Source organism: Enorma timonensis, assembly GCF_000321165.1.
In the GTDB taxonomy this organism is placed as follows: Bacteria; Actinomycetota; Coriobacteriia; order Coriobacteriales; family Coriobacteriaceae; genus Enorma.
The window spans coordinates 1-54,975 of record NZ_CAPF01000063.1; the positions used below are offsets into that span (position 1 = coordinate 1).

General features: G+C 63.4%; 63 protein-coding genes and 1 CRISPR repeat array (1 of these 64 only partly in view). Of the genes, 9 read left to right on the forward strand and 54 right to left on the reverse strand.

What is annotated here, in order from left to right; translation table 11 throughout:
• Positions 1 to 210: 210 nt before the first annotated feature.
• From rplQ to BN423_RS07475, 25 genes are all read right to left on the reverse strand, one after another.
• Positions 211 to 741, reverse strand: a complete 531-nt coding sequence (gene rplQ / locus BN423_RS07355) for a 50S ribosomal protein L17 (RefSeq protein ID WP_019239617.1) — start codon at positions 739 to 741, stop codon at positions 211 to 213.
• 30 nt (positions 742 to 771) lie between these two features.
• Positions 772 to 1,716: a DNA-directed RNA polymerase subunit alpha gene (locus BN423_RS07360; protein WP_026089042.1), complete on the reverse strand. Its 945-nt coding sequence runs from the start codon at positions 1,714 to 1,716 to the stop codon at positions 772 to 774.
• A 36-nt stretch (positions 1,717 to 1,752) separates the two neighbouring features.
• Positions 1,753 to 2,349 carry a 30S ribosomal protein S4 gene (rpsD, locus tag BN423_RS07365; protein ID WP_019239619.1) on the reverse strand — a complete coding sequence of 199 codons (597 nt, stop codon included), beginning with the start codon at positions 2,347 to 2,349 and terminating at the stop codon, positions 1,753 to 1,755.
• A gap of 22 nt (positions 2,350 to 2,371) precedes the next feature.
• Entirely contained in the window at positions 2,372 to 2,779 is a 408-nt protein-coding gene (rpsK, locus tag BN423_RS07370; RefSeq protein ID WP_019239620.1) for a 30S ribosomal protein S11, read from the reverse strand.
• Between the two features lie 14 nt (positions 2,780 to 2,793).
• A complete protein-coding gene (rpsM, locus tag BN423_RS07375; protein ID WP_019239621.1) occupies positions 2,794 to 3,168 on the reverse strand; it encodes a 30S ribosomal protein S13 in 375 nt (124 codons plus the stop codon).
• 15 nt (positions 3,169 to 3,183) lie between these two features.
• On the reverse strand, positions 3,184 to 3,297 hold the full coding sequence (gene rpmJ / locus BN423_RS07380) for a 50S ribosomal protein L36 (protein ID WP_006363204.1): 114 nt from the start codon (positions 3,295 to 3,297) through the stop codon (positions 3,184 to 3,186).
• Positions 3,298 to 3,436: 139 nt separating this feature from the next.
• The gene (gene infA, locus BN423_RS07385) at positions 3,437 to 3,655 is read right to left on the reverse strand and encodes a translation initiation factor IF-1 (protein ID WP_019127912.1); all 219 of its coding nucleotides are present in this window, start codon (positions 3,653 to 3,655) and stop codon (positions 3,437 to 3,439) included.
• A 454-nt stretch (positions 3,656 to 4,109) separates the two neighbouring features.
• Complete coding sequence (gene map / locus BN423_RS07390) at positions 4,110 to 4,898, reverse strand: type I methionyl aminopeptidase (RefSeq protein ID WP_019239622.1); 789 nt, start codon at positions 4,896 to 4,898, stop codon at positions 4,110 to 4,112.
• Positions 4,895 to 5,521 carry an adenylate kinase gene (locus tag BN423_RS07395; protein WP_019239623.1) on the reverse strand — a complete coding sequence of 209 codons (627 nt, stop codon included), beginning with the start codon at positions 5,519 to 5,521 and terminating at the stop codon, positions 4,895 to 4,897. Before BN423_RS07395 ends, map begins: the two co-directional genes overlap by 4 nt.
• A 66-nt stretch (positions 5,522 to 5,587) precedes the next feature.
• Complete coding sequence (secY, locus tag BN423_RS07400) at positions 5,588 to 6,856, reverse strand: preprotein translocase subunit SecY (RefSeq protein ID WP_026089043.1); 1,269 nt, start codon at positions 6,854 to 6,856, stop codon at positions 5,588 to 5,590.
• Complete coding sequence (rplO, locus tag BN423_RS07405) at positions 6,850 to 7,299, reverse strand: 50S ribosomal protein L15 (protein ID WP_019239625.1); 450 nt, start codon at positions 7,297 to 7,299, stop codon at positions 6,850 to 6,852. Before rplO ends, secY begins: the two co-directional genes overlap by 7 nt.
• A gap of 2 nt (positions 7,300 to 7,301) precedes the next feature.
• The gene (rpmD, locus tag BN423_RS07410) at positions 7,302 to 7,484 is read right to left on the reverse strand and encodes a 50S ribosomal protein L30 (RefSeq protein WP_019239626.1); all 183 of its coding nucleotides are present in this window, start codon (positions 7,482 to 7,484) and stop codon (positions 7,302 to 7,304) included.
• Between the two features lie 2 nt (positions 7,485 to 7,486).
• A complete protein-coding gene (gene rpsE / locus BN423_RS07415; RefSeq protein WP_019239627.1) occupies positions 7,487 to 8,017 on the reverse strand; it encodes a 30S ribosomal protein S5 in 531 nt (176 codons plus the stop codon).
• 11 nt (positions 8,018 to 8,028) lie between these two features.
• The gene (rplR, locus tag BN423_RS07420; protein ID WP_019239628.1) at positions 8,029 to 8,391 is read right to left on the reverse strand and encodes a 50S ribosomal protein L18; all 363 of its coding nucleotides are present in this window, start codon (positions 8,389 to 8,391) and stop codon (positions 8,029 to 8,031) included.
• Between the two features lie 66 nt (positions 8,392 to 8,457).
• On the reverse strand, positions 8,458 to 8,994 hold the full coding sequence (gene rplF, locus BN423_RS07425; RefSeq protein WP_019239629.1) for a 50S ribosomal protein L6: 537 nt from the start codon (positions 8,992 to 8,994) through the stop codon (positions 8,458 to 8,460).
• Between the two features lie 32 nt (positions 8,995 to 9,026).
• Positions 9,027 to 9,425, reverse strand: coding sequence for a 30S ribosomal protein S8 (gene rpsH / locus BN423_RS07430; RefSeq protein WP_019239630.1), 399 nt, complete (start codon positions 9,423 to 9,425; stop codon positions 9,027 to 9,029).
• Between the two features lie 119 nt (positions 9,426 to 9,544).
• Positions 9,545 to 9,730, reverse strand: a complete 186-nt coding sequence (locus BN423_RS07435) for a type Z 30S ribosomal protein S14 (protein ID WP_026089044.1) — start codon at positions 9,728 to 9,730, stop codon at positions 9,545 to 9,547.
• A 78-nt stretch (positions 9,731 to 9,808) separates the two neighbouring features.
• On the reverse strand, positions 9,809 to 10,366 hold the full coding sequence (rplE, locus tag BN423_RS07440) for a 50S ribosomal protein L5 (RefSeq protein ID WP_019239632.1): 558 nt from the start codon (positions 10,364 to 10,366) through the stop codon (positions 9,809 to 9,811).
• A gap of 302 nt (positions 10,367 to 10,668) precedes the next feature.
• Positions 10,669 to 11,667: a dipeptidase gene (locus BN423_RS07445; RefSeq protein WP_019239633.1), complete on the reverse strand. Its 999-nt coding sequence runs from the start codon at positions 11,665 to 11,667 to the stop codon at positions 10,669 to 10,671.
• Between the two features lie 95 nt (positions 11,668 to 11,762).
• Positions 11,763 to 12,431, reverse strand: coding sequence for a helix-turn-helix transcriptional regulator (locus BN423_RS07450; RefSeq protein ID WP_019239634.1), 669 nt, complete (start codon positions 12,429 to 12,431; stop codon positions 11,763 to 11,765).
• 105 nt (positions 12,432 to 12,536) lie between these two features.
• Complete coding sequence (locus tag BN423_RS07455) at positions 12,537 to 13,319, reverse strand: 4Fe-4S binding protein (protein ID WP_019239635.1); 783 nt, start codon at positions 13,317 to 13,319, stop codon at positions 12,537 to 12,539.
• An 87-nt stretch (positions 13,320 to 13,406) separates the two neighbouring features.
• Positions 13,407 to 13,784 carry a Rid family detoxifying hydrolase gene (locus tag BN423_RS07460; RefSeq protein ID WP_019239636.1) on the reverse strand — a complete coding sequence of 126 codons (378 nt, stop codon included), beginning with the start codon at positions 13,782 to 13,784 and terminating at the stop codon, positions 13,407 to 13,409.
• An 82-nt stretch (positions 13,785 to 13,866) separates the two neighbouring features.
• Positions 13,867 to 15,078: a MalY/PatB family protein gene (locus BN423_RS07465; RefSeq protein WP_019239637.1), complete on the reverse strand. Its 1,212-nt coding sequence runs from the start codon at positions 15,076 to 15,078 to the stop codon at positions 13,867 to 13,869.
• A gap of 88 nt (positions 15,079 to 15,166) precedes the next feature.
• Complete coding sequence (locus BN423_RS07470; protein WP_262358998.1) at positions 15,167 to 16,390, reverse strand: MFS transporter; 1,224 nt, start codon at positions 16,388 to 16,390, stop codon at positions 15,167 to 15,169.
• 134 nt (positions 16,391 to 16,524) lie between these two features.
• Entirely contained in the window at positions 16,525 to 17,736 is a 1,212-nt protein-coding gene (locus BN423_RS07475; protein WP_026089045.1) for a MalY/PatB family protein, read from the reverse strand.
• Positions 17,737 to 17,980: 244 nt separating this feature from the next.
• Here BN423_RS07475 and BN423_RS07480 point away from each other — a divergent pair, with 244 nt between their 5' ends.
• The 3 genes from BN423_RS07480 to BN423_RS07490 all read left to right on the forward strand — a co-directional run bounded on the left by BN423_RS07480 (position 17,981) and on the right by BN423_RS07490 (position 21,813).
• Positions 17,981 to 18,487: an L-2-amino-thiazoline-4-carboxylic acid hydrolase gene (locus BN423_RS07480; protein WP_019239640.1), complete on the forward strand. Its 507-nt coding sequence runs from the start codon at positions 17,981 to 17,983 to the stop codon at positions 18,485 to 18,487.
• A gap of 118 nt (positions 18,488 to 18,605) precedes the next feature.
• Entirely contained in the window at positions 18,606 to 21,098 is a 2,493-nt protein-coding gene (locus BN423_RS07485; protein ID WP_019239641.1) for a U32 family peptidase, read from the forward strand.
• A gap of 1 nt (position 21,099) precedes the next feature.
• The gene (locus BN423_RS07490) at positions 21,100 to 21,813 is read left to right on the forward strand and encodes an RluA family pseudouridine synthase (protein WP_232385535.1); all 714 of its coding nucleotides are present in this window, start codon (positions 21,100 to 21,102) and stop codon (positions 21,811 to 21,813) included.
• 105 nt (positions 21,814 to 21,918) lie between these two features.
• On the opposite strand, the gene BN423_RS07495 is transcribed toward BN423_RS07490, so the two are convergent.
• The 6 genes from BN423_RS07495 to BN423_RS07520 all read right to left on the reverse strand — a co-directional run bounded on the left by BN423_RS07495 (position 21,919) and on the right by BN423_RS07520 (position 26,471).
• Positions 21,919 to 22,296, reverse strand: coding sequence for a RidA family protein (locus BN423_RS07495; protein WP_019239643.1), 378 nt, complete (start codon positions 22,294 to 22,296; stop codon positions 21,919 to 21,921).
• A gap of 113 nt (positions 22,297 to 22,409) precedes the next feature.
• On the reverse strand, positions 22,410 to 22,925 hold the full coding sequence (locus BN423_RS07500) for a PTS sugar transporter subunit IIA (protein WP_019239644.1): 516 nt from the start codon (positions 22,923 to 22,925) through the stop codon (positions 22,410 to 22,412).
• A 63-nt stretch (positions 22,926 to 22,988) separates the two neighbouring features.
• Entirely contained in the window at positions 22,989 to 23,732 is a 744-nt protein-coding gene (locus tag BN423_RS07505) for a DeoR/GlpR family DNA-binding transcription regulator (RefSeq protein ID WP_019239645.1), read from the reverse strand.
• A gap of 230 nt (positions 23,733 to 23,962) precedes the next feature.
• Entirely contained in the window at positions 23,963 to 25,042 is a 1,080-nt protein-coding gene (locus BN423_RS07510; RefSeq protein WP_019239646.1) for a PTS transporter subunit EIIC, read from the reverse strand.
• A gap of 66 nt (positions 25,043 to 25,108) precedes the next feature.
• Positions 25,109 to 25,342, reverse strand: coding sequence for a PTS transporter subunit EIIB (locus tag BN423_RS11695; RefSeq protein ID WP_019239647.1), 234 nt, complete (start codon positions 25,340 to 25,342; stop codon positions 25,109 to 25,111).
• A 190-nt stretch (positions 25,343 to 25,532) separates the two neighbouring features.
• Positions 25,533 to 26,471 (reverse strand): sugar phosphate isomerase/epimerase family protein, encoded by a 939-nt coding sequence (locus tag BN423_RS07520; RefSeq protein ID WP_019239648.1) that lies wholly within the window; start codon positions 26,469 to 26,471, stop codon positions 25,533 to 25,535.
• Positions 26,472 to 26,781: 310 nt separating this feature from the next.
• Between BN423_RS07520 and rpe the strand changes: the two genes are divergently transcribed.
• Positions 26,782 to 27,429 (forward strand): ribulose-phosphate 3-epimerase, encoded by a 648-nt coding sequence (gene rpe / locus BN423_RS07525; RefSeq protein WP_019239649.1) that lies wholly within the window; start codon positions 26,782 to 26,784, stop codon positions 27,427 to 27,429.
• A 60-nt stretch (positions 27,430 to 27,489) separates the two neighbouring features.
• Complete coding sequence (rpiB, locus tag BN423_RS07530) at positions 27,490 to 27,951, forward strand: ribose 5-phosphate isomerase B (protein WP_019239650.1); 462 nt, start codon at positions 27,490 to 27,492, stop codon at positions 27,949 to 27,951.
• Positions 27,952 to 28,076: 125 nt separating this feature from the next.
• Here the strand turns inward: rpiB and rplX are convergent, their stop codons facing one another.
• The 12 genes from rplX to rplC form a co-directional block, all read right to left on the reverse strand.
• Positions 28,077 to 28,403 (reverse strand): 50S ribosomal protein L24, encoded by a 327-nt coding sequence (rplX, locus tag BN423_RS07535; protein WP_019239651.1) that lies wholly within the window; start codon positions 28,401 to 28,403, stop codon positions 28,077 to 28,079.
• Between the two features lie 18 nt (positions 28,404 to 28,421).
• Positions 28,422 to 28,790, reverse strand: coding sequence for a 50S ribosomal protein L14 (rplN, locus tag BN423_RS07540; RefSeq protein WP_019239652.1), 369 nt, complete (start codon positions 28,788 to 28,790; stop codon positions 28,422 to 28,424).
• Between the two features lie 102 nt (positions 28,791 to 28,892).
• Positions 28,893 to 29,156 carry a 30S ribosomal protein S17 gene (gene rpsQ / locus BN423_RS07545; RefSeq protein ID WP_019239653.1) on the reverse strand — a complete coding sequence of 88 codons (264 nt, stop codon included), beginning with the start codon at positions 29,154 to 29,156 and terminating at the stop codon, positions 28,893 to 28,895.
• Between the two features lie 16 nt (positions 29,157 to 29,172).
• Positions 29,173 to 29,388, reverse strand: a complete 216-nt coding sequence (gene rpmC, locus BN423_RS07550) for a 50S ribosomal protein L29 (protein WP_019239654.1) — start codon at positions 29,386 to 29,388, stop codon at positions 29,173 to 29,175.
• Positions 29,389 to 29,817 carry a 50S ribosomal protein L16 gene (gene rplP, locus BN423_RS07555; protein ID WP_019239655.1) on the reverse strand — a complete coding sequence of 143 codons (429 nt, stop codon included), beginning with the start codon at positions 29,815 to 29,817 and terminating at the stop codon, positions 29,389 to 29,391.
• The gene (rpsC, locus tag BN423_RS07560; protein ID WP_019239656.1) at positions 29,817 to 30,527 is read right to left on the reverse strand and encodes a 30S ribosomal protein S3; all 711 of its coding nucleotides are present in this window, start codon (positions 30,525 to 30,527) and stop codon (positions 29,817 to 29,819) included. The genes rplP and rpsC overlap by 1 nt, the downstream gene beginning before the upstream one ends.
• Before the next feature lie 6 nt (positions 30,528 to 30,533).
• Positions 30,534 to 30,905 (reverse strand): 50S ribosomal protein L22, encoded by a 372-nt coding sequence (gene rplV, locus BN423_RS07565; protein ID WP_019239657.1) that lies wholly within the window; start codon positions 30,903 to 30,905, stop codon positions 30,534 to 30,536.
• A gap of 14 nt (positions 30,906 to 30,919) precedes the next feature.
• On the reverse strand, positions 30,920 to 31,180 hold the full coding sequence (rpsS, locus tag BN423_RS07570) for a 30S ribosomal protein S19 (RefSeq protein ID WP_019247133.1): 261 nt from the start codon (positions 31,178 to 31,180) through the stop codon (positions 30,920 to 30,922).
• A gap of 29 nt (positions 31,181 to 31,209) precedes the next feature.
• Complete coding sequence (gene rplB / locus BN423_RS07575) at positions 31,210 to 32,040, reverse strand: 50S ribosomal protein L2 (RefSeq protein WP_019239659.1); 831 nt, start codon at positions 32,038 to 32,040, stop codon at positions 31,210 to 31,212.
• A 154-nt stretch (positions 32,041 to 32,194) separates the two neighbouring features.
• Positions 32,195 to 32,482, reverse strand: a complete 288-nt coding sequence (gene rplW / locus BN423_RS07580) for a 50S ribosomal protein L23 (RefSeq protein ID WP_019239660.1) — start codon at positions 32,480 to 32,482, stop codon at positions 32,195 to 32,197.
• Entirely contained in the window at positions 32,483 to 33,109 is a 627-nt protein-coding gene (rplD, locus tag BN423_RS07585) for a 50S ribosomal protein L4 (protein ID WP_019239661.1), read from the reverse strand. It abuts the gene before it with no gap.
• A gap of 45 nt (positions 33,110 to 33,154) precedes the next feature.
• Positions 33,155 to 33,775 carry a 50S ribosomal protein L3 gene (rplC, locus tag BN423_RS07590; protein ID WP_019239662.1) on the reverse strand — a complete coding sequence of 207 codons (621 nt, stop codon included), beginning with the start codon at positions 33,773 to 33,775 and terminating at the stop codon, positions 33,155 to 33,157.
• A 603-nt stretch (positions 33,776 to 34,378) separates the two neighbouring features.
• Here rplC and BN423_RS07595 point away from each other — a divergent pair.
• From BN423_RS07595 to BN423_RS07605, 3 genes are all read left to right on the forward strand, one after another.
• The gene (locus tag BN423_RS07595) at positions 34,379 to 34,690 is read left to right on the forward strand and encodes a glutaredoxin family protein (protein WP_019239663.1); all 312 of its coding nucleotides are present in this window, start codon (positions 34,379 to 34,381) and stop codon (positions 34,688 to 34,690) included.
• 12 nt (positions 34,691 to 34,702) lie between these two features.
• Complete coding sequence (locus BN423_RS07600; RefSeq protein ID WP_019239664.1) at positions 34,703 to 34,993, forward strand: GNAT family N-acetyltransferase; 291 nt, start codon at positions 34,703 to 34,705, stop codon at positions 34,991 to 34,993.
• 72 nt (positions 34,994 to 35,065) lie between these two features.
• Positions 35,066 to 35,458: a holo-ACP synthase gene (locus tag BN423_RS07605; RefSeq protein WP_222859238.1), complete on the forward strand. Its 393-nt coding sequence runs from the start codon at positions 35,066 to 35,068 to the stop codon at positions 35,456 to 35,458.
• A 135-nt stretch (positions 35,459 to 35,593) separates the two neighbouring features.
• Positions 35,594 to 40,482: a CRISPR direct-repeat array (repeat unit 29 nt; unit sequence GGGATCATCCCCGCGTGTGCGGGGAGCAC).
• A gap of 68 nt (positions 40,483 to 40,550) precedes the next feature.
• On the opposite strand, the gene cas2e is transcribed toward BN423_RS07605, so the two are convergent.
• The 10 genes from cas2e to BN423_RS07655 form a co-directional block, all read right to left on the reverse strand.
• Positions 40,551 to 40,910, reverse strand: coding sequence for a type I-E CRISPR-associated endoribonuclease Cas2e (cas2e, locus tag BN423_RS07610; protein ID WP_019239666.1), 360 nt, complete (start codon positions 40,908 to 40,910; stop codon positions 40,551 to 40,553).
• The gene (gene cas1e, locus BN423_RS07615; protein WP_019239667.1) at positions 40,910 to 41,911 is read right to left on the reverse strand and encodes a type I-E CRISPR-associated endonuclease Cas1e; all 1,002 of its coding nucleotides are present in this window, start codon (positions 41,909 to 41,911) and stop codon (positions 40,910 to 40,912) included. The genes cas2e and cas1e overlap by 1 nt, the downstream gene beginning before the upstream one ends.
• The gene (cas6e, locus tag BN423_RS07620; protein ID WP_026097311.1) at positions 41,904 to 42,605 is read right to left on the reverse strand and encodes a type I-E CRISPR-associated protein Cas6/Cse3/CasE; all 702 of its coding nucleotides are present in this window, start codon (positions 42,603 to 42,605) and stop codon (positions 41,904 to 41,906) included. Before cas6e ends, cas1e begins: the two co-directional genes overlap by 8 nt.
• Before the next feature lie 8 nt (positions 42,606 to 42,613).
• Positions 42,614 to 43,354: a type I-E CRISPR-associated protein Cas5/CasD gene (cas5e, locus tag BN423_RS07625; RefSeq protein ID WP_019239669.1), complete on the reverse strand. Its 741-nt coding sequence runs from the start codon at positions 43,352 to 43,354 to the stop codon at positions 42,614 to 42,616.
• A 2-nt stretch (positions 43,355 to 43,356) separates the two neighbouring features.
• A complete protein-coding gene (gene cas7e, locus BN423_RS07630; protein WP_019239670.1) occupies positions 43,357 to 44,490 on the reverse strand; it encodes a type I-E CRISPR-associated protein Cas7/Cse4/CasC in 1,134 nt (377 codons plus the stop codon).
• 10 nt (positions 44,491 to 44,500) lie between these two features.
• Complete coding sequence (gene casB, locus BN423_RS07635) at positions 44,501 to 45,157, reverse strand: type I-E CRISPR-associated protein Cse2/CasB (RefSeq protein ID WP_019239671.1); 657 nt, start codon at positions 45,155 to 45,157, stop codon at positions 44,501 to 44,503.
• Positions 45,158 to 45,172: 15 nt separating this feature from the next.
• Positions 45,173 to 46,804 carry a type I-E CRISPR-associated protein Cse1/CasA gene (casA, locus tag BN423_RS07640; RefSeq protein ID WP_019239672.1) on the reverse strand — a complete coding sequence of 544 codons (1,632 nt, stop codon included), beginning with the start codon at positions 46,802 to 46,804 and terminating at the stop codon, positions 45,173 to 45,175.
• Positions 46,805 to 47,013: 209 nt separating this feature from the next.
• A complete protein-coding gene (locus BN423_RS07645) occupies positions 47,014 to 50,103 on the reverse strand; it encodes a CRISPR-associated helicase/endonuclease Cas3 (RefSeq protein ID WP_019239673.1) in 3,090 nt (1,029 codons plus the stop codon).
• Positions 50,104 to 50,140: 37 nt separating this feature from the next.
• A complete protein-coding gene (locus BN423_RS07650) occupies positions 50,141 to 50,767 on the reverse strand; it encodes a 3'-5' exonuclease (protein ID WP_019239674.1) in 627 nt (208 codons plus the stop codon).
• Between the two features lie 329 nt (positions 50,768 to 51,096).
• Positions 51,097 to 52,593 (reverse strand): RNA-binding domain-containing protein, encoded by a 1,497-nt coding sequence (locus tag BN423_RS07655; protein ID WP_019239675.1) that lies wholly within the window; start codon positions 52,591 to 52,593, stop codon positions 51,097 to 51,099.
• Positions 52,594 to 52,747: 154 nt separating this feature from the next.
• Here BN423_RS07655 and BN423_RS07660 point away from each other — a divergent pair, with 154 nt between their 5' ends.
• Complete coding sequence (locus BN423_RS07660) at positions 52,748 to 54,421, forward strand: hypothetical protein (RefSeq protein WP_019239676.1); 1,674 nt, start codon at positions 52,748 to 52,750, stop codon at positions 54,419 to 54,421.
• A gap of 241 nt (positions 54,422 to 54,662) precedes the next feature.
• Here BN423_RS07660 and BN423_RS07665 read toward each other — a convergent pair whose 3' ends face one another.
• Positions 54,663 to 54,975: the end of an ATP-binding protein gene (locus BN423_RS07665; protein ID WP_019239677.1), read on the reverse strand. Its footprint extends 962 nt past the window's final position; only the last 313 of its 1,275 coding nucleotides appear in the window; its start codon lies off the right edge, out of view; its stop codon occupies positions 54,663 to 54,665.

The window sequence follows — 54,975 nt, forward strand, 5'->3', positions numbered from 1 at the left end:
GAAACGAACGTTTTATGCGGGGGTGGCCGAGTAGCAGCAACAACGGCAACACCACTACCTGCTGTTTTGCTGGCGCGCACCCTCTTGCTACTTCAGGAGGTGCCAATAAACCGCTCGTTTCGCGCAGTTTGGGTTTTCAAGCCATCAAACTGCCGATAAAAAAGGCCCCGCCGCAGGGCAGGGCCTTCCACATGCGATTGCGGCACGCCGCTACTCGGCGGCCTGCTCCTCGGTCGCCTCGGTCTCGGCAGCCTCGGCCTCGGCGGTCTCCTCGGCAGCAGCCTCCTCGACGGGAGCCTCCTCCTCGGTCTCCTCGGCCTTCTTCGGCGCGACGGGCTTCACGGGAGCCGGCGCGGCCTTCTTGGCCTTGGGGGTGCAGGGCTCGGAAACGATCTCGATGATGACCATCGGGGCGTTGTCACCCTTGCGGGGGCCGAGCTTCATGATGCGGGTGTAACCGCCGTTGCGGTCGGCCCACATGCCCTGAGCGGCCTTGTCGAAGATCTCGGCCACGAGGTCCTTGTCGCCGAGCTTGGCGATGGCGAGACGGCGGGAGTGAAGGTCGCCCTTCTTCGCCCACGTGATGATGGGCTCGGCATAGCTGCGGAGCGCCTTGGCGCGCGTCTCGGTGGTCTTGATGCGATCATAGGTGAACAGCGCCTGGGCAAGGCTCTTCTTCATGGCCTTGGTGTGGCTCGCATCGGTACCGAGCTTCAGGCCCTTCTTCTTGTTGTGACGCATGGTCTCGTTTCTCCTCTATATGCTGACCGCTTAAGCCTTCAGGCTCAGGCCCATGGACTCAAGCTTGTCCTTGACTTCCTCGATCGACTTCACGCCGAAGTTGCGGATGTTGAGAAGATCGTCCTCGGAGAACTCCACAAGCTGGCGCACCGAATGGATGCTCGCGCGCTTCAGGCAGTTGTAGGAGCGCACGGAGAGATCCAGGTCCTCGATCTGCTTATCGAGCTCGGCGTTGTCGTTCGTGACCTCGGGGGCGAAGATCGAAGCCTCCTCCTCGACCTCGGGGGTCTCGGCGAGGTTCATGAACGCAGCCATGTGCTGGTTGATGATGTTCGCGGCCTGCACCACGGCCTCGCGGGGCGTGATGGCGCCGTTCGTCTCGATCTCAAGCACCAAACGGTCGTAGTCGGTACGCTGACCCACGCGGCACGCCTCGACGAGCTTGGCGCAGCGGCGCACCGGCGAGAAGAGGGAGTCGACGTGGATGTAGCCGATCGGGTCGCTCTCGCGCTTGTTGCCCTCGTAGGACACATAGCCGCGACCGTGACCGATGCGCATGCTCATCGTGAGGTGGCCGCCCTCGTTCAGCGTGGCGATGTGCTGCTCGGGGTTGACGAGCTCGAACTCGGACGGGATGAAGAAGTCAGCACCGGTGACCTCGCACGGGCCGTCGATGGAGATGGTCGCCGTGCCCTCGTCGACCGACGTGCCGTTCGCGCGGAACACGAGACCCTTCACGTTGAGGACGATGTCGGTGACATCCTCCACCATGTTCGGGATGGTCATGAACTCGTGCTGAACGCCATCGATCTTGATCGCCTCGACGGCAGCGCCCTCGAGCGAGGACAGCAGCACGCGACGAAGCGAGTTGCCGAGGGTGTCGCCGTAGCCGCGCTCGAGGGGCTCGGCAGACACGCGCGCCGACGTCTCGTTGATCTCTTCGACCTGAACCTGAGGCCTAATGAATTCTGACATGTATTAAAACCTCCAGCCTCAGCAGCCCAAAGCGGACTACTTCGAGTAGAGCTCGACGATGAGCTGCTCTTGGATATCGGTGCTGATCTGCTCGCGAGCGGGCAGCGAGAGCACGTTACCGGAGAGCTTCTCGATGTCGACCTCGAGCCAGCCGGGAACCTCGAAGCGCTCGGACTGGATGAGGGCCTCCTTGATGGGGAGGAGGTCGCGGTACTTCTCGCCCACCGCGATGACGTCACCGGGCTTGACGAGGTAGCTCGGGATGTCGACGCGACGGCCGTTCACCGTGAAGTGGCCGTGGGTGACCGTCTGGCGCGCCTCGCGACGAGTGCGGGCGAAGCCGAGGCGGAACACGACGTTGTCGAGACGGCTCTCGAGGAGGACCATGAGGTTCTCACCCGTGATGCCGTTCATCTTGCGGGCACGCTCGTAGTAGCGGCGAAACTGCTTCTCGAGCACGCCGTAGATGAACTTCGCCTTCTGCTTCTCGCGCAGCTGCATGCCGTACTCAGATTCCTTGCGGCGACGCTTGGGCTGACGCTTCGATTCCTTCTTGCTGCTATAGCCGAGCTCCACGGGATCGATCCCGAGCTGGCGGCAGCGCTTAAGAACAGGAGTCCTGTCGATTGCCATGGTAGTGCGATCCTTTCAGAAGTTACACGCGGCGACGCTTCTTGGGGCGGCAGCCGTTGTGCGGGATGGGGGTCTTGTCCTGGATGCTCGTGACCTCGAGGCCCGCGGCCTGCAGCGAGCGGATGGCGGTCTCGCGGCCGGAACCCGGGCCCTTCACGAACACGGCGACCTTGTGCATGCCGTGCTCCATAGCGGCCTTGGCGCAGGCCTCGGCAGCCATCTGGGCAGCGAACGGGGTGCTCTTACGCGAACCCTTGAAGCCCACCTGGCCAGCCGACTTCCAGGCAATGACGTTGCCCTGCGGATCGGTGATCGAGATGATCGTGTTGTTGAACGTGGAACGGATGTGAGCCTGCCCCACGGAGATGTTCTTGCGGTCGGCGCGCTTCACACGGGTCGTGGCGCCGCGCTTGTTCTTAGCAGTAGCCATGTGTTAAGCGCTCCCTACTTCTTCTTCTTGGCACCGATCTGACGCTTCGGACCCTTGCGGGTGCGAGCGTTGGTGTGCGTGCGCTGGCCGCGGACCGGGAGGCCCTTGCGGTGGCGCAGGCCACGATAGCAGCCGATGTCCATGAGGCGCTTGACGTTCTGGTTGCGCTCACGACGGAGGTCGCCCTCGATCATGAGGTGCTGCTCGTCGATGTACTTACGGATGACGTCGACTTCCTCGTCGGTGAGGTCCTTGACGCGGGTATCCGGGTTGATGTTCGTCTCGGCGCAGATCTTCGACGCCGTGGTGCGGCCGATGCCGTAAATGTAGGTCAAACCGATCTCGATGCGCTTCTCGCGCGGCAGATCGACACCGCTAATACGGGCCAATGTAGTTCTCCTCTCTTAACCCTGACGCTGCTTGTGGCGCGGATTCTCGCAGATGACGAGAACCTTTCCGTGGCGCCTGATGATCTTGCACTTATCGCACATCTTCTTGACCGAAGGACGTACCTTCATCGTTCTTCCTTTCGGTAGTGCTCAAACTACAAACCTACTATCTACTCGTCCAGCCGCAGACGTGAATTACCAAGGCTGGGTGCGCGCGATCCGGTTGAGCGAGCCGGATGCCCGCGCTGGGGCGGACGCCCCGCGCTGCCTACTTGTACCGATAGGTGATGCGCCCACGCGTGAGGTCGTAGGGCGAGAGCTCTACGACGACCTTGTCGCCGGGAAGGATGCGGATATAGTTCATGCGGATCTTGCCCGAGATGGAGCAGAGCACCGTATGACCGTTACCCAGATCGACACGAAACATCGCGTTGGGCAGCGGCTCGGTGACCGTACCCTCGAGCTCGATTGCGTCTTCCTTCTTCACAAGCACATCTTTCTCTCGAATGATGACAGCAGCGACTTATGATACATCATCTTCTGTGTCGTTCATGTGGATTTCACATCGAACGCACACCGGGGGCGGCACAGGCGGGCGGGTCATATCATCCCGTGCTCAAACAGTCCTCGCTCGGCGGCTTCGCCGCCTCCCTGCGGAACTGCGCGCGGGACGATATGACCCGCCCGCCCCGACGAGGTGAACGCTCGATGCTTGGCTCGCCACACCAGATGGACGAATTGCACTCGCGCCCGTCCTCATGTAGCAATCGAACCTGTCCCCGGTGACTCCGTGAGTCAATTGAACCCGTCCCCAACGACTCAAGGAGGCGGAGGCGGGTCCCCCATATCGTTCCGCGCGCAGTTCGCGCAGCGCTGTTTGAGCACGGAATGATATAAGGCGGTCGCCCCCGCCTTCAGCAGGTCGACTGCGGCCAAACGCGCTACATGACCCCGCCCTGGAGACTGCACCAAGGACCCTGGGCATCGGCGGTGAGGATCACCGGGCCGTCGTTCGTGATGGCGATGGTGTTCTCGTAGTGCGCGGCGGGCAGATGGTCGTTCGTCGTGACGATCCAGCCATCCGCGCCCGTGCTCACGCGGTGCGTGCCGAGCGTGATCATGGGCTCGATGGCGATGACCATGCCGGCCTCGAGGCGCACGCCGCGCCCCTTCTTGCCGTAGTTCGGGACGTTCGGCTCCTCGTGCATCACGCGGCCAACGCCGTGGCCCACATACTCGCGGAGCACGCCGTAGCCGTGGCTCTCGGCGAGCGACTGGATCGCGTGGCCGATGTCGCCGATGCGGTTGCCGGGCACGGCTTGCTCGATGCCCGCCTTCAGGCAGTCCACCGTGACCTCGCAGAGCGCCTTCACCTCGGGCGCCGGGTTGCCCACGAAGAACGTCCAGGCGTTGTCGCCCACCCAGCCGTCGACGATCGCGCCGGTGTCGATGGAGATGATGTCACCGTCACGGAGGATGACGTCGGGGTTGGGGATGCCGTGCACCACCGCGTCGTTCAGCGAGGCGCAGATGGAACCCGGGAACCCGCCGTAGCCCTTGAAGGCCGGCGTGCCCCCGTGCATGCGGATGATCTGCTCGGCGAGCTGGTCGAGCTCGAACGTGGAGACGCCGGGGCGCACCATGGCGCCCACGTGGCGGAGCGCCATCTTGGAGAGCGCGCCCGCCTTCTTCATCTCCTCGATCTCAAAAGGCTCCTTGATCTTGATCATAGACCGAGCGCTTCCTTGACGTCGGCGTAGACCTCGTCGATGGAACGGGCACCGTCGACGCTCTTGAGGAGGCCCTGGCCGCGGTAGTACTCGACGAGCGGGCTCGTGGCGGTCTCGTAGACGTCGAGACGGTTCTGGATGGTCTCCGGCTTGTCGTCATCGCGCTGGTACATCTCGCCACCGCAGTTCGGGCACACGGCGTCGGCCGCGGTGCCGGTGTAGCCGCAGGCGCGGCAGGTGCGGCGCGCGGAGAGGCGCTCGATGATGACCTCGGGCGCGACGTCGATGAGCAGCGCCGCGTCGATGGTGCGACCGAGCGCGGAGAGCTCGGAATCGAGGGTCACGGCCTGCACGGTGTTACGCGGGAAGCCGTCGAGGATGAAGCCCTTCTGCGCATCGTCGGCAGCGAGGCGCTCCTTCACGAGGTCGATGACGAGCTGGTCGGGCACGAGCTCGCCGGCGTCCATGTACTGCTTCGCCTGGACGCCCAGCTCCGTGCCGCCCTTCACGGCAGCGCGCAGCAGGTCGCCGGTGGAGATGTGCGCCACGCCGTAGTCGGCCACGAGGCGCTGGGCCATGGTGCCCTTGCCCGCACCGGGCGCTCCCAGAAGTACGATGTTCATAGGAGTCTCCTCTCCCATAGTATGAGCAAAAGCCCCCGCGCTCAGCACGGGGGCTCCTGCAAGAACTTACTTGAAGAACCCGTCGTAATTATAGGTCTTCAACTGACCCTCGAGCTTGTCGACGGTATCGAGCACCACGCCCACCATGATGAGCACCGAGGTGCCACCGAAGGATTGGATGAGCTGGTTGCCCGTCGCCGAGAACACGATCGAAGGCACGATGGCGATGAGCGCGAGGAACACGGCGCTCGGCAACGTGATCTTGTTGAGCACGTTCTTGATGTAGGCCGCGGTGGCGCGACCGGGGCGCACGCCCGGAATGAAGCCGCCCTGGCGCTTGAGCTGGTCGGCCGTCTCGTCCGGGTTGAACACCATGGAGGTGTAGAAGTACGCGAAGAACACGATGAGGACCACGTTGAGGATCCAGTTGATCCAGCCCTGCGCGAGCGCGTTCGCCACGGCCATCACCCAGTTGATGCCGGGGAAGAACACGGCGAGCTGCGCCGGGAAGTAGAGCAGGGCGCTCGCGAAGATGATCGGCACGACGCCCGCGGTGTTCACCTTGATGGGCAGGTAGGTGGACTGGCCGCCCATGACGCGGCGACCCACCACGCGCTTGGCGTAGCTCACCGGGATGCGGCGCTGGCCGCGCTCCAGGAACACGATGAACGGGATCACGACGAGCACGACCACGACGGCCACGATCGTCACGACGGTACCCATCACGTCACCGTCGAGTGAGGCGAAGATCGCCTGCGGCAGGCCGGACATGATGTTCGCGAAGATGATGAGCGACATGCCGTTGCCGATACCGCGCTGGGTGATGAGCTCACCGATCCACATGATGAGCATGGAGCCCGCGACGAGCGTGCCGACGACCATGATGTCGAAGATGATCTCGGGAGCGTCGGCGTTCGCGAAGCTGATGCCGTAGCTCTTGAAGAGGAACAGGTAACCGATCGCGTTCAGGATGGAGAGGCCGAGCGTGAGGTAGCGAGAATACTGGGTGATCTTCTGCTGGCCGACCTCGCCCTCGCGGGCAAGCTCGTGCAGGCTCGGAATCACGCTCTGCAGGAGCTGCAGGATGATGGAGCTCGTGATGTAGGGCATGATGCCGAGCGAGAACACCGACACATAGCTCAGCGCGCCGCCGGAGAAAAGCGTCAGCAACCCCATAGCGCCCTCGGTGGGGAAAAGGCCCGCCATCCCCTGGAAGGGGACGCCGGGCACAGGGACGTGTGCACCGATACGGTACAGCACGAGCATCGCTATGGTGAAGAGAATCTTATCCCGAAGGTCCTTGACCCGGAACGCGTTCTTCAGGCCAGTTAGCACGGGAGCTCGACCGACCCTCCGGCCGCCTCGATCTTGGCCTTGGCGGCAGCGGAAACCTTGTCCACGCGGACGGTGAACTTCTTGCTGGTCTCGCCCTCAGCAAGGATCTTGACGGGCTGGAATTCCTTCTTGATGATGCCGGCTGCCTTGAGCGCGGCGCCGTCGATCACCGCACCGTCCTCGAACTTCTCGTCGAGGCGGGCGATGTTCACGGGCGCGAACTCGATGCGGCGCGGGTTACGGAAACCCGGGAGCTTGGGCAGGCGCATCGCGAGCGGGGTCTGACCGCCCTCGAAGCCCGAACCCTTGCCGCCGCCGGAACGGGAAAGCTGACCCTTCTGGCCGCGACCCGCCGTGGTGCCGTGACCAGAGGAGTTGCCGCGACCGATGCGCTTGCGGCGATGCGTCGACCCCTCTTGCGGGGTGAGGTCATGAAGCTGCATTGCTACTCCTCTACAATCTCAACAAGGTGCTTGACCTTGAAGATCATTCCGCGGACAGATGCGTTGTCGGGAAGCTCGTGAACACGGTTGATCTTCCCGAGGCCCAGGGCCTTGATGGTCCTGACCTGGTCCTGCTTGGCACCGTTGGTGCTGCGGACCTGCTTGACCTTGATGGTATCTGCCATGCTTAACGCTCCTTCTTGCCAACGAACATCTCGGAGACGGTGAGGCCGCGGCGGGCAGCGACGTCCTCAGGGCTCGAGAGCTCCTTCAGGCCCTCGGCAGCGGCCTTGATGATGTTGAGGCCGTTGTCGGTGCCGAGCGACTTGGACAGCACGTTCTTGATGCCGGCAAGCTCGAAAAGGGGGCGCACCGCGCCGCCGGCGATGACGCCGGTACCCTCGACAGCGGGCTTGATGATGATGCGGCCGGCACCGAAGTGGCCGATGACCTCGTGCGGGATGGTGCCCTCGTCGGTCACGGGCACATGGAACATGTGCTTCTTCGCGTCGAGCGAAGCCTTGGAGATGGCCAGCGGCACCTCGGCCGACTTGCCCATGCCCAGGCCGACGTTGCCCTTGCCGTCGCCGACGACGACGAGCGCCACGAGCGACATGCGACGGCCGCCCTTGACGGTCTTGGCGACGCGGTTGATGAAGACGACGCGCTCCTCGAACTCGGAGGCCTCGCGCTGCTTGTTGTCACGATTACGAGCCATGCTCTAACCTCCTAGAACTCGAGGCCGGCGGCACGGGCGCCGTCGGCGAGGGCCTTCACGCGGCCATGGTAGATGCGGCCGCCACGGTCGAAACGAACGGCGGTGATGCCAGCCTCGATGGCGCGCTTGCCGATGAGCTCGCCCACCTTCTCGGCGGCCTCCTTGTTCGACGTGTGGGTGCCCTTGAACTCGGCCTCGAGCGTGGAGGCGGAGACGAGGGTGTGGCCCTTGGTGTCGTCGATGATCGCCGCGTAGATGTTGGCGTTCGTACGGGTCACGCGCAGGCGCGGACGCTCGGGGGTGCCGAAGATCTTGCCGCGGACGCGACGCTTACGGCGCGCAAGGCCTGCAGCTTTCGCTTTATTCTTGTCCATGTGAAATCTCCTTGAGAATCCTCGCCCGCACCTAACGGGGTGCGGGACTTGTCCGGGCGGGTCTTACTACTTGGCGGCCTTACCGAGCTTGCGACGGATGTGCTCGCCGACGTAGTGGATACCCTTGCCCTTGTAGGGCTCCGGCGGACGCTTGCCGCGGATCTCGGCCGCGACCTGGCCGACCTGCTGCTTATCGATGCCCTTCACGTTGATGTGCGTGTTGTCGGGCACCTCGAAGGTGATGCCGGCGGGCGCGTCGTAGATCACGGGGTGCGAATAGCCGAGCGAGAGCTCGAGCGAGGTGCCCTTGAGCTGGACGCGGTAGCCGACGCCCGCGAGCTCGAGCGCCTTGGTGTAGCCCTCGGACACGCCGGTGACCATGTTCTGGATGAGGGCGCGGGTGAGGCCGTGGCGGGCACGGGTCTCGCGCTCATCGTCGGGGCGGCTCACGGTGAGCACGCCATCCTCGACGGTCACGTCGAGCTTGTTGTAGACATCGAGCTCGAGCTGGCCCTGGGGACCCTTGACGGTCACATGCGAGCCGTCGACTGCCACTTCGACTCCGGCGGGAATCTGGACAGGCTTCTTACCGATACGGGACACGGTGTTCTCCTTCCTTCTACTCGCCTAAGCGCTTACCACACGTACGCGACGATCTCGCCGCCCACGCCCGCCTTGCGGCAGTCGCGGTCGGCCATGACGCCGTGGCTGGTGGAAACGATGGCGGTACCAAGACCACCGCGGACGCGGGGAAGGTCGGCGACACCGGCGTACTTGCGCAGGCCGGGCTTCGAGATGCGGCGGATGCCGGAGATGACCTTCTGCTTCTTGGGGCCGTACTTGAGCGTGATGTGGAGGGTCTTCTGGGGCACGGTGTCCTCGACCGTGTAGCCCTCGATGTAACCCTCCTCGAAGAGGACGCGCGCGATCTCGACGAGCTTCTTCGAGCTCGGCATGGAGACGGCGGCCTTGTTCGCAGCGTTCGCGTTACGGATACGCGTAAGCATGTCTGCGATCGGGTCAGTGAGGTTCATGCAGATTCTCCTTCGTTCTAGATGAACTCGTGCGACCGGTTCTCGCCCACCCATAGCGGACGAGCCTGCATGCACGTTCTTCCCTGCCGGGGCTGCAAATCCCCGACGCTGGCAGTGACTTACCAGCTGGCCTTCTTGATGCCGGGAAGCTCGCCGCGGAGCGCCAGCTCGCGGAAGCACACACGGCACAGGCCGAACTTGCGGTAGACCGAGTGCGGGCGACCGCAACGCTGGCAACGGGTGTACTCGCGCGTCGAGAACTTCTGCTTGCGCTGCTGCTTGACGATCATCGATGTCTTAGCCACATTTCCTCCTAACGTAAGGTATCCATAGCCCCGCGCGGCGACGGGCACCTACCCGCCGCCGCGTGCGCGAGGCAAAAACTACTTCTTGAACGGGAAGCCGAACCCGTCGAGGAGGGCGCGGCCCTCTTCATCGGTGTTCGCGGTGGTAACGATGGTGATGTCCATGCCGCGGGTGCGGTCGACGGAGTCGAAGTCGATCTCCGGGAAGATGAGCTGCTCGGTCACGCCCATGGAGAAGTTGCCACGGCCGTCGAAGCTCTTGGGGTCGATGCCGCGGAAGTCGCGGATGCGCGGGATCGCGATGGCGGTGAGGCGATCCAGGAACTCCCACATGCGGTCGCCGCGGAGGGTGACCTTGGCGCCGATGGGCATGCCGGCACGCAGGCGGAAGGACGCGATGGACTTGCGGGCGCGGGTGATCATGGGCTGCTGGCCGGTGATGGCGCGCAGGTCGCGCACGGCACCGTCGATGGCCTTGGAATCGGTCGCGGCCTCGCCGACGCCCATGTTCACGACGATCTTCTCGATCTTGGGGATCTGCATGACGTTCTTGTACTGGAACTTGTCCTGCAGCTGCTGGCGCACCTCGTTCTGGTACTTGGTCTTGAGACGGGGCACGTACTTCTCTTCAGCCATCTTCACTCCTTTGGGGTTTTAAGCACGGGGCGTGGCCTTCCATGTAAAAACACCCCAGGGGTTATTTTACATAGCGGTTGTCCTCGTGCCTCCTGCCGCGCCGTGCGCGCGCTTGGCTTCTCGCGGCACGACAAATCTCCGGCAGGAGCCGGGCAATACGAGTCGGTATGATACGCGCATGCGGGCGGAATTGCCAGAGAAACTTGCGGAAACCCGCACTGGCTGCGGATTTCCATATTTGCAGCGCGCGAGCACGAGGTGAGGGCGAGCGGGAGCGGTGTGCCTGCCCCCCGCCGCGCCGCCTACCACGCGTTCGCTTCGAAGAACGCGAGCGCGTTGCCGCCGCACAGCGCCTCGCACAGCTGCGCGCCGAAGCGCTTCGTCAGCCGCTCCTGGAACGGTCCGAGCCTCGAGGCGTCCGCCAACCACGACGGGGTCTCGCAGCCGTCGAAATCGCTGCCCAGCGCCACCACGCGCTCGCCGCCCAGGTCGAGCCAGTGCTCGATGTGGGCGCACACGTCGTCGTAGGTAGGTTCCGCCGCCTGCGGGTCGTCCACGAGGAAATCGCAGCAGTAGTTGAGCCCGACGATGCCGCCGCGGTCGCGAATCTCGCAGAACTGCGCATCCGTGAGGTTGCGCGGGTGGCCGCACACCGCGCGGGCATTGGAGTGGCTCGCCACGAACGGGCGCTGGGCGATGCGAGCGACCTCGTCGAAGCAGGCGTCGTTCAGGTGCGACACGTCGAGCACCATGCGCTCCGCTTCCATGCGGCGCACGGCGTCCCGTCCCACCGGCGTGAGCCCCGCGCCCTCGTCGTCGTGCCCGCTCGCGAGCGGACCTCGGGCGTTCCAGCTGAGCGACGCCATGCACACGCCCTCCTGCGCGCAGCGGTGCACCCATTCGAGGTCGTCGGCGAAGAGGCGTGCGTTCTCGATGGTCTTCACCACGCCGAGCTTGCCCGCCGCGATCGCCGCACGGGCATCCGCGCCGCTTCGCACGGCAGCGAGCGCATCCGGATGCGCGCGAACCTGCTCGTCGAGGTAGGTGGAGACGCAGTGCCAGAAGCCCACCCCCTGCTCCGCATCCAAGCCGTCGGGGATGAAGCAGGCGAAGCACTGCAGCCAAGGGACGCCGTCGGCTGCCGCCGCCGACACCGCAAGCGAGCTTGCCGCCAGGTCCTGGCCGGCGGCGGGAATGAGGGCCTCGGGCACGCCGGCCGCCATGACGACGTCCGCCGGCACGTTTCGCAGCGAGAGCATCGTCGCGGTATCGCAATGCAGGTCGAAGACGGGATATGCCATGGCAAAGCCTCCTTAGATGAGCGAACTCAAAAGACCGGCGTCGTCTCGGCGGAAAACGCCCGATCCCCGGGCGGAGTCGCCACGGCACCGGGTCACTACTCGTTCTCGCTGCGCGCCTTCTCGAGATAGCGATAGACCGTCGCGACCGACATACCGCATTCCTCAGCCACGATGGAAACGGCGCCTTTCATGAGGAACACACCCTCGCTATACATCGAAAGGATCGCCTCATGCTTCTGCGCGCTCGAAAAGCTCGACGGCGGCAAAGGATACTTCGACAGAACCGAGCGCACCATGCGGCGCGTCGTCTCGGCGGGGTCGCCCTGAAGCGTCTCCTCAAGATCACGATGGTCTTCACCGGGCGAGCCGCTTGCATAGTCGGGAATAAACTTCGACAGCATGCCAACCAGTGTCTCAACAATCGTGACGTCGATATTGACGCACAGAAGGCCGATCAGCCGCCCATGCTCATCGTGTATGAACAGGGTGGAAGATCTGAATCGCCTTCCCTGCGCCGACTTCGCCGCAACGCCCACGACGTACCCGCACGTCGTCGTGTCGCCTTCTTTAATTAGCTTGAGCGCGGCGTCAGTCGCGCCGTCGCCCACCTTGCGCCCAGAGAGATGGCCGTTTCGAATGTAGACGATCGACGACTCGAAATCCCGTGCGTCGTGAACGACGACCTCGGCGAACTCGCCAAGCCCGTCGCTGATGAAATCGGCGAGGGTGAAAACGTCTTCGATCTTGTGCACGGTCAGCGCCATAGTCGATTAACTCCCGTACGGATGAGATGCCACTTGGGCGAGCGCGTGGCGTGGCCGGTTCGCTCGCCCTGAATCAACAATACCATGTAAAACGCAGGAAACACCCTATATCAGTGCATAGGATTCCTTGGGCTCCCCAAACTGAGCGGCAAACCCTGCGCGGGCGCTCTCGAGCATGTCTCCCCCGGAGAGTGCGCGCGCCTGGACAGGGCACGCTGCGATGCAGCGGGTACAGGAGATGCACGCGTCCGCATCGGTCTGACTAGGGTTCCCCGCGTCGATGGCACCGACGGGACACTGGGCAGCACAGGCGCCACATGCTGTGCACAGGCTCTCGTCCGCCTGTGCCTTGAAGGGAACGCCACCGTAGGGCGTATACGGGCGCGAACCGGGAATCTCACGAAGTTCCGCCTCCCCTGCGCGGGAAACGGCAGCGAGTTTGGCGAGCACGTCGCGCGCGACGCTGTCAACGACCTGGAAATCCTCCTCATCGGGACGCCCAATTGCGACGTTCGTCATGAGCGAGTGGTGCGCAACGACAGCGACGCCCGCGACGGGCACGAACCCGTGCTCCGCGACCGTATCCGCGAGCTCCAGGAACGTATCGTCTACGGCACGGTTGCCGTATGTCACCATGAGCACAGCAGGCGTCTCGTCGCCCGTACAGGCAGCGATGCGCTCGAGCGCCGGAGCGGGGACGCGCCCACCGAACGCAGGGACAGCGAAGATGGCGAGTTCCCCCATCCCGAAGTCTGGAGCGTTCGCTCCCTGCGGCGTGATGTCGCAGAGCTTGAAGGGCAATCCGAACGCCGCACCCATGCGCTCCGCCGCCGCGCGCGTGGTCCCTGCACCCGAGAACACGATTGCTTTAACATCGCCGACCTTCATACTCACCCTTCCCTTCTGCCACGAGCGGGCGCCGACAGGAGACATGATGCCGGCGCCCGCCTGACGACGGAATACGATTGTCTCACCTTACGCCGCAGCGACAACCTCGATCTCGACGAGCCCCTGCATGGGGAGGTTCGCGACCGCAAACGCACTGCGTGCGGGATACGGCTCGCTGAACGCTTGGGCGTACACGTCGTTTACGGCGGCGAAGTCAGCGATGTCCGCGAGGTAGATCGTCGTTTTCACCACATTGGTGAGCGTGAGCCCGCGCGTGGCGAGGATCGCGGCGATGTTCTTGATGGACTGCTCCGCCTGGGCGACCACGCCCTCCGGCATCGTGCCGGTCGAGGGATCGATGCCGAGCTGTCCGGAGAGGTAGACCAGCTCGCCCGCGGCGACGCCCTGGGAATACGGCCCGATCGCCGCCGGAGCCTGGTCGGTATTGAGAACGGTCTTGTCCACAGTCATTCCTTTCAAGTCGGAGGCGGCGGCCAGAAGCTACGCGGCCACCGCCCATGGGTGTCGTGATGTTACCTGCGAGCGCCTACGCCGCAGAATAGAGCGCCTTCAGGCACGCCTCAGTGCGCTCCACAGCCTGCTCAATGACGGAGCGCGGCGCCGCAAGGTTAAAGCGGATGAAATGGCCTTCGTCCTCGAAGAACTCCTCGTCGTCTTCGAGCGCGACACCGTGCTTGCAGAACTCATAGGTAAGGCGCTCGGCTTCTCCATAGTTCTTGAACTGAATCCAAGCGAGGTACGTGCCCTGCATATCGCTCACCACAATATCGTCCGCGAAGGGCAGGGCGGCGAGACGGTCGCACAGGTAGCGGTAATTGTCATATACGTAGCTGCAGAGCGCGTCGACGTACTTGCCGCCGTTCTCGGTGTAGACCTGCTCGAGCGCGAGGTAGCTGAAACCGCCCAGCATCTCACTCGCGTCGAAGAACGTCGCGGACGCGGCGATCTTTGCCTTCATTTCCTCGCCATGGATGATGTAGTAACCCGCGTTGATGCCGGCGCAGTTGAAGGTCTTGGAGATCGAGGACGTCGTGATGACGTTCTGGTCATACCCGAGCTTGCGCGCGACCGCCGCCGTCGGGATGAACGTGTGCCCTGGCATGATGAAGTCGCTGTGCACCTCGTCGGAGACGATCGGCACACCGTGCTTCTGACAGATGGTGATGAGCTTGGTAAGCTCCTCCTCCGTCCACACGCGCCCGACCGGGTTGAACGGGCTGCAGAAGATGAGCAGCTTGATGTCATGCTCGGCAAGCGTCGCGTCGAGTGCGTCGAAGTCGATGCTGTAGCCGTTCTCGTCGTGGACGAGATGCGGCATCACAGGCACACGGCCCATGTTGACCACGTACTTATGGAAGTAGCTGTAGGTGGGCAGGAACATGAGCACTTCCTCGCCCTCCTTGGCCAGCGCATGGATGGCGAGCTTCACGCCGGTGAGTGCGCTCTCGCCGAAGAAGACGTCATCCTCGGCATACTCGATGCCATTGCGCTCGCGCTGCCAGTCGACTACAAAGTGATGATATGCCGTCCCGCTCAGCTCGGGGTAACCGTAGATGCCGCACTCCGTACGCTTGCGAACGGCTTCGATGAGCTCCTGCGGGCAACGGAATTCCATATCCGCAATCCACATAGGAACGAGATCGTCGCCGGGGAAGAACATCCCCATAGAGTCATACTTCGCGCAGTGCGTGCCCGTGCGATCCGTGACCTGGTCGAAATAGTCCTTCGTGTATTCCATGATGCGTCCTTTCTAAGATCTATGCATCCTCTGTAGAGCAAACCAATAGCTGCAAGCGCGCCGTCTGCTATGCGGGACTGCCCGCGAACTATGCTGCCTCCGCCGCGTTCGCCACAGGCAGAACTGCCCGACGCTCGATGCCGGTGAACAGCACGACCGCGATGATGCACGCTGCGAATACGATGCCGATCAGGTAGACGTTCGAGGACATCAAACCCGGCATCATGCCCGTGATGGCACTGAAGATCGGCGCTCCCACGATATAGCCGCCGGCACCGAAAACCTGAAAGAGACTGAAGACCGTGGGAATCTGGCTGGGACGCACGCTCTCTGCGACCAGCACGCCGATGCGCGTCGTCGCGATACCATATGTCATGCCGCACAGGAAGGCGCCGATGAACAGGACGATGGCGGTAGGCGCGATGAAGATGAGCACGTAGCCGATGAGATCGAGCGTATAGGCCACAATGAGCGTCCGCTGCTTGGCCATCTTGAACACGAAGGGCGCAAGGATACCGGAGACGATGAGGCCAGCCTGATAGGCGGAGATGGTCATGCCCGCTGCGACCGAACCACCCAGATTGTTCGCCTCAGCGTGTATGGAGATGTAGTTGTAGATGCCGCACTCGAGGAACGTGGTCGCCGTGATGAGGAGCAGGAACATGATGGTCGTCCACGACGTGAGCTTCCTGCCGTGCTCCTGCACGTTGACAGGCGCGCCCGCCGCCTTCTCCGCCTTCTTCTCTTCCTTATGGAACGGCGGCTCGCTCGGAAGCAGGATGACCGCCGCAAGAAGCGAGACCGCGAAGACGAAGTAGAGACCGAAGCAGTAGTACCAGGTAATTGCCGTCAATACGCCTGCCCCTGCAGAAAGGGCGACATTCGACAATCCCTGCGCACTCGTGCGCCATGCCATGACCTCGCCGCGCTGATCGCCGTCAAAGTGCAGGCTGATATAGGACTGTGAGGTCGCGCCCATGATGCCCATGCCGACGTTGCAGGTCATGAGCGCCACGTACACCACAGTGAAGCTGTTGCTGATGAACAACGGGGCTGCACCCACAAGGGCGAGGGCAGCCGCGAGGATGATGACGACCCGCTGAGCAATGAAGCGCTGCAGCAAGCCCGCCACCAGGGCGCCCACCAAGTTTGCGATGGCAGCAAGGCTCAACATGCTCGAGAGCACGTCGGGCGCGACGTTGAACGTGGACTGGACGCTCGCGACCGCCGGAGAGTAAATCACCGTCGCCCCCGACAGGCACGTCGCTATGATGGTGCCTACTATAAGTTTCCAATTTCTCCCTGAAGCCATGAAAATTCTCCCTTCGCGTACCAAGGAATAGCCTCCCTAGAGAGAATTTATCAAAACTGGTGAGAATTTCTAATAATTTTTTATTATTTATCGCGAACGGCAGATTTACCAGGATGAGCGGAACCGCACGCGGCCTATGCGTTGAACACGTACTTGTCCAGGCGATCGAACGCCTCCTGCACGCGCGAGAACGGCACGGCGAGGTTCATGCGAATCGCGTTGGGGCCGTGGAACGGGCGGCCGTCCTGCCAGCCCACGCCCACGTTCCAGCCAGCCTTCTGCAGCCAGGCGATGTCGCGACCGTGTTCCTCGAGCCATTCGGTGCAGTCGAGGAAGAGCATGTAGGTGCCCTCGGGCTTGGAGAGCGTGACGCCCTTGAAGTGCTCGGTGATGTAGTCGTACGCGTAGTCGACGTTCTTGCCCAGCACCTCGCAGAGCTCGTCCACCCACTCGTAGCCCTCGGGCTTGTAGGCGCCGATGAGCGCGTGCATGGAGAGCACGTTCATGTCGTTGTAATGCGCCTTCGAGGCCGTCGCGGTCTCGCGGTCGCGCAGGTACTTGTTGTAGATGATGTGGTAGCTGCCCACGAGGCCGGCGAGGTTGAACGTCTTCGACGGCGCGTAGAGCGCCACAGTGCGGTTGCGGGCGTCCTCGGAGACGGACTGCGTGGGGATGTGCTTGTGTCCGGGCATGATGATGTCAGACCAGATCTCGTCGGACACGACGACGCAGTCGTACTTCTTGTAGAGCTCCATCGCCTGCTCGATCTCCTCGCGCTCCCACACGCGGCCGGTGGGGTTGTGCGGCGAGCAGAACACCGCGGCATGGATGTTGTTCTCGGCGAGCTTCTTCTCCATGTCCTCGAAGTCCATGCGCCACGTGCCGTTCTCGTCGAGCACGAGCGGCGAGTGCACGATCTTGAAGCCCGCGTTCTCGATGCAGCCCGTGAAGCCGATGTACGTGGGGCTGTGGAGCAGCACGGCGTCGCCCGGCTGCATGAACGACTTGAGCGTGGAGACCACGCCGCCGAGCACGCCGTTCTCGTAACCGATGCACTCCTTGGTGAGCCCCTCGACGCCGTTGCGCGTCTCGTGCCACTTGATGATCTCGTCGAAGTACTCATCGCGCGGTGCGAAATAGCCAAAATGCGGCTGCTTCGCGCGTTCGATGATGGCCTCCTGGATGGTGGGCACCACGGGGAAGTTCATGTCGGCGACCCACATGGGAATGAAGTCGAACCCCTCCTGCGGGGGCTCCGGCGTCATGCCGGGCCTCTGACCGAGCCCGTCGACGGCAAGGGAATCCTGCCCATGGCGGTTCAGAATCGACGTGAAATCGTACTTCATGATCATTCCCTTCCCATTTCGGCTTTCATCCGACGCTCGGGTTGACCCCGGTCGTCGCGCCCTCCGCGCGCAAAGCACTTTGAAGTGTACGCCGGAACGGAGGGAAACTAGCCGAAGAAGTTGGTCATGCGCTCGCGGCGGCGCGCGCGACATTCGCCGCCGCGTACGGCAAGCGGCAGGAATCCTATCGGTTGGTGTAGATTGTTGCTACCGAAGCCCACCGGAAGCAGCGAAGGAGTGCACCATGTCCAAGGACGCGAATCCCACCCGGCCTAGCCCCGAGGATGTCCCGCTCATCGTCCGCCGCGAGATCGAGGCACGCGCCATCGCCCCGATCTATGAGGCGTTCGTCCGTGAGCTCGGCCGCGAGCGCGCCGACGCCATCGTCGAGGAGGCCGTGGCGGAGCTGGGGACAGCCGCGGGCGAGGCACTCGCCGCCGAGGTTCCCGAGGGGACGTCCCCGCTCGCGTACTACCACGACGTCGCGATCCCCCGCTTCTCGGCGGGAGACGCCATGGAGTGGGGCCGCATCGAGCTCGACGAGGAGGCGGGGACGCTCGCGATGGACGCCGTCCGCTGCGAGTTCGCCGAGATGTACCGGCGCCTGGGCCTCGAGCACCTGGGCACCCTGCTCTCCTGCCGTCGCGACCCCTACCTGTTCCGCGGCCTCTGCCCGTGCCTTGAGCTCACCCGAACCGAAACGCTTATGGAGGGCGGCGCGCGTTGCGATTTTCGCATTCAAAGTGTGTGACAATGGGTTGTTCCACCCCAAGCGCGTGAACTGCGGGCCATAGCGCCGCTCGATGAGCCGTCGCGCACGCACCGCGGCGCGCCTTGGGTCACGTCGTATGCCGAAAGGAACCCCGAGCATGCCCACCCGCTCCCCCGAGCTCCTCGCGCCCGCAGGCGGCCCGGCGCCCTTCGCCGCCGCGCTCGCCGCCGGAGCCGATGCCATCTACCTCGGCATGGGCGCGTTCAACGCGCGCCGCAAGGCGCAGAACTTCACCGACGACGCCTTCGCCGAGGCGTGCCGAACCGCGCACCTCGCGGGCGCGCGCGTGTACGTGACCATCAACATCGTCATCAAGGATCGCGAGATGACAGACGCCCTCGAGCTCGTGCGCCATTGCTCGCAGCTCGGGGCGGACGCCTTCATCATCCAGGACTGGGGCCTCTTCGCCGAGGTGCGCCGGCTCATGCCGGGCATCGAGACGCATATCTCAACCCAAGCGAACATCCACGACGCGCGCGGAACGGCCTGGTGCGAGGCCGCGGGCGCCGACCGCGTGACGCTCTCGCGCGAGCTCTCCATCGACGAGATCGCGCAGATCCACGCCGCGTGCCCGGGCATCGACCTCGAGGTCTTCGCCCACGGCTCCATCTGCTTCAGCTACTCGGGCATCTGCCTGCTCTCGAGCTTCTGCCAGGCGGGGCGCTCGGCGAACCGCGGCATGTGTGCGCAGCCCTGCCGCCTCCCCTACGAGCTCTTGGACGAGAACGGGCGCGTGATCTCCGCCCCCGGGCGCGGGCGACCGCTCTGCCCGCGCGACACGAACACCACCGAGCTGCTCCCGCGGCTCGTCGATGCGGGCGCCGCAGCCCTCAAGCTCGAGGGGCGCATGAAGGCGGCCGACTACGTCTTCGCGGTGACGGACGCCTACCGCCGCGAGCTCGACGACGTGCTCGCCGGGCGCGCGGTGGGCGCCGAGGAGCGCGCCGCGCGGCAGCGGCAGCTCAAGCGCTGCTTCAACCGCGATTTCACCCATGCCTACCAGGACGGGCGCTCGGACGACGACATGATGAGCTACGAGCGGTCGAACAACCGCGGCGAGGTCGTGGGGCGCGTGACGGCCTTCACCGCGCGCGAGCCGCTCACGAAGGGCGAGCGCATGCGTGCCCAGATCAAGGGGCCGGCCGGCACCGCCCGCCTCGCCCTCGATGCGCCCGTGGGCACCGGCGATTTGCTCGAGCTGCGCGACGACGCCCACCCGGACACGTTCCTCACCACGCTCGCCCGCCGCGACGCGCGTACAGGCGAGCTCCTCGAGGTCGAGGTGCCGCGGCCGGTTGAGGTGGGCTGGCGCGTGCGCGTCATCCGCAGCCAGGAGGCGATCGATCGCGCCGACGCCGTGCTCAAGCGCGCCGTCCCACGCAAGCGCATGGTGGACGTGCGCGTGCGGGCGCGCCTGGGCGAGCCGTTCCGCGTCGAGCTCGCCTGCTGCGACGACCCCTCGCTTGCCGCTGCCGCCGAGGGCTTCACCGTGGAGCCAGCGCGGACGCGCGCGGTGAGCCGCGACGATCTGGCCGAGCACGTGGGCCGCATGGGTTCGACGCCGTTCGAGATGGCGTCGTGCGCGGTCGAGCTCGACGAGGGGTGCGGCATGGGCTTCTCCGCCGTGCATGCCGTGCGCGCCGAGGCATGCGCCGCGCTTGAGGGGGCCATCTTGCGGCCGTATGAGCAGCGGGCGAAGGAGCTGGAGAGGCTCGACCTGGCGACGGGCGTGGGTGCTCCCACGGAGCTCGCCGCCACGGGCGCGGCGGCGGAGCGCCCGACCATCCTCTGCGCCATCGCGACCACCCGCGCGGGCGCCCAGGCCGCACGCGAGGCCGGCGCGGAACGCGTCTACATAGCCGTGGACGACCTCCTGGCGGAGGGGCTCGCTCCCGAAGATGCCGCCGAGCTGGGCATCATCCCCATCCTCGACGAGGTGTGCCGCGAGCGCGACCACGAGCGCCTCGACCCCTGGGTCGCACCGGAGGCACCCGTCGCCGTGGGCACCATCTCCGAACTCGCCCTCGCCGCCCAGCGCGGCGCTGCGGCCGAGCTCCGCTCCTGCATTCCCACGCACAACGCCGCCTGCCTCGCGTTCCTCGCTCAGGCGGGCGCGCAGGCCGCCTGGCTCTCGCCCGAGCTCTCGCTTGCCGAGATCGAGCGCCTCGCGCCCAAGACGGACATCCCGCTCGGCGTCATGGTGTTCGGCAAGCCGCGCGTCATGACGAGTGAGCACTGCATCCTGCAGGTCGCCGACGCCTGCATCCACGATTGCGCGCGCTGCGCCCTGCGCCGCCGCAACCTCGTGCTGCACAACATCGACGACAAGCTGCTCCCCGTGCGCACCGACCTCCACGGCCGCTCGCACCTCTACGATGCGTACGCGCTCGATTACACCCCGCAGCTGCCGCAGCTCATCGCTGCCGGCGTGTCGCGCTTCCTGGTCGACGGCACCCTGCTTTCCACCGATGAGCTCGCCGCCCAGGTGGCTCGCGCACGCCGTTCCCTCGACGCCGCGCTCGCCGGGCGCCGACCGCCCGCACGGCAGAAGGGCGCGAGCTCGGGCTGCCTCTTCGCCGAGGTCGAGTAAGGTGGCGCACTTGGGATCAACAGGCGAGCCGACGGACTCTGCCGCCGTGCTCTACGTGTCCGGGACGCTGCTCGCGGTCGACAAGCCCGCGGGCATCATCGTGCACGGGGACGGTACCGGGGCCCCGACGCTCACCGGGCTCATGGCCGAGCGCATCCGCGGCGGGAGCATCCCCGGCGTCTCCCCCGCCCAGGCAGACGAGCTCCAGGCACTCCAACGGCTCGACCGCGATACGAGCGGCATCGTGCTCTTCTCCCTCTGCAAGCGCACGCAGGGCACCTACGACCGGCTCATCGCCGAACGTTCCATCTCGAAGCGCTACCTCGCCATCGCGTGCGGGAAGATCCCCTGGGACGAGCGCTCGCTCACCTGGCCGATCGGCCGCGACCGCCACGATGCGCGGCGCATGCGCGTGAGCAAGACCGGCAAGGCGGCGCACACGCATGCAGCCGCGCTCGACCGGCGGCGCGTCGATGGCCGCTGGCTCACGCTGCTCGACGTGCAGCTCCACACCGGGCGCAAGCACCAGATTCGCGTGCACCTTGCGCACGCCGGCTTCCCCCTGCTAGGCGATGCGCTCTACGGCGCGCCTGATTCGCGCGGCCTCATGCTGCACGCGCACGAGCTCGCATTCACCGACCCCGTCTCCGGCGAGCCGGTGCGCATCGTCGCCCCCGTACCCGCCCGCATGCTCGAGCTCTTCCCGCGCATGTAAATTTACCCCAGCGACTTTTTTACATTGTGCGACGAAAACGCCTCAATCGGATGGGGCGACGTGGGATGTAAAAAAGTCGCTGGGGTAAATTTACATGCGGCCGGGCTAGAGCACCGCGATGGCCTCGATCTCCACGAGCGCGCCCTTGGGGATCGCCGCCACCTGGAAGGCGCTCCGCGCGGGATACGGCGCGGCGAGGAAGCTGCCATACACCTCGTTTACCGCGGCGAAATCGTCGATGTCGGCGAGGAGCACCGTCATCTTCACCACGTCGTCGAAGCTCGCACCCGCCTCCTCGAGCACCGCCGCGATGTTCTGCATGGCCTGGCGCGCCTGCGCCTCCACGCCCTCGGCGAGCTCACCCGTCGCAGGGTCGATGCCGAGCTGCCCCGAGAGGTACAGCGTGTCCCCCGCGCGCACTGCCGAGGAATATGGCCCCAGCGCTGCCGGTGCCTTCGCCGCGATGATCGCCTGCTTGCCCATATCGCTCCCCTTTCCCACGTGATAAAAAGGTGTCTGACACCATTTTATCATCACAAAGCCCGGGGGCTCGACGTGCGAACTCCCGGGCTTCAATCAGCTCTATGATCTTGCCGTTACTTGGACACGGAGATGAGCGGCGCGCCCGCCTCGACCACATCTTCGGCAGCGGGGATGGGCGACACGTCCGAAAACTCGGCGGTGTTCGAGACGGCGACCACCACGCAATCCGGATGCCCGGCCGCCGCGATGGCGTCGCGATCGAACGAGAGCAGGGCGTCGCCCGCCTTCACCTTCGCACCCTCCGCCACGTGGCCCGTGAATCCCTTGCCTTCCATATCGACGGTATCCACGCCGACGTGCACGAGCACCTCGACCCCATCGTCCGACGTCAAACCCACGGCATGGCCCATAACCACCGAGACGGTCCCCGCGCACGGCGCATACACCACGGTGGATTCCGGCCAGATGGCGCACCCCTTGCCGAGCACCTCGGTGCTGAACACGGGATCCGGGATGTCGGCCATGGCGATTACGCGGCCTGATACGGGGGCCTTGAGCACGACCGGCCACGTCTCGCCCGCAGTCTGCTTCGAGGCCTCTTTCTTCTTGAACACATCAAACAAACCCATACGGCACTCCTTTGAACGGTTCTGGCGAGCGGACGGGCTGTGCGATGCCTGCGATTCCGCCGCCTAGTTATCGGGGGTTAGAATCTCGACGTATCTCCCAAGCTGGTCGTCCCCGGTTTCCGAGATGATCGAAAGCCCGTCAAGGCCGAAGACGCGGACATTCGAGACGCGATGGAACTTGCTGCTGTCGCACAGGATGTACGTACGGTTCGAATTCTCCTTGACCAGCTGCTTCTTGATCGCCTCGTCATGGCTCGGGTTCGTGACGCCGCGGTCGATGCTCACCGCGTTGACACCCAGGAACGCCTTATCGAAGTAGAGGTCCTTCAGGATGCCCTCGGTGATGGGGCCGGTCATGGACAGCGTCCGCGGGTTGTACGCTCCGCCGATGATGATGACCTGCGCCCGCATGTCGCCCGTGATGTAGCACGCGCTGCCGTTCGCCGTGTAGATCGTGACGTCGCGGTCGATGAGGTGGCGCAGGAGCGCCGTGCAGCTCGTTCCCGAGTCGAGGTACACGGTATCGCCGTCGGAGACCTCTTCGAGCGCGCGCTGCGCCATGCGTTCCTTCTCGGCCGCGTGGAGCGCGCCGGTGACCATGACGCCCAGCTCGTGCGAGACCGCGTTCAGGCGCACCGCCCCGCCGGCCAGCATCTCGACGCGCCCCTGCTTCTCGAGCTCCTTGAGGTCGCGCCGGAGCGTCGATACCGAGGTATCGGGCAGCAGCTCCTGAAGGTCCTCGATCTTCAACAGATCCGACTCACTGAGATGCTGCAGCACCAGCTGCTGGCGTTCGTAGGGAATCATCGTGCCTCCTTGTGGAATCCTCGCCCTATTGTAGCGTCATCGTCCCACGAGCGGCTCGACGGGCAACCGATGCCGATCCCCTCGACGCGCACCGCGCCGCCTACGCTCGCGGCCGCCGGCATGCAACCCTTCTTGGCATGCCGACGGCCGCTCGCATTTCGCTTTCCCAGCTTATGTCCGTCTCACCGCGCGAATCCACGCCGCGCGCGCAAGCCGGTTAGCGCGCATGCTTACGCGAGCTGGTCATCGCGACCGGTGAAGATGAAGCCGAGCACCGCGCCGACCACCGTCGAGATAAGCATGGCGATCATCGCGTAGACGAAGTTCATCGCATCCGGGCTCACGAAGGCCGGGAACGTCGTCACCGAACCGAACACGAACGCCGTGCAGACCACATGGGTGAGTCCGCAGAACGCGCCGCCCGCAGCGCCCGCGATGATCTGAGCGCCCCAGAGCTTCTTGTTCTTGACGAGCATGCCGAAGAGCGTCGGCTCGATGATGGCCGAAAGCGCGATGGTGACCACGCCGGATGCGGCAAAGCTCTTGAGCTTCTGGTTACGCGCCTTCAGGAACACGCCGAGGGCGACGCCGATCACGCCGAAGTTGCACGCGAAGGTGAACGGGCAGATGTAGTCGAAGGTGTTCTGGGCGATGTTGTTGATCATGATGGGGTTCACGGCCCAGTGGATGCCCATGGAGACGAGCACCGACCAGCCGCCGCCCACGAGGATGCCCGCGAGTACGGAGCTCCTATCGATGACCCAGTTGACCACGAACGCGACGCCCTCGCCAGCATACACGCCGATGGGGCCGATGATCATCATGGTAAGCGGCACCATGATGATGAGCGAGACGGCAGGAAGCACCACGAGCTTGAGAGTCTCGGGGATCTTATCGTCCAGGAACTTGTAGAGGAACGAGTACGCCCACACGGCAAGGATCGCCGGGACGACCGTGGAGTTATAGTTCATGAGCACGACGGGGATCCCGAAGAAATCGGTGGTCGCACCGTTGCCGATCTCGCCCATGAGGTTGATGAAATCCGGGTAGAGCAGGCACGCGCCGATAAGCGCCGAAAGGTACGGGCTCGCCCCGAAGCGCTTGCCCGCCGAGAACGCCAGAAGCACCGGCAGGAAGTAGAACACGCTCATCGAGAGGGTGTACCAGATCACATAGGTACCCGAACCCTCGGTGATCACGCCGAGCTGCGTGAGCAGGATTAGGATGCCGCGCAGGATACCGGAGCCCGCCATGGCGGGAAGCAGCGGCGCGAAGATGCCCGAGACGGCACCGAAGATCTTGCTGATCACACCCTCGTCGCTCGATCCCGAGGTCGTGGAGACCTGGGTGTTCGTCCCCTTGACGAGCGGCTCGAACTACTCGTAGAGCTTCGGCACCTCGGTGCCGATGAGGATCTGATACTGGCCGGCGGAATTGACGGTGTTGATGACGCCATCGACCTCTTTGACCGTCGCGTCATCGCACTTCGAATCGTCCTTCAGGTTGAGACGCAGGCGCGTCGCGCAGTGCGTCAGACCCGAGATGTTCTCGGGCCCACCCACGGCATCGAGAATGCCGCGAGCCGTAGCATCCCAATCGCGTTTTGCCATAAGGGCTCCCTTCCCTTCTTTATCGCGACCGGACGGCTCCCTGCGCCCGGCCCCCTCTTTTCCATCCGCAGGGGCATGTGGGTTCGCCCCGACGGATGCGCCACGGATCCGGCTCGGGAATGAGAGCCGGTTCCGATTGTGACTGAACTGGTGAGATGATGCCTAGGGGATACGCCCCCAGGCAGGGTGGTTACTCCGTGCAGGCGCACAGGAGGCGTCGCATGAGCTTGGCCGCCTCGATCCCGCTGTTCGCGTCGATGACGCACTGCACCTCATCGAGCCCCACCGCATCGAGCGCGCGGTCGAGCATGCCGATCATCGCGATGTTCTGGGCGCACTCCTCCTCGGCATCCTCGATGGTGGGGAACGTGTCGAAGTAGATCGCGCTGTCGTAGCTGTGCTTCTTGAGGTAGTAGATGAATTCGAGCGTCTTCATGGGCGATGCCGTCCCGATCATGAGGCCGTCGTCCATGACGCCGTAGCCGTCGTTGAGGTGCACGCCGAAGAGCTTGCCGCGGCCGCCGAAGATGTCGCATGCCATGGCGGGGTTCTCGTGCTTCATGAGCATGTGGCAGTAGTCGAGGGTGACGCCCAGGTTGGGGCGGTCGACCTCGGCGAGCATCATGCCTGCGATGCCCATGCTGTCGATGAACGCGTAGGAGCGCTCCTCATACGGCTTGTACTCGATGCTGATCTTGAGGTCGGGCGCATAGTCGCACACGGTGCGATATGCGTTGACGAGCTGGTTCCACACGCGGGTGTAGTCGATCTGGAAGCTGTAGTCGAACCCGTCGAACCCCAGCCAGATGGTGACGGTATCGCCGCCCACGGCACGGCAGTAGTCGCACGCCTCGCGGCAGAGCCGCAGTGCCTTGCCCGCGATGCTCGGATCCGCGTTCCCCAGCTCACCGTTGATGAAATCGCCGCGAAAGCGCAAGGCCACCCCGTTGAGCTTGAGGCCATGCGATTCGAGCAGCTGCTTCATTTGCTCCGCCGGGGTCTCACCCACATGCTCCGGATAGTTCAGATCGACATGGGTAAGCCCGACCTCCTCGAATTGCGCGAACACGCGATCGAGGTTTTTGTCTCCCGAGCGGAAATACGAGTTGATTTGCGTGGCCAGTTTCAATTCGAGCCCTCCTCATGTTCAGGCGCTCTGCACGCGACCGCGATTACCGCGTTCATCACGCCGGCTTTCGGCACTCATTGTATTCCAAGTTTTTTCAAAATTTGCCACAGTTTTTTAAGAATTGTCATAAAATTTTGAGGTAAGGGATGACATGCTCCCATGACTACCCTTATTTACCTGCTGTTTTATTGGATGCTTGATTATTGGAGGATTTGAATTTAATTGAAATAATCTAGTTTTCTATGAAGCCATGTACCGTTCAGCGACGATTTTCTACCGTTCACCCGAACATAGAGAAAGGAAGCGTGCCATGTTACTCTGCCCGAGCATGATGTGCGCCGATTACGGGAACCTGCGCTCCGAGGTTCAGGAGCTCGACGCGGCCGGCGCCGATATGTTCCACTGCGACGTGATGGATGGGTCGTTCGTGCCCAATATCGCCATGGGCCTCATGGACATCAAGGCGGTGCGCAGCGCCACGGAGAAGCCTATCGACTGCCACCTCATGATCGAGCACCCCGCGCGCTCGATAAACCTGTTCCTCGATGCGGGCGTCGACCTCATCTACATCCATCCCGAATCTGAGCGCTACTGCGTGAAGACCCTCGCCGCCATCCGCGACGGCGGGGCGAAGGCCGGCATCGCCATCAATCCCGATACCTCAATCCCCTCTATCGAGGAGCTGCTCAACGTCGTGGATTACGTCATGGTCATGACCGTGAGCCCGGGCTTCGCCGGCCAGGCGTTCATCGAGTTCACGAAGGATAAGATCGCCCGCCTCGCCGAGCTCAAGCACCGCTACGGCTTCACGCTCACCGTGGACGGGGCGTGCAGCCCGGAGCGCATCGCCGAGCTCTCCGGCCTGGGAGCCGATGGCTTCATCCTGGGCACGAGCGCGCTCTTCGGGAAAGGCGATTACGCGCAGAGCATCAAGGCCCTTCGGGCGCTTCATGCATAGGCGAGCTGCCTTCCAGCAGCCCGCAGGTTAGGTAGGGTACCTACAGTGAAAGGAACCACCATGAAAATCGGTATCGGCAACGACCATGTGGCCGTCGAGCTCAAGAACATCATTAAGGAGCACCTGGAGCAGCAGGGGCACGAGGTGGTCGACTTCGGCACCAACAGCACCGAGCGCTTCGATTACCCCATCTCCGGCTATGCGGTGGGCAAGGCCGTCGCATCGGGCGACGTGGACCTCGGCGTGCTCATCTGCGGCACAGGCGTGGGCATCAGCCTCGCTGCCAACAAGGTGCACGGCATTCGGGCCTGCGTGTGCTCGGAGCCCTATTCGGCCAAGCTGAGCCGCGAGCACAACAACACGAACATCATCGCCTTCGGCGCGCGCGTCGTCGGCCCCGAGCTTGCCAAGATGATCGTCGATGAGTGGCTCGGCGCCGAGTTCCAGGGCGGCCGCCACCAACGTCGCATCGACATGATCGCAGAGATCGAGGAGACTCAGAACCTTTCGACCGATCGCTAACCCGGCGCGCATCTCCCAACCGTTTTCTTCCCCACGCTCGGCTACGCGATCAAACGCAAAAGACCCCGGAAGGCATCCGATATCGGAGCTTTCCGGGGTCTTTCAATGCGTGGTGAGCGCGTCGTTTAGAACTCGGCGCCGCACTTCTTGCAGACGCGGATCGAGGTCTTGTGACCGTCGAGCTCGCCCTGCTTATGGCCGACGCGGGTCGCCGCGCCGCACTTGGGGCACACGAGCATCGCGTTGGAGGCGTCGATCTTGGCCTCCTGCGGCACGATGCCGCCCTGCTGGTTCTGCTGGTTGGGCTTGACGGCCTTCTTCACGATGGCCACGCCCTCGACCTTGATCTTGCCCTCGGCGGGGTACGCGCGCAGAACGGTGCCCTGCTTGCCGCGATCCTTGCCGGAGAGAATCTTGACGGTGTCGCCCGTCTTGATCTGCATCTTAGGCATATGCGTTCTCTCCTCTCTTTACAGGGTCTCGGGAGCAAGCGAGACGATCTTCATGTACTTCTTGTCACGCAGCTCGCGCGCCACGGGCCCGAAGATACGGGTGCCCACGGGCGAACCGTCGTTGTTGATGACGACGCAGGCGTTGTCGTCGAAGCGGATGTAGGAGCCGTCCTTGCGGCGGACCTCCTTCACCGTGCGCACGACGACGCACTTCACAACGTCCTTCTTCTTGACGTTGGCGCCGGGCGTGGCCTCCTGCACGGCAGCCACGATAACGTCGCCGATTCCTGCATAGCGGCGCTTGGAGCCACCGAGCACCTTGATGCAGCGAACCTTGCGCGCACCGGAGTTATCGGCGACGTTGAGCATGGTTTGCATTTGAATCATGGTAGTTCCTCCGAACCTAGGCCGACGAGAGGTGCGCTGCGCATGCCGCGGGGTGACTCCCCGTCACGCAGCGCACATCGCCGGGTGAACAATCAATGCAGCCTACTTGGCGCGCTCGATGATCTCAACGAGACGCCAGCGCTTCATCTTGGACAGAGGACGGGTCTCCATGACGCGAACCGTATCGCCCACGCCGGCGGTGCACTCCTCATCATGTGCATGAAGCTTCTTGGTGCTGGTCATCATCTTGCCGTACTTGGGGTGACGCTTGCGCTCCAGGGTCTGGACAACGATGGTCTTGTTGCCCGAGATGGAGACGACCGTGCCGGTACGGACCTTGCGCGTGTTACGCGTAGTATCGCTCATCTTATCTCCTCAAGCTCTACTCTGCCGCAGCGGACTTCTCGGCCGCGATCTCGCGGGCGCGCTGCTCGGTGAGAATGCGCGCGATGTCCTTCTTCACGGTCTTGACGCGAGCGGTGTTGTCGAGCTGGCTCGTGGCCATCTGGAAACGAAGGTTGAAGAGCTCGGCTCGACCTTCCTTCAGCTTTTCGACGAGCTGCTCGTCGGAAAGCGCACGAATCTCTGCGGGCTTCATTTACTTATCCTCCCCGTCTTGCTCCGCGCGGGACACGATCTTGGTCTTGATGGGGAGCTTGTGCTGCGCCAGGCGGAGCGCCTCGCGCGCGATCTCCTCGGACACGCCCGAGATCTCGAACATGATGCGACCGGGCTTCACGACGGCCACCCACTCCTCGGGGTTGCCCTTACCGGAACCCATGCGGGTCTCGGCGGGCTTCTTGGTGATGGGCTTGTCGGGGAAGATCGTGATGAACACGCGGCCGCCACGACGCATGTAACGGGTCATGGCAACACGAGCGGCCTCGATCTGGCGGTTGGTGATCCAATGGGCCTCGAGGGCCTTGATGCCGTAGTCACCGAAATGCAGCTCGGTATTACCCTTGGCATGGCCCTTCATGGAGCCACGCTGCACCTTGCGGTGAAGGACACGCTTAGGGGCAAGCACTACTGACCCCTCCTCTCGGAGTTACGACGGCGCGGACGCGAGGAGCCCTCGAGCGCCGGGTTCGGAACGGGCTGGCCGGGAAGCTTCTCGCCCAGGTAGATCCAGACCTTGACGCCGCAGGAACCCATCGTGGTGTGCGCGGTGGCCTGGCCATAGTCGATCTTGGCGCGCAGGGTGTGCAGCGGCACGCGACCCTCGCGGTACCACTCGCGGCGACCCATCTCGGCGCCGCCGAGGCGGCCGGAGCACTGGATACGAATGCCCTTGGCGCCAGCCTTGCGGGCGGACTGGACGGCCTTGCGCATGGCGCGACGGAAGGCCACGCGGCCCTCGAGCTGCTCGGCGATGGACTGGGCGACGAGCACGGCGTCGAGCTCGGGACGCTTGATCTCGATGACGTCGACGGAGAGCTGGCCCTTGGAGACGCCAGCGACCTTCTCGAGCTCGGTGCGGATCTGGTCGATCTCCGCGCCCTTCTTGCCGATCACGATGCCGGGGCGGGCGGTGTAGATGATGACCTTCACCTTATCGCCGGCGCGCTCGATCTCCACGCGGGAGACGGCGGCACGACGGAGGCGCTTGGCCAGGTACTTGCGGAGCTCAAGGTCGTTACCGAGGGTCTTGGCGTAGTCCTTGTCGGCGTACCAACGGGAGCGCCAGTTCTCGGTGATGCCGAGACGGAAACCGGTGGGGTAGACTTTCTGACCCATAGTGCGTTAAGCCTCCTTTCGCGGAGCGACGACGATGGTGATGTGGCTCGTGCGCTTGAGGATGCGCGAGGCGGAACCCTTGGCGCGCGGGCGGATGCGCTTGAGCGTGGGGCCCTCGTCCACGTAGGCGGCGGCGACCACGAGGTCATCGGCGCGCATGCCGTTGTTGTTCACGGCGTTGGCCACAGCGGAGCGGAGGCACTTCTCCACGTCCACGGCGACGGCGCGCTCGCAGAAATGCAGGATGTCGAAAGCCTGCTCGACAGACTTGCGACGGATGAGATCGACCACGAGGCGAGCCTTGGAAGGCGAGACGCGCACGTACTTCGCGACGGCGCGCACCTCGCGGGTCTCGGTATCGGTAGCTTTAGTTGCCATGTACGTGAAACCCCCTACTTGGCCTTGTGACCGCGGAACGTGCGGGTGGGCGCGAACTCGCCCAGCTTATGGCCGACCATGGACTCGGTGATGTACACGGGCACGTGCTTGCGCCCGTCGTGGACGGCGATGGTGTGGCCCACCATCTCGGGGAAGATCGTGGACGCGCGCGACCACGTCTTCACGACGTCCTTCGTGCCGGCCTCGTTCATCGCGATGATACGCGAGAGCAGGCGAGCTTCCACGAACGGCCCCTTTTTGAGACTTCTGCTCATTGGTTCTTACTCCTTCTCGGTATCTCGGACTACTTGCGGCGGCGACGGATGATGAGGCTGTTCGAAGCCTTCTTCTTCTTGCGCGTGCGATAGCCCTTGGTCGGCTTGCCCCACGGGGTCATGGACGGGCGGCCAGAGGTGTGGTTCTTGCCCTCGCCACCGCCGTGCGGGTGGTCGACCGGGTTCATGACGGTACCGCGGACGGTCGGGCGCACGTTCATGTAGCGCTTGCGGCCGGCCTTACCGATCACGATGTTGGAGTGCTCGGCGTTGCCGACCTCGCCCACTGTGGCGCGGCAGGTGATGAGCACGCGGCGCATCTCCGAGGAGGGCATGCGCAGGATGGCGTACTTGCCCTCCTTGCCCATGAGCTGGCAGGAGTTGCCGGCGGAACGGGCGATCGCGGCGCCCTTGCCGGGCTGGAACTCGACCGCGTGGATGAGGGTACCCACGGGGATGTCCGCGAGGGGCAGGGCGTTACCGGGCTTGATGTCGGCATCGGAGCCGGACACCACGGTGTCGCCGACCTTGAGGCCCTTGGGGGCGAGGATGTAGCGCTTCTCGCCGTCCACGTAGTGGAGCAGGGCGATGCGGGCGGAGCGGTTGGGGTCGTACTCGATGGTCGCGACCTTGGCCGGCACGCCGTCCTTGTTGCGCTTGAAGTCGATGCGACGGTAACGGCGCTTCACGCCGCCGCCCTGGTGACGGGTCGTGATGCGACCCTGGTTGTTACGACCGGCCTTCTTGGGCAGCGGCTCGAGAAGCGACTTCTCGGGCTTCGTGCAGGTGATCTCGGCGAAGTCCGAGACCGTCTGCCAACGGCGACCCGCGCTGGTCGGCTTGAGGTGTTTGACAGCCATTACAATCCCTTTCGTCTCTTTCCGTTGGCCGGCGCATCAGGGATAGGGAGCGTTCGCCCCCGGGTGCGTCGACACCGGATTACCACGGTACCGGGCGGCTCCATCTTCGAGCCCCCGATACGATGCCCGCCGGAGCGGGCGTACGGAGCCAGGTTTAGGCCTGGTTGCCGTAGATCTCGATCGAGTCGCCGTCGGCGAGCGTGACGATGGCCTTCTTCCACTGGCGGGTCTTGCCGGCCACATAGCGCACGCGCTTCGTCTTGGGCTTCACGTTGATGGTGTTCACCGAGGTGACCTTGACGTTGAAGAGCTCCTCGATGGCATCCTTGATCTGGTACTTGTTCGCGTCGCGAGCGACCTCGAACGTGTACTTGTTCTCCGACATCATGTCGAAGGAACGCTCGGACACGATCGGGCGGATGATGATCTCGTGGGCGGTCATTTATGCAAGCACCTCCCCGAAGTGAACGGCAACATCGGCGGGCATCAGCAGAGCGCCGTTGTTGACGAGGTCGTAGGTGTTGGCCTCATCGGGCGTGATGATGAACGTCTTGGGGATGTTGCGGAACGAGAGGAACGCGTTGATGTCGTCCTCGCGAACGATGATGGTGAGGCGCTTGCCGTAGATGCCGAGGGCCTTGAGCATGGCCACGGCGGCCTTGGTGGACGGCTTCTCGAAGCCGTAGTCGTCCACGAGCACGAGCTCACCGTCGCGCAGCTTCGCGGAGAGCGCGGAGCGCATGGCGAGCTTGACCTCTTTGTTGTTCATGCGCTTGGTGTAGAGGCGCGGCTTGGGGCCGTGGATGACGCCACCGTGACGCCACTGGCCGGCGCGGATGGAGCCCTGGCGGGCACGGCCGGTGCCCTTCTGACGCCACGGCTTGGCGCCGCCGCCGGACACCTCGCTGCGGCCCTTGGTGGACTGGGTGCCGCTGCGCCAGCAGGCCTGCTGGCACTTCACGATGTGGTGCATGACGTGGATGTTCGGCTCGATGCCGTACACCTCGGCAGCGAGGTCGGCCTCAGAGACCTTCTGACCCTCGCTGTTCTTGACTTCAAATTTCGACATGTGCGTGTTCTCCTTGGTATGACGTGGGCTTTAGCGTATCGAGCATTACGCCATACGGATGGCGACCAGGCCGTTCTTGGCACCGGGGACGGCGCCCTTCACGAGGATGAGGTTCTGGTCGGCATCGACGCGGACAACGGTCAGGTTCTTCACGGTCACGCGCTCATTGCCCATGTGACCGGCCATCTTGACGCCCTTGAGGACGCGCGCGGGGTAGGCGCACTGGCCGATGGAACCCGGGTGACGCTTGAAGTGGGAGCCGTGGGTCATGGGACCGCGACGCTGACCCCAGCGCTTGATGCGACCCTGGAAGCCCTTGCCCTTGGAGGTGCCGATGACATCGACCTTGGCGACGTCGGCGAAATCGGCAACGGTCACGACCTCGCCGACCTTGTGGTCCTCGCCGTTCTCGACGCGAACCTCGCGGAGGTACCGCACGGGCTCGACGCCGGCCTTGGCGAAGTGACCAGCCATGGGCTTGTTGACGTTCTTGACCTTGATGTCTCCGAAGCCGATCTGCACGGCGTCGTAGCCATCGGTCGCCTTGGTTTTAACCTGCGAGACGGCGCAGGGGCCAGCCTGGATGACCGTGACGGGAACGACGTTATCCTCGTCGTCCCACACCTGGGTCATGCCGATCTTACGGCCGAGAATCATGCTGATCATTCAATGATCCTAACCCTCGGTGGTCATGGGACCCGCGAGCACCCCTTGCGCTCGCCCCCAGCGGACCACTACTGACATGCGTGCCGCCGGTTCGAGTTCTCCCCCGCGCGTTGCCTTGCAACCCATCGGCGCAGCTTCGAGGCAGAATCCTCCCCATAAAGGCACAGCTTCAGTAGTATACACGGGCGCGGGCGTATCCATAAGGCTCCACAAAGTCTTCGCATTGGGAGGCTGAGCTGGGGGTTGGGGGCGTGGGGCGGGCGCGGGGTGCGGGGTGGCGGTGGGCTGCGGCGGGCGCTTCGTGTGCGAGCCGCAATGCCACGCTTCGGGCACAAAACTGTCAACTTTACGCATGAAGCACACTCAGCAAGGAGCCTCGCGCCTAAAGTTGACAAATTTAGGCACGTGAATTGGCAGACGGCCCATCCGGAACGGGTTCTTCCGCGTTAGAGCGCGACGAATCTCGCAAGCCGCTCAAGCCTGCGGGCAGCAGCCGCCCGTTTCGACGCGCCTCGTGCTTACCAACGGCAGAATTGGGGACAAGAGAGGCAACATATTCTCCAGCGGAGGCGCTCCACGCCCCGCATTCCGAAAGGAGCCGCCATGGCAACCACCTACGAGCTCTACATCATGCCGACCTGCCCCTACTGCCGCAAGGTGCTCCTCTATATGAGCCAGCACGACATCGAGCTGCCGCTGCGCGACATCACGGCCGACACCGAGGCGCGCGCCACGCTCGAACGCGTGGGCGGCAAGGCGCAGGTGCCGTGCCTGTTCATCGACGGCGCGCCCATGTACGAGTCGGACGACATCATCGCGTACCTGGGCAAGGAGTTCGCCGACGGCGCGGCGCCGAGCGTGTCGCCCGAGGAGCAGGCGGAGCTCGATAACGGCGCGGCCTGCCCCATCTTCTAGAGGAGGTCGGTCATGGACGAGCAGCGCGAACCGCAGTTCACCATCGAGGAGAACGCCATCCGCCTTCTCGGGGATGACGGCAAGGCGGCCGCCGAGGTCACCTTCCCCGCGTGCGACAAGGGCGTCGTGGATATTGACCATACCTTCGTGGACCCGAGCCTGCGCGGGCTGGGCATGGCCGGCAAGCTCATGGACGCATGCGCGCGCGAGCTCGAGCGCAACGGTCGGAGGGCGCGTCCCACCTGCAGCTACGCCGTGCACTGGTTCGAGAAGCACCCCGAATGGGAGCGCATCCTCACCTAGACTGCCCGGATGGCCTCACTCGCCGTACAATAGCGTCGGATGTGTTGGATGGCTGAGGCGAGCGAGGTTGTCATGGACGGAGCCGGCACGCCCCGCGGCATCGGGGTCGACGCGGTCACTATCAGCGAGATCGGGCGTCTCGACCGCGAGGCGGACGGGTTCACCGCGCGGACGTTCACGGCGCGCGAGCGGGCCGGGGCCGCGGAGCGGGGTGCGGGGCGTGCCTCGTATCTGGCGGGCAGGTTCGCGGCGAAGGAAGCCGTGTTCAAAGCGCTCGCGCATCTGACGGAGGCAGGCACGTTCGATTTGAGACTGGTCGAGACGCTCGCCGCGGACGACGGCAGCCCCCACGTGCAGATGACGCCCGAGCTCGCGCGCATCTGCGAGCAGGCCGGCGTGCGCCATATATTAGTGAGCATCAGCAACGAAGCCGACCTCGCGATTGCGTTTGCGGTGGTGGTTTGAGGGTGACGGGGCTGCGATAAGGGGTTGCTCCGTACGCGTGGGCAGTGCTGAAATATAGGAGCGCTCGAACTCCTATCCGAAACGGGAATGGGATTCGAGCGCTTTTTAGATTACATCCCATTTTTTTCTTTTTTACGAACCATCCTCGCGTGCGCGGGGAGCACTCATCGTGCACCTTCTGAATGTCGTAGTCGAAGGGATCATTCCCGCATGCGCGGGGAGCACTCGGCGACCTCCTCAGCCGTCTCGGTGTCGTACGGATCATCCCCGCATACGCGGGGAACACCAAGAGACGAAGCGCAAGGTCTTCTGCAACGTGGGATCATCCCCACGTGCGCGGGGAGCACATGATCTTCTGGTACATGCGCGTCCCCGCGCCAGGATCATCCCCGCATAAGCGGGGAGCACGACTCCTACATCTAGGTGACGGAGATCAACACGGGATCATCCCCGCATACGCGGGGAGCACACCAACCCCAAGAACTCCGGCGTGGCCAAGGCGGGATCATCCCCACGTGCGCGGGGAGCACTCCGCCGCGTACTCGCGGTACGGCATGCGGATGGGATCATCCCCGCGTGCGCGGGGAGCACGACAGCCCGGAGATTACCCAGCTTGACTTCCCGGAATCATCCCCGCGTGCGCGGGGAGCACGGCTCGCCATCCGGGTAGTTCGGGTTCGGCGGGGGATCATCCCCGCGTGAGCGGGAAGCACGCACGACGGCGTATCCCCACGGGGTCGGTACCGGGGTCATCCCCGCGTGTGCGGGGAGCACAGCGTGAGCGTCACCGCCGCCGTGCGCACGTCGGGATCATCCCCGCGTGTGCGGGGAGCACCTGTAGTCTGCGCTGATTGAGTTATCGGTGTAGGGATCATCCCCGCGTGCGCGGGGAACACCGGGTCTTCCCGGTCACGACCGCGCCGCAAGCGGGATCATCCCCGCGTGTGCGGGGAGCACGGACGCAGGGGCAGAAGCGAAACGACCTCGTCGGGATCATCCCCGCGTGCGCGGGGAGCACCCGTCCGGCGGCGTCTTCGCCATCGACCTAGACGTGGATCATCCCCGCGTGCGCGGGGAGCACGTGTTCACGATGCGACCGCCGCGGTTCCGCACGGGATCATCCCCGCGTGCGCGGGGAGCACAAAGCGGAGACGATGGGGGTGAGCCCGGGTCTGGGATCATCCCCGCGTGCGCGGGGAGCACCTCTCCGCGTACGCGCGTATCTCCGCCGCCGTGGGATCATCCCCTCAAGCAGTCGGGCTCGCCGTCGAACCGGGGATCATCCCCGCGTGCGCGGGGAGCACGAGGAGCCGTATCCCATCGTCTCCGCCACGGCGGGATCATCCCCGCGTGCGCGGGGAGCACCATGATCGCGCGCTTCAGGCTGTCGTGCTGCCGGGATCATCCCCGCGTGCGCGGGGAGCACAAGGCCGTCGGCGGCGACGTGAGGGCGGCTGAGGGATCATCCCCGCGTGCGCGGGGAGCACCTCGTTCGGCATGTCTCGGTCGTTAGAGGTGTGGGATCATCCCCGCGTGCGCGGGGAGCACCCGGCCATCCATGCGCAGAAGCCGGGCATGTAGGGATCATCCCCGCGTGCGCGGGGAGCACTCGACGAAGCACTCGTATCGCGGAGCACCCCTGGGATCATCCCCGCGTGCGCGGGGAGCACGAGTACATCGAGAACGAGGAGCGGCAGGGGCTGGGATCATCCCCGCGTGCGCGGGGAGCACGGTGAGCGAGGACGGCGGCGAGACGTGGGAGCGGGATCATCCCCGCGTGCGCGGGGAGCACATCTAGCAGCGATTTAACGCGTTGCCCTACGTGGGATCATCCCCGCGTGCGCGGGGAGCACGCCATGATGGCCTCGGCCGAGAACGCCTGGTAGGGATCATCCCCGCGTGTGCGGGGAGCACTCGGCTTTATCTGGAATCAAATGCGATTGCTCGGGATCATCCCCGCGTGTGCGGGGAGCACTTTCCGGATCCATGCGTTCGATTCCGGTGACCGGGATCATCCCCGCGTGTGCGGGGAGCACTATATCGGAGGGCATGAATTCTTCCTGGCATGGGGATCATCCCCGCGTGTGCGGGGAGCACGTCTGCGAACTGCATGCGACCGACTGCTTATGGGGATCATCCCCGCGTGTGCGGGGAGCACCTCCTTATTGGCCATTTTCATCGCCCGCGTTAAGGATCATCCCCGCGTGTGCGGGGAGCACTTACGGTAGTAATCTTTCAACTCCATTTCGCTGGGATCATCCCCGCGTGTGCGGGGAGCACAATATACGCATCACGACGCGCGGCGGTCGTGTAGGATCATCCCCGCGTGTGCGGGGAGCACGCGTCGCGCTCGTCGATGACACGTGCCTTCATGGGATCATCCCCGCGTGTGCGGGGAGCACTGGAGGCACGGCAAGGTCGAGGTCGGCGTGAAGGGATCATCCCCGCGTGTGCGGGGAGCACCTTGCGCCCCATATCGCGCATACCCGTCTGGGAGGATCATCCCCGCGTGTGCGGGGAGCACGAGCTCCGGCACATCCCGGAGGAGGGCGCGCTGGGATCATCCCCGCGTGTGCGGGGAGCACGCGTGGTATTCGCGCAGTTTTCGCGTGATGGTGGGATCATCCCCGCGTGTGCGGGGAGCACTCACCGAGCGGCCAGTTTCCGCCGAGGATTAGGGGATCATCCCCGCGTGTGCGGGGAGCACGAGCGAGCAGATACGAGGAGGTCGCGCGATCGGGGATCATCCCCGCGTGTGCGGGGAGCACCTCTTGCCCAGGCTTTCACGCTCGTCAAGAAGGGGATCATCCCCGCGTGTGCGGGGAGCACTCCCGAAGGTCGGCGAGATCTCGGCGATGCGCTGGATCATCCCCGCGTGTGCGGGGAGCACTCTTGCCCAGGCTTTCACGCTCGTCAAGAAGGGGATCATCCCCGCGTGTGCGGGGAGCACCGCGCCCTCCTTCTTGTCGTAGTACTCCTCCTCGGATCATCCCCGCGTGTGCGGGGAGCACGCGCTCCCAACTGTCGGGGCGCTCGTGGGTGAGGGATCATCCCCGCGTGTGCGGGGAGCACAAGGCGGAGATGATGGGCGCGAGCCCGGGGCTGGGATCATCCCCGCGTGTGCGGGGAGCACAGGGTGGCACCACCGGAGATGAGTCCTAGGATGGGATCATCCCCGCGTGTGCGGGGAGCACGACTTTGCGACTACACCCTCGTGATACTCGTAGGGATCATCCCCGCGTGTGCGGGGAGCACGACTTTGCGACTACACCCTCGTGATACTCGTAGGGATCATCCCCGCGTGTGCGGGGAGCACTCGGCGTGGGCGAGTCGTTCGTCGCCCGCGTGGGGATCATCCCCGCGTGTGCGGGGAGCACCATCGAGTTCAACACCACGGGCGCGGACGGCCGGGATCATCCCCGCGTGTGCGGGGAGCACTAGCCGTAGACGCGCACGCCGTTGTGCTTGCAGGGATCATCCCCGCGTGTGCGGGGAGCACCTCATGTACAGGCTGCAGGACATCCATAGGGAGGGATCATCCCCGCGTGTGCGGGGAGCACGTTCGAGGTCGATGGTTTGGGGTTCCCGGCTGGGGATCATCCCCGCGTGTGCGGGGAGCACGACGGATAGGAAGGACAGACCATGCTTGACGAAGGATCATCCCCGCGTGTGCGGGGAGCACAAGCTGGAGCGCGACCACGGCGCCCTGTTCCTGGGATCATCCCCGCGTGTGCGGGGAGCACTTGGGGTAGACCGTCCAGGGGTTCGAGGAGTTGGGATCATCCCCGCGTGTGCGGGGAGCACACGAAGCCGACGTGGTCGTTCGGGCCGGCTACGGGATCATCCCCGCGTGTGCGGGGAGCACAGGCGGTGCGATGGATTGGCAGACTGCCGCCGGGGATCATCCCCGCGTGTGCGGGGAGCACGTTCGAGCTGGAGGGTTCGGGACTCCCACGCGGGGATCATCCCCGCGTGTGCGGGGAGCACGGCTATGGCACCACTTGCGAACGTCGCAAGGTAGGATCATCCCCGCGTGTGCGGGGAGCACTGCGCCATGGCGTCGACGTCCCATCCGCGATCGGGATCATCCCCGCGTGTGCGGGGAGCACTTGGCGAGCAGGTCGCGCGGCTCCATCTCCGGGGGATCATCCCCGCGTGTGCGGGGAGCACCGGGTCGAGGCAAGCATCTCCGCGGCCTTGGCGGGATCATCCCCGCGTGTGCGGGGAGCACCATGCTTTCGCATCCTCATCGACCTCGCGCAGGGGATCATCCCCGCGTGTGCGGGGAGCACGCTCAGACGGTAAAAACATGGCGAACCGGAGCGGGATCATCCCCGCGTGTGCGGGGAGCACTCGATGTCCTCGGGCGACACGCCCGGCGGCAGGGGATCATCCCCGCGTGTGCGGGGAGCACGCGTTCCTCACGGACACCACCGGCAACCGCCGGGGATCATCCCCGCGTGTGCGGGGAGCACGGCCTCGGCCGCCCCGAGTGGATGAGGAACGTGGGATCATCCCCGCGTGTGCGGGGAGCACCTCGCGTGCCGTCAACATGCCCTCCCGTCGCAGGGATCATCCCCGCGTGTGCGGGGAGCACAACTCCCATGGGCGCAGGTGGCGCGAATCCTCGGGATCATCCCCGCGTGTGCGGGGAGCACGATATGCGCCCATTAGGTGGATTGAGCCCCAGGGGATCATCCCCGCGTGTGCGGGGAGCACCCATCGAGCACACCGAGGTCGATCGCATCAACGGGATCATCCCCGCGTGTGCGGGGAGCACGATAAGCCGTTCAACGTCATCGCCGGTGAATAGGGATCATCCCCGCGTGTGCGGGGAGCACTGACGGTCGAAACCGGTCTCGTACCACGTGTCGGGATCATCCCCGCGTGTGCGGGGAGCACGTGCTTGAAGAGGCGGCCGAGGTGCTCGGGGCGGGATCATCCCCGCGTGTGCGGGGAGCACGGTGGAGGAATGGAAGAGCTGAAGCCCTGCCCGGGATCATCCCCGCGTGTGCGGGGAGCACACTTCGATACCTGCTAACATCGCGGGGCGCCTCAGTATTCCGCTTCATTATATCGAGCGAAGTTTGGGTCAACCGCGATACTTACGCGCCCTCCGATACTTCGAAGCGCTGCTCCAACCCGATGGCAAAGACCCCATCAGCGTCGCATCATCGGTGCCGGCGGGACGTTTGATGAGTCTCACCCCATCGCAATCCACCGGTTTCCAGTCGGGTTGGAACACCTCGAACTCAAGGTGCTGCTCATTACGTGCGCTATAAACCATGATCGCTCTGCCAGATTTCATGAGGGAGCACACACGGAGCCAAAGCCGCGTCCGCACCCGCGCGGACAGCCTCCCTACAAACACCCCGGGAGCAATCTCAAGCAACCATCGAGTCAAATCACCGCGCACGCCCGTCGGACAGGCAGTCAGCACCATCACGACCATCACGCATCACCCTCCGCAGCGTCTGCATATAGCGTGCCCGCCGCAACCTCGCCGAGCTTCTCGTCCCACAACCACAGCTCGTCAGATTCATCGGCATCAGCTTCCCCATCCTCTTCCATGAGCAAATGGGTGATATCAGATACCATGCGCTTCATGATGGAAAGGTCATACAGGGCGTCCCGCATATTCTTTCGCGTCGCCGCACCGATATCATCAGGCTTCGCAGCCGTCGTGCGAAATGCCACGGGAATCGAAAGCTCGGCCTTATATAGGTCTGCGATGTCGTATACAAACGAGCGCTCATGACCCGTATGAACGAATCCCAAACCGGGAGAGCAGCCCAGCGCGACGATGACCGCATGGGTGATTCCATATAAGCATGCGTGGGCGGCAGAAAGCGCCTTGTTGATCTCCGAGCCGGTATCGTAATCGTCGGGATCGAAGTCGCGCCGCTTCCACTCGACACCCGTCTCCTTTGACCAGTGCCCGTACACCTTGCGCACACGCGCTCCTTCGCGGCCGCGTAGCTGCTGCATAGCGAGAGAGCTCACGTCCTCGTCTGGGAAGCGCATCTGATACATCCGTCGCGCGACGGCCAAGCGCGTCCTCGTATTCGAAACAAGACGGGCCTGGCGCACGAGCAGGCGACTCGAATGGGTGAGCGGGCGTCCCGATGCATACATCCTCACACCGCGTTCGCCCACCCATACCACGCTCGCGCCATTCTCCCCTATCGTCGCCATAGCCTTATGAGAGATGGTAGTGCCCGGGCCCAGCATCAATACGCCGAGCGTGGCAACCGGGACGCGTATCGTTCCCTCATCGTCGGTGATGGCGATAGCGTTCTCCGCTTGGTTTACCACGCAGTGCTCGAAATACAGAAACGAAATGCGCTCGTCCGCGCGAACGAGGTCCGCCAGAACGGGAGGGACGGTGGACGGGGTCGCACCGCCCCCTGCGGCAGCGTCACTCAAGCGCGTGTCGTCGGTTCCGTCATGCATGGCAGGATTCCCCCGCGGGCGCGATCGTCATGAGACCGCACCCGAAGCCGCGCGCACGCCCCAGGCCGAACCCGAGCACATGCCGGAACGCCTCGGCGTCGGTCACCTCGAGCACGCCATCGAACTGGGCGGTCGTAAGCGTGACCACGCCTTCCTTCCGCTTGAACACCTCGCGCTTCCGGTGCGACACGACAAGCCGATCAAAGCCCTCTTCCGTTTGCGCGATGCGGAACCCATGGGCCTCGGCACGGTCAAGCAGCCAGGATCGCTGCTGAGCCTCGGTCACATGTCCCTGGATCGTTCCGACGACGCCTTCGCGGGCGCGCGTCCCCTTATCGACGAACACCTTGCGCGCCGGATTCGCCTTGAGCCTGAACTGCCAAAGCTGCCCGGAAGCGATGCGCTCGAGCACAGGAGCGTACGCCTTGGTAACCCATGAGGGGCTCCCCGGCATCCCCGCCTGCTCGCAGATATGCGTGAGGTCGGGGCGCTCCGGGCTCAGCACATAGAGCCACGCCTCGTCCACGGCGCCGGGTACCTCATCCAAGCGCCAGAGGATCCTTCCTCGATCCGTCGTCCGCGCAGCTTGGGGCGGAAAGGCCTGCTCGACCGCGGCGTGAATCCGATACGGCGAGCTTGCGAACGCGATGGCATCAACGCGCGATAGGCTCAAGGTAACTCGTGATAGGTACATGGTTCACCTCATTCCATCCATCCCAGCGGATCGTGCTCGGGTACCGATTCGTCACCTCGAGAGCGAAACGCGTTCTCGACCGGCTCCCCGGCATCGGATGCATCCACATCCGGATTGGGCACCCGCAAACGAACGACTGGCCGGCACGCATAACGCCGTCCAGAAGCGCTAAAAGTCAGCGGATAGTCTGCCCAGCTCTCGCAAACCTCACCATCGCGCGCATCCGCAACCACCTCAAGCGAGGCCACACCGGAATGGCGCGCTTTATAGTGCTCGGAAGCCGCCCAAGGTGCCACCGAGAGCACTGCGCGCACGTCATCGGCATCGGAATCGATACCCAGGCACAGCGGCATATCAGCCGGACACGATCGCCTTCCCAGGTATAGGGGGCGACGAGGCAGCCTGAGCGCGGCTTCGATGCGTCGCAGCAGCTCATCCGATCCTCCCAGCGCCGCCAGGAAGCATGCATCCGCTAGGTAGTAGCGATTGGACAGCGGCATGGGCTTGCCCTGCAAAGGCCGCTCCGTTTGGAAATCGCGCATGAGCTGTCCGGGCTGCTCGACGCGGACGGCCAATTCAAGCTGCGCCAAATCATCGACCGGGTCTTCACGCGTCCGGCCGAGCGCGGAGGCGATCAACCCGACGATGCCGCTCTTCGTGGGCTCACGCCTCGTCGTCCTGCGCGCGAAGCGCGAGGAGTCGCCCCACGATTGCATAGGGCCGGCAAGGCGGAGCAGAAGCACCGACATGATCACTCCTTCGGCGCGAGCGCGGCGCCGACGGCTGCGCGCACTGCGTCCATGAGGGCATCGAAGGACACGCCCGCTCCGAAATAATCCAAGCTCGCAGGATCGATGCCGTAGGAAACATGCCAGCTCTGTGCCGCCGGCCGAGCATAGGCCGCCTCAACATCGCGGGCGCACGAGGCGAGGCGATCAGCTGCGATCTGCGTGATGGACCGGTCGCGCTCGGCATACACGGGACACTCGAAAGCAGAGGCGAGGTTGATCGGCTGGTCCTCGCGCAAGGAGACGGCAACCGCATTCGGCAGGGTGCGATTCGCAAACGTGTTTTGCTTGCCCGAAGGCATCGAGGTGACGAACGCCTCGACGAATGCAGCCACGCCGGCCGCTGCGGCCTCGGCGCTCTCGAGCTGCTCCGCAAGCGCATCGATGTTCACGGTCGCATACCGGTAAAGGGTCGAGGAATTGAAGCTCACCGTGCCCAGCATCCCCGCGCCTGCGTTGTCATCGGAAGCGCAATCGTCCACGGCTGTGAAGTAGTCGTACTCCTGCGAGATCTCGTTGACCGAGATGGCATGGGCAACCTGCGCGCACGCATCGACGTTAAGGTCCGTGGCGTCGGCGAGCATACGGCCGAACAGCGCGATGTCCACCGCCTGGATCCCCTTGAACACCTGCTGGACGGCCTTCTTCGCCTTCGCGTCGACCTTCTTGGGGTCAACGCCCTCATCCGCCCAGGCAATCGCGATGTCGGCAAGGTCATCGAGCTCGCGGTTAGCGATGAACACCAGGTAGCTCGTCGCCAGCGTTCCTTCATCGGTGCCCTTGCGGTCGGTCTCGGTAGATTTGATACCCGTGGCATCCAGCACCGCCCGGGCGAAATCCTCCGCTCGATCCGCAAGGTCCTCGCGCTTGGCGGCGATGCGCTCGGCTATAAGCGGAACGACGAACTTTGTGCGGACGCCGAGCTGGCCTTCGGGCAAGAGACTCGGGAACATCTCGCGCATGGCACGCTTCCAAGCCTGGCTCGAGACGCGTGCGCGCAGCGCACCGCCGTACACGGCGGTCTTGGGGCTCCCGGTATCGTCGCGGTTGATGTTGCTGGGCGGAACGCTCTCCAACGCATAGATATCAAGATACATGAAGTACCTCCTAGTTCTGGTTGTTTTCGGATGTGCCGGCCATTGAATCCGCAGGGGCATCGTCGGGTTCTGCGGTGAAATAATCCTTCGACCAGCGCATGAACACGTCGCTGCGGGCGCTTGGGATTTGCAGGAGATACAGGTCGCACGCGAGAAGGAAGTAGTCGACCTGAACGGCTTTATCCCGCATGAGCATGATGAGGGCGCGCATGTGATGCTCGATGCCGTCGAGGTCGCGAGCGCTCTCGATAGCAGCCATCCGACGGCGCACTCCCTTCGCTTTCTCCCTGTCGTATTCAATGCGCCGGCAAGACCAACCAAAAGAACGCCGCCGCTTGCGGGATGCTCCGGGAGCTTCCGTCATTGCCATCGGAACGGTCCGGGACTGCTGATGGTAGGCATAGAGTCGCAGGGACGCCGCGATTGCCCCGAGCGCCCTGGCCTCATCCACCCCGGATAGCCCGAGGTCGCAGATGCCTTCGAACAAATCCTCTCCTACAGAGATCCAAGATGCGCCCCCGGGCATTCCAAGGCGACGCAGGCGCGCGAGCGTAGCGCGAGCCTGCGCGGCACCGGCTCCCTTATTCACATACGCGCGTTGAAGGTTGACGATCTTTCTCTGCACGAACAGCGCTACCTTGTTCGCGCGTTCATAGAGCGATGACATATCCGCCCTCCTTTCTCATGCAAGTGCCTGCGCAAGGTCGCGCTCGAACCACATCAGTGCCCTGCCTGCAGACACCTCATCGCGCTCTGCAAAGTACGAGATATGACGGCGGGAAACGTATGCCTGAGCAAGTTTTCTCAGAATCCCGCGTGCCTCTGCGCGCCACGCCTCGCAATATGCCGCGACATCGCGATCGGGGAAATCCGCGATGCGTCGACGGTACAACGCGTCCAAAGCGTCGTAGGCGCGTTCCCTCATATCGTCTTTGGTTGCCTGGGCGGCGGCGTCTGAGAACGTCTCGTAACGACGCCTGTCGCCCTGGGTGCGTTCGATGTTCTGGGCAAATTTCACGAAGGCGCCGACGGCGATGTCGGTCTGACGAATCAACTCGAGCATGTTGGTCAATGCCTCGGAATCCTTGCGCATGAGCGTCGCGCGCAGGTCGACCGTATCGGTCATGGCGTCGTCGACGACGCTGCTTTGCGTGCCGTATTTGACCCCCTGGCACACGATGCGGAGCTTGAACCGCCAATCATCCGCATGTTGAACGTCCTGCACCTCCCCCATCCAGCGGATGACCCCGGGGCGTAGTCGCTCCTCCTCCGCAACCGCCAACAAGCTCGGCAGGTTGCGCCACAGCGCGCGAGCGGTATCGAGGGCAGCAGGCATGAGCGGAACGGTTGCCGTACCGAGTTTTTTCTGCTGCTGCTTGCTTTCCCGCCAGCCCGTCATCATCTCGAAGCGCTGCTTGTTCGCGGGAACCAGCACGTCACCGTAGCTGATGATGACGCCGCGAACGAATGCCCCGCTCTCGTCTGGCACGAGACGGATTCTGCGACTCTGCCAGGTAAGCAGGTCGATGGGGCCGGTCGGCTCGCGTTGGCATGTATCGGGTGACGGAACCTCACGCTCCCAGGGAGCGAAGTCATCGCTCGCAGTGACGGACACGTTGCTCAGAAACAGCACCCAGTTAAGCACAAGCGTTTCGAAAAGGCTTTTTCCCTCTAGGTAGACGCCGCCCAACGCACCGCACCAGCCCGTGCCCAAAGCGCCCTTGGGGGCATAGGCCTTGCCGCTCTTGGCCGACGTATTGCCCTCGACAGGTGTCTTGATCCCTGCTTTATCGAGCGCCTGAGCCACCACGAGATACCGCGCCGCAAGATCAAACGGAAGGGCATCGAGGTGCTCGGCGCTCCGCATGGAGAATAGGAACTTCTCCGGCTTGGGAACATCGATCATGCATTCGCTCACGGGGTCGCATTCCTTTTTGCCACCCATATAGACAAGGTGGGGAACCTGGTAGAACGGATGCTCGTCATCGAACAGGTCGAACTCATGGGGAAAGTCGACGAGGTACCCATCTATGCGATCTGCCGGAAACGCGCCGCCCTCCCACAACTCTCGCCAGATGCGCCGCTTCTCTTCCTCCCCCATGTGTTCAGGAATCTCGTAGATGCAGTAGACGAGCGCGAGCAGCAGACGGAGAAGCGCTATGTTCTCCCCCGGGATCTCTCCCGAGATACGCCGGATGCGATGCGCTTCGCACAGGGCGTTTCGTATCGATACGGTCGCCTGGGTACCGTCTATGCGTTCGACGGGAATCCATGGCTCGGTTCGTAGGTCGTACTTCGTAGTTATCTGATCCATTCGTTCCTCCTTTCCATACTGACCATAGCTTCATGTTTCGAAACCCCCACATACGTGGGGAACAGCCTTGAGATCTTCTCCTTTCAAGGTCCAACTCGCCGGATGGCGAACACACGCCTGCGGGGCAATTCCGTGATGAACTGAAATTGCATCCGCGGTGCGATTCTAGAATAGAACGATTTTTTAAACTGAAAAGAGAAATAGATAAATCATCGGTGAGCGGTCGATAATCCTTCCTCTCTGGTGTATCTCAACCGCTGATCGAGCAGCGTTGCCTCGAACGCACCCGGCTCGTCATCACGCTCATCCAGAGCCAATACCAGGCGACCCGCGAGTACGGGAACCTCCTGCCAGGCTGCGACCCACCGCTCGCAACCGTCTTCCAGCTCTTCGATGAGCTGATCGAGCTGCTGAGGACGACAGAGCGAGAGCGGCAGCCGCACCGCGCACTGTGCCAGCACGAACGCAAGCGGCCAGTCGGGCTCGTACATCGTGGGCAGCTCCTCGCCACGTGCAACCCCGCTGCGCTCGTCGCCGATCCACGGAAGCAGGCCCACGCCAGCACCCTCACGGCGCACGAGCAGCATCTCGACGGTTTCCTGGGTATCACGAACCGCGCGCTGCCCGACATCCTCGTTCAGCCGATCCTTGGATCCATCCTCGATCGCATGAGTGAAGAGGCCTGTGAGCGTCTTGCCGTTACAGATGAGCTGCTTGGCCGAAGGCAACAGGTACATCTCGGCACGCCGCTGCTTATCCTCGATCATGCGTTGACGTTGGGTGCACGCCTCCTCGTATCGAGGTCGCCAGCTCAGGGGAATCATCGCTGCCGCCTTTGGGGAGTAGGCCGTGTGCACCAGCTGCGCGATATCGCCCGGTAGAGAAATCTCTGCCGCTGCTGCCCGATCGCGCAGGTGTATCAGCGCCAGTGTTTCCATGAGGGAGGCGGCATCGTATACGCGCGTGATGCCAGTAGCGAACGACGGGCCCTCCTCGCCTGTGCCCTCAACGCCGCGAACGAAACACCGCGCGCGCCGCAGGCGAGCGGGCCGGTCACACTCCCCGGAACCGCGGGCATGCCGGTGAACCCTGCCCAGGCGCTGCAACAGGAGGTCGATGGGGGCGATATCGGTAACGAGCAGATCGAAATCGATATCGAGCGACTGCTCGAGCACCTGCGTGCCCACCACGATCAGGCGCTTGGGACGCCGACCGTTGGCGTGTGTGGCATCTGGCCCGAGCATGCTACGGAGGCGGTTCTCGTTCTCCATCCGGTCGAAGTCCATGAAGCGCGCATGGATGAGGACGGTCTCATCCGCCCCAAAGCGCTCCCTCACGGCTCGGTACACTGCTTGAGCGCGGGTAACGGTGTCGCACACAACGCCCGCCACGCCGCCATCGTTAAGCTCTCGTTCAAGCAGCGAGACGAGCTCGTCGACGCCGTCAGAAAACAGTGCGACGTCCACCACTGCTTCCCGGGATGAAGGCGAGCAAGCTCGCTGTTCCACCCGCGACGCAGATGCGATCGTGAGGAGCGGGTAGGGATCGTCCCCGGCATGCGCAAATGGTGCAACTGCCGCCGGCGCCACGTGCTTTTCACGAGCACGCGCAGCACGGGAACGCCCTCCACGGGGCAACGAGGCAAGCAGGCTGGCGCCGTCCGCAGAAGATGTGAGCGGCACCCGCCGCGCTTCACGACCATCGCGATACGCTGCGACAAGCGCATCGCGCACATGGGGCGGCAGCGTTGCCGAAAGCAGGATAACCGGACAACCCCATACGCCGAGCCACTCGAGGACGCGCTGTAGATATTGCTGCATGTAACTATCATACGCATGGCACTCATCAATAACGACCACCTTGCTCGCCAGCGCGAGGTGCCTCATGGCGAGATGCCGCATATCGAGCGCGCCCATGAGTACCTGATCGATGGTGCAGACCACGAAGTTCGCCAGCATGCCTTTTTTGCGCCCCTGCATCCAATCGGATACGATGACGAGTCCATCGCCCGCGGGGTCGTTCTCCGCGGTCAAGCCCGTGGAGCTCGGTATGTGGCGCATGCGGGAAGAGCGCACGATTCCCTGATACTCCTCGTTGAGCCGCGCCTTGCCGTGCGCAAGGAAAATACTGGAAGGATCATGTGTCGGCATGTGCTCCAGCCAACGATGGACACGGCCGAACATGGCATCCGTCGTCGCCATGGTGGGAAGCGCCACACATACCCCGCCGCAACCGAAGCGCGCGCCCATGATCTCCGCCGCAGCAAGCGCCGCCTCGGTCTTCCCCTCGCCCATGGGCGCCTCGATCACCAAAAGAGATGGTTCCTCCATCTGCTCGGCAATCTCCATCGCCGTTCGCTGAATGGGACGCGGCTCCGCACCATCCGGCAAGCCGAACCGGGTACGGAACCACTCATCAGACGCCTTCGGCCGTTCGCCGACCCAACTTGGTGAAAGGCCCAGCGTCCGCCAAGCGTGCTCGGCGCGCATCTCGAGTGCCGCATCATCCCAGGTCGCCGGGACATCAGCCCGCGTGCTCCCGCTCGAAAGCGATGGGATGAGGGGGAACAGATCCCGGTTGCTCGCTATCCAATCCGCCATGATGACAAGCCCACATGCCACCGACTCCGTTGGGGCGTCCCATGAAAACGTCTTGAGCGCTAAAGCATCCGCTTCGGTGACGCGCGCCATGCTGCGAGCGTAATTGAGCAGTTCGAACTGGACGGAACGCCATGCTTGGCCAAATGCGTCGGGAGTATTGCCCATCGCCCGCGTATCGTCAAACGCCTCTCCGACACGCCGTCGCTCAGGCACGTTCCCGTGGTGCGCCCCCACAATCGAGCCCAGGGCATCCGCCGGCTCAAAAGGCCAAGCAAACACCGTCTCGAGGTAACGGTCGACGAGCACCTGACCGGCGATGGGGTGGGTAGGTCGACGCGCTGATGAAAGGGTTGGGTCGATATAGAGCCCCGCCTTTTCCGGCCTCCACGAGAGGCTCTGGAGCTCCCCATCATTGCTACGTCCGCAAGGTTTCACCTGGAAGATAGGGGTCGCCTTCCCGATGTCATGTGCACCGGCAAGAAAGACGAGGCACTTGCGGGCAAGCTCCTCGTTACCGCCGCACCGACGCGCAAAGAGGCTCCGGGCGCTCTTCGACAACCAACCATCCCACAGCCGTACCATGGTACGCGCGGCGTCACTGGCATGTATGAAGAGCGGCAGCCACGCTTCTTCTTCGTCGGGCGCTGCCTTCGCCCAAAGCGAGCGCGCCTGCCTTGAAAGTTTCGCGACCGCATCCATGGGCTTCTCCTTTCCCTGCCGTGAAGAAGACATCGCGCTACCTCCGCTTCGCAAACCGCTCGACGATGTCAAGATATGAGCGGGCAGGAGATGAAACCGGCGATCCGCCGCCGCGCTCCAGCATTGACCAAAAGCACCACAACGTTGCCCGTGCATCTTCTAGCGCGTCGTGGGCGCGGCCATGGAAGCTGTAATAACGCGCGCAATATTCGAGGGAGACCCACGCGTATTTCCGTCGAACCGGATCCCAACGGCCAGCTACGGGAGCGAACTCCCTCATGACATCGAACGTGGGGACAGGCTCGTGCAAGATTCCCGCAGCACGCAGAAAGGCGAGGTCGAAGCCGACGTTATATCCGACAACGAGGTGCGCGCCCGCAAAATAAGATTGAAGCTTTCGAGCAAAATGCGTCAGAGGCGGGCAATCTGCTACGGTAGCCGGGGTGATGCCATGGACCCTCTGTGCTGCGGGCCAGTCTGTATGGCGTTCTGGTCGTACGTACTGGGATGCCAGAATCTCCCCGTCACCCCGGATGACCCCGATCTGCACGATCTCATCGTGTGAAGGATCGACCCCGGTGGTCTCGACATCGACGCAGAGGATCTTTTCCGGCGGCATCGTACGCAGGCTTGAGATGTCCCCCGATTCGTACCATCGCGCCATCGTCTCTCCTCCCATGCAACCCTGACAGTGCAACCATACCAGCGAGTGCGGACAAAAAGCGACCGGGAATGCTTTCGCGGGAACTTGGCTGTTGGGAGACGGGCTCGTCGAATCCGTGCTGTGCCACAAGCAGTTCGCAGCAGACGGATTCTTCTTTAAGCGTACAGCTCCATGGTCTTTCGTCTACGCGGTGCGACGCCGTCTCCCCATTTACTGAAAGCAGTCGGCTCTCGAACACCAGAGTTGAACTCAAAAATGAATTCAGCGCCCCTTTATCGGTCGGCGACTTCCCGGAAGCAATCCGCATGTCACGTGGATGATGGGTACCTCTAGTAAGATTGATCCCACCGATTACCTCCGAGGCTGTCGGTCGGATTACCGGCCCGATAAGTCGTCGACCTGCCGCGCGGGGCAGAAACGAGCTTGCCTTCCCTCACCATATCAGCGAGGTAGCGCCTCACCGTCCTCTCGCCGACGCTCACAACCCGCTCGCTGACGGCCGATGCGGGGAAGGAGCCGTAGCGGGCGATGAGGTCATCGACGACCCGTTCCACCTCCTCGCGCGTGCGGTTCCCCCTGGGCGCGCCGACTGCCCAGCCTCCCTCCGCGCCCGCTGCGGCATCATGGTCGCCCCCGCTCCCAGCCGCACCCGCCATAACGGGTGGCACCGGCACGAACGCGGTGAACTGATCGCCGTCCTCCAAGACGGGGTCCCTCCCCGTGTAGAGCCTCGAGAATTTGTAGAGGCTCCTCGTCCCGCTCCCCAACTCCTCCGAACGCCCCATCTGGGTGAAGAAGTTAGCGATGATGGGGTTCTTGGGCGTGGGGTCGAGGCTCTCGAGCGTCACGGGGCCGGCGAAGAGCGCGCGGCTCGCGTTGTCCGTGCGGATGCCCTCCCCATCGATGGTGATGCGGGCGATGTGCGGGCTGACGAACTCCCGATGGATGAGGCAGTTGCACACGAGCTCGCGGACGATGACGTCGCGGGCGCTCTTGCGCTGCCCCCCGTCGAGCACGAAGGAGTCAGGCAGCCACTTCTCGCAGAATCCGACGAGCTCGTCGTAGGCCCTGACGAGGTTGCTCCTGCAGACAAGCCGGTCGTCGTAGCGGTCGGCCTCGACGCGCCGAAGCACCGCGTCGGTCCGGTAGAGCGGCATGACGTCGAGAATCGTATCTTCTTTCCCCAGCAACGCGACGGCGGCGAGATTGAAGCCCCGCTCCCCCGTCAGCTGGTCGCGTCCGTAGAGGCGGGCGGCGCAAAGGAGCTCGCCGTCGGAGAGGGGGAGCCACGGATGGTCGGCGTCGTTTGCACGCAGCGCATCGCGGACCGCATCGAGAAGGTCAATCTCCAGATCGTTCTCGGTCACCCAAGGGTACACGGTCCGCTCCGAATAGTAGCCCTGCTTGCGAGTCACCATCGAGGCGATCTGGGCATCGCCTCTCACGCGCACGTCGGCGTCCGCCACGCGGTCGTACACGGCGCCCTTGAACGTGTAGAGGGACGGGCCCATGGGGACCCAGACCCGTATGACGAGCCTACCCTCGGAGTCGCGCAGCCGTTCGAACTCCACCAACGGGGAGACGTTGAACAGATCCGGATTGCTCGTGACGTTGGAGATGTTACGCTCGATGGAAAGCGCCGATGCTTCGGGGACGCCTTCCACGACACCGTCATCGCGCACGCCGAGGAGGATACTGCCGCCCTGGCGGTTAGCGAACGAGCAGATGGTCTCGAACGTATCCCGACCCGGCTGGACACCGCAGCGCTTGAACTCAACGCTTATGCCCTCGCCTGCCTGGATATATCTACCAAGCGCATCGCTCATCGGTGCCCCCGTCCCATTCTGGACATTATTCTGGACATGCTATCATTGTTGTCCAGATTATGTCCAGAATAGCATCCGGAACGGCGCGGAAACAATAGTATCGGCAGAGATGAGCTCACGGAACTATTTAGGCAACCGAACGCAGGAGACCAACATGGCAGATAAGCTAGAAGAAGTTGAAAGGGTGTCCGTTAATCTCGGCCTCGAAACGTCCCACTTCCAACAAATCGATATCATTCAGCTTGTGGCAAATCCATTTAACAGCGTGTGGACAACCGTATACCAGACCAGCCACGACCCCTACTCCATGCCGGCTGTTTTCTCATGTCTGGCAGACACCAAGTATGAAAGCAAAATCCTCGATGGAACCGATTGGCTTCGGGATGCAGACGGATTTAATCCCGGATTCTGCGAAACGAGCGCAGGGATACATTATGAAACCGGTAGAAGCGATGGCTATGATTTCCTCGTCAAGAAGGTTTACTTTCATGCTTTGGAAACCGCACAGTTCCACATAAACCAGGAATTCGTTTTTCTGTTTGAGCTGTTTCGGGGAGAGGACGGCTGCTACTACGCAATTGATGAGTGCGGCCGCGAGGAGAAGGTCGTCGACATTGCCGATAATGTAGTCAGATTCAAAACGAGTTACATCATGCGGTACATCGCAGCAAAGCAAATGCTCTACGTGCAATTTATTGACTCCAGACGCTCCTCAGAAACAAGCTACCCCATGGGAGCGGAACCAATGTGTGAAGAGGATTGCCGAGGCAATTCCTACCACTATAAGATCTGGTATCAGAGCACAAAGGGGCGGGACTACCTGTTTTCGATGCTATTTGCCCGCAGTATCATGCACCCAAAAAAAGTTAATGAGTGCAAGATCTGGCCTTATGACAGAGAAACCGAGGAGCAATTCCCCGAATTCATAGTGGCAGAACTTCCAGATGGCGGCTACAGGCGATTTTCCTGCGACCCCAGCAAGCTTGGAAACTACTTTGGGACAAACCCCGATGCGCCGCATTATTTAACACCGGTGTACTTTAATCCGGATGTACTCGATCGATACCGCAACGCCCCTCATTTCAAAGTGACAGAAAGACGCCTGTCTTGCGGAACGCAGTGGAGCGTTGAAATTGACAATACCATCCCAAGCCGTGTCATGGTCTACCTCGGTGATCTCGGAAGGGACCTGCCCCAAAGCGAGAGGAGGCACTTTCTGACCTACGAGATTTCTCCTACCGAACAGCACGTGTCTGAAACAGCTTTCGCTGAGGACTTTCTCTGCTCGTTCGATGCTCCCTTGGGGCCAGTTTCCGCGTTATTCGCCGCACGTGACAAGCTGAACAATACTTGGACAACAAAGTTTGGCCACCCGTTATTTCGCCCCCTGCATTCGGACGAAAGTGATATGGAAAAACTCATCAGAATCCCGTCGGGCAACGGGAGGCAGGAGTTCGACACCGTCATTCTCAATCTGACTAAATATTGTGTTGACTATCTTGACGAAACCGCATTAATGTCAGCAGAGCAGTCGGGCGGAATCAACAAGCTCGGAGCAACGCTATCCAGGTTGAAGATTGATGCCGATCTTACTCCCCTTCGCGACCTGCAAAAGGTGCGGTCAGCCTGCATGGCACACGCAAAAGGGAGGAAGTACGAGCAACTTAAGGGCCGTCTTTTGACAGGAGATTGCCCAAAAGATATCTCCCGGCTAGTTGAACGCCTCACCTCCATGATGAACCGACTCGCTTCCGACATAGAACTCCTTGCCACGGATAATGAAACCGAGGGAGGGACACCGAATGATGAATCTGTAGTGGCGTCATAAGACTCGATTGGACAACCATCAGTTGGAAGAAACACATCATGCGGGTCTTACCGCAATTGGCGATACATCTCGCGCGAAATGGTCGACAAATGAAGTGGGTGGGAGAAGCTTCCTATACTTGAAACCGTAAACCCCCAATCATTTAGCGGTCACGGGTGCGCACCTTCGAGCGCATTTTTCTTGCGACATCCAGAAACTTTTGCCTACTCTGCCTTCGGGTCGAGCAGATAAAAGCAACTTCCTAGTAGTCCGCTCCCGCCGAAACGCTCGCCTGTGCCAGCCCGAACGTCCGCCCCTCCCCGATCAGCTCCGTCACGTTCTCGTGCACGATGCCGCTGCGGTACTGGATGGGGTCGCTGCGCGTGATGACGAACTTGGGCCAGTTGTCCTGTATCCGCTCGAGCGGGCAGTACTCGCGATCCTCAGTCTTCCGGTCGTTCATGATGGTCATCGCCACCTGCACGTAGGCGTACTCCATCTCAGGCGACCGCATGACGAAGTCGCACTCGAGTTTGCCGATACGCCCTACGCTCACCTCGTAGCCCAGGCTTCGG

What these genes read in the sequence shown, in the direction of transcription:
- rplQ (WP_019239617.1), bottom strand. Translation starts at nt 741, where the DNA reads ATGCGTCACAACAAGAAGAAGGGCCTGAAGCTCGGTACCGATGCGAGC.
- BN423_RS07360 (WP_026089042.1), bottom strand. Translation starts at nt 1,716, where the DNA reads ATGTCAGAATTCATTAGGCCTCAGGTTCAGGTCGAAGAGATCAACGAG.
- rpsD (WP_019239619.1), bottom strand. Translation starts at nt 2,349, where the DNA reads ATGGCAATCGACAGGACTCCTGTTCTTAAGCGCTGCCGCCAGCTCGGG.
- rpsK (WP_019239620.1), bottom strand. Translation starts at nt 2,779, where the DNA reads ATGGCTACTGCTAAGAACAAGCGCGGCGCCACGACCCGTGTGAAGCGC.
- rpmJ (WP_006363204.1), bottom strand. Translation starts at nt 3,297, where the DNA reads ATGAAGGTACGTCCTTCGGTCAAGAAGATGTGCGATAAGTGCAAGATC.
- map (WP_019239622.1), bottom strand. Translation starts at nt 4,898, where the DNA reads ATGATCAAGATCAAGGAGCCTTTTGAGATCGAGGAGATGAAGAAGGCG.
- BN423_RS07395 (WP_019239623.1), bottom strand. Translation starts at nt 5,521, where the DNA reads ATGAACATCGTACTTCTGGGAGCGCCCGGTGCGGGCAAGGGCACCATG.
- rplO (WP_019239625.1), bottom strand. Translation starts at nt 7,299, where the DNA reads ATGCAGCTTCATGACCTCACCCCGCAAGAGGGGTCGACGCATCGCCGC.
- rpmD (WP_019239626.1), bottom strand. Translation starts at nt 7,484, where the DNA reads ATGGCAGATACCATCAAGGTCAAGCAGGTCCGCAGCACCAACGGTGCC.
- rpsE (WP_019239627.1), bottom strand. Translation starts at nt 8,017, where the DNA reads ATGGCTCGTAATCGTGACAACAAGCAGCGCGAGGCCTCCGAGTTCGAG.
- rplR (WP_019239628.1), bottom strand. Translation starts at nt 8,391, where the DNA reads ATGGACAAGAATAAAGCGAAAGCTGCAGGCCTTGCGCGCCGTAAGCGT.
- rpsH (WP_019239630.1), bottom strand. Translation starts at nt 9,425, where the DNA reads ATGAACCTCACTGACCCGATCGCAGACATGCTTACGCGTATCCGTAAC.
- rplE (WP_019239632.1), bottom strand. Translation starts at nt 10,366, where the DNA reads ATGGCTGAAGAGAAGTACGTGCCCCGTCTCAAGACCAAGTACCAGAAC.
- BN423_RS07445 (WP_019239633.1), bottom strand. Translation starts at nt 11,667, where the DNA reads ATGGCATATCCCGTCTTCGACCTGCATTGCGATACCGCGACGATGCTC.
- BN423_RS07450 (WP_019239634.1), bottom strand. Translation starts at nt 12,431, where the DNA reads ATGGCGCTGACCGTGCACAAGATCGAAGACGTTTTCACCCTCGCCGAT.
- BN423_RS07455 (WP_019239635.1), bottom strand. Translation starts at nt 13,319, where the DNA reads ATGAAGGTCGGCGATGTTAAAGCAATCGTGTTCTCGGGTGCAGGGACC.
- BN423_RS07465 (WP_019239637.1), bottom strand. Translation starts at nt 15,078, where the DNA reads ATGGAATACACGAAGGACTATTTCGACCAGGTCACGGATCGCACGGGC.
- BN423_RS07470 (WP_262358998.1), bottom strand. Translation starts at nt 16,390, where the DNA reads ATGGCTTCAGGGAGAAATTGGAAACTTATAGTAGGCACCATCATAGCG.
- BN423_RS07475 (WP_026089045.1), bottom strand. Translation starts at nt 17,736, where the DNA reads ATGAAGTACGATTTCACGTCGATTCTGAACCGCCATGGGCAGGATTCC.
- BN423_RS07480 (WP_019239640.1), top strand. Translation starts at nt 17,981, where the DNA reads ATGTCCAAGGACGCGAATCCCACCCGGCCTAGCCCCGAGGATGTCCCG.
- BN423_RS07485 (WP_019239641.1), top strand. Translation starts at nt 18,606, where the DNA reads ATGCCCACCCGCTCCCCCGAGCTCCTCGCGCCCGCAGGCGGCCCGGCG.
- BN423_RS07495 (WP_019239643.1), bottom strand. Translation starts at nt 22,296, where the DNA reads ATGGGCAAGCAGGCGATCATCGCGGCGAAGGCACCGGCAGCGCTGGGG.
- BN423_RS07500 (WP_019239644.1), bottom strand. Translation starts at nt 22,925, where the DNA reads ATGGGTTTGTTTGATGTGTTCAAGAAGAAAGAGGCCTCGAAGCAGACT.
- BN423_RS07505 (WP_019239645.1), bottom strand. Translation starts at nt 23,732, where the DNA reads ATGATTCCCTACGAACGCCAGCAGCTGGTGCTGCAGCATCTCAGTGAG.
- BN423_RS11695 (WP_019239647.1), bottom strand. Translation starts at nt 25,342, where the DNA reads ATGGCAAAACGCGATTGGGATGCTACGGCTCGCGGCATTCTCGATGCC.
- rpe (WP_019239649.1), top strand. Translation starts at nt 26,782, where the DNA reads ATGTTACTCTGCCCGAGCATGATGTGCGCCGATTACGGGAACCTGCGC.
- rpiB (WP_019239650.1), top strand. Translation starts at nt 27,490, where the DNA reads ATGAAAATCGGTATCGGCAACGACCATGTGGCCGTCGAGCTCAAGAAC.
- rplX (WP_019239651.1), bottom strand. Translation starts at nt 28,403, where the DNA reads ATGCCTAAGATGCAGATCAAGACGGGCGACACCGTCAAGATTCTCTCC.
- rplN (WP_019239652.1), bottom strand. Translation starts at nt 28,790, where the DNA reads ATGATTCAAATGCAAACCATGCTCAACGTCGCCGATAACTCCGGTGCG.
- rpsQ (WP_019239653.1), bottom strand. Translation starts at nt 29,156, where the DNA reads ATGAGCGATACTACGCGTAACACGCGCAAGGTCCGTACCGGCACGGTC.
- rpmC (WP_019239654.1), bottom strand. Translation starts at nt 29,388, where the DNA reads ATGAAGCCCGCAGAGATTCGTGCGCTTTCCGACGAGCAGCTCGTCGAA.
- rpsC (WP_019239656.1), bottom strand. Translation starts at nt 30,527, where the DNA reads ATGGGTCAGAAAGTCTACCCCACCGGTTTCCGTCTCGGCATCACCGAG.
- rplV (WP_019239657.1), bottom strand. Translation starts at nt 30,905, where the DNA reads ATGGCAACTAAAGCTACCGATACCGAGACCCGCGAGGTGCGCGCCGTC.
- rpsS (WP_019247133.1), bottom strand. Translation starts at nt 31,180, where the DNA reads ATGAGCAGAAGTCTCAAAAAGGGGCCGTTCGTGGAAGCTCGCCTGCTC.
- rplB (WP_019239659.1), bottom strand. Translation starts at nt 32,040, where the DNA reads ATGGCTGTCAAACACCTCAAGCCGACCAGCGCGGGTCGCCGTTGGCAG.
- rplW (WP_019239660.1), bottom strand. Translation starts at nt 32,482, where the DNA reads ATGACCGCCCACGAGATCATCATCCGCCCGATCGTGTCCGAGCGTTCC.
- rplD (WP_019239661.1), bottom strand. Translation starts at nt 33,109, where the DNA reads ATGTCGAAATTTGAAGTCAAGAACAGCGAGGGTCAGAAGGTCTCTGAG.
- rplC (WP_019239662.1), bottom strand. Translation starts at nt 33,775, where the DNA reads ATGATCAGCATGATTCTCGGCCGTAAGATCGGCATGACCCAGGTGTGG.
- BN423_RS07595 (WP_019239663.1), top strand. Translation starts at nt 34,379, where the DNA reads ATGGCAACCACCTACGAGCTCTACATCATGCCGACCTGCCCCTACTGC.
- BN423_RS07600 (WP_019239664.1), top strand. Translation starts at nt 34,703, where the DNA reads ATGGACGAGCAGCGCGAACCGCAGTTCACCATCGAGGAGAACGCCATC.
- BN423_RS07605 (WP_222859238.1), top strand. Translation starts at nt 35,066, where the DNA reads ATGGACGGAGCCGGCACGCCCCGCGGCATCGGGGTCGACGCGGTCACT.
- cas2e (WP_019239666.1), bottom strand. Translation starts at nt 40,910, where the DNA reads ATGGTCGTGATGGTGCTGACTGCCTGTCCGACGGGCGTGCGCGGTGAT.
- cas1e (WP_019239667.1), bottom strand. Translation starts at nt 41,911, where the DNA reads ATGCATGACGGAACCGACGACACGCGCTTGAGTGACGCTGCCGCAGGG.
- cas6e (WP_026097311.1), bottom strand. Translation starts at nt 42,605, where the DNA reads ATGTACCTATCACGAGTTACCTTGAGCCTATCGCGCGTTGATGCCATC.
- cas5e (WP_019239669.1), bottom strand. Translation starts at nt 43,354, where the DNA reads ATGTCGGTGCTTCTGCTCCGCCTTGCCGGCCCTATGCAATCGTGGGGC.
- cas7e (WP_019239670.1), bottom strand. Translation starts at nt 44,490, where the DNA reads ATGTATCTTGATATCTATGCGTTGGAGAGCGTTCCGCCCAGCAACATC.
- casB (WP_019239671.1), bottom strand. Translation starts at nt 45,157, where the DNA reads ATGTCATCGCTCTATGAACGCGCGAACAAGGTAGCGCTGTTCGTGCAG.
- casA (WP_019239672.1), bottom strand. Translation starts at nt 46,804, where the DNA reads ATGGATCAGATAACTACGAAGTACGACCTACGAACCGAGCCATGGATT.
- BN423_RS07645 (WP_019239673.1), bottom strand. Translation starts at nt 50,103, where the DNA reads ATGGATGCGGTCGCGAAACTTTCAAGGCAGGCGCGCTCGCTTTGGGCG.
- BN423_RS07650 (WP_019239674.1), bottom strand. Translation starts at nt 50,767, where the DNA reads ATGGCGCGATGGTACGAATCGGGGGACATCTCAAGCCTGCGTACGATG.
- BN423_RS07655 (WP_019239675.1), bottom strand. Translation starts at nt 52,593, where the DNA reads ATGAGCGATGCGCTTGGTAGATATATCCAGGCAGGCGAGGGCATAAGC.
- BN423_RS07660 (WP_019239676.1), top strand. Translation starts at nt 52,748, where the DNA reads ATGGCAGATAAGCTAGAAGAAGTTGAAAGGGTGTCCGTTAATCTCGGC.